A 42,751-nucleotide genomic window follows, 5' to 3' on the forward strand; every position below is an offset into this window, starting at 1 on the left:
ATTTCACTTCGGCTTCGACAGCCGTTTGTACTGGTTCAAGATGGATCTGGAGCGGTTCAGCAAGGCGATGCACGCGCTGGAAACTTCCGACCTTCATGAAGACCAGCTACTCAGCGAAGGCCAGCGCAAGCATAAAGCGCTGCGCCAATGTGGTGGAGTTGTCGAGATTGCCAACTGCTACCCACAGGCCCTGTATTTTCAGCGCAACGAAGTGACCGACGAATCCTGGTATTACTTTCGCGTCGACTTCCCCCACGACAGTGGCAGCGTAAAAAACACGTTCACCGGCGGCCAAGTTGCCGCCGCCAGTGAGTTCAAAAAACGGCTGTTGGGGATGGCTGCCGGCGCGGTGTTCACCGGTAGCAGCAAGCAGCTCGACAAGATCATGAAGGATCAACTGTTCGGTTTGAAGACCGTTGAAACGATCGACTTCGTCGGTTACAGCAAGCAGCACAGTTGCTACGTGTTCGGCGACCTCGCGGTTCGCGGCGGCATCGTCAGCCTGGTGAACAAGGAAGACTTTTTCGAGTTCGGCAAGCTGCGACTCAAGACACTGCAGAAGTCGATCACCATGCACATTCAGCGCGACGGGAAGCAGTACCGCACTGACTGGTTACCGATGTTGTGGTTGTGCTTTGGTGCCAAGGGCATTGTCGCCCTCGCCTTCTGGTTTGGCTCGCTCTTCGCCGAGCAGATCCGAGCGAAGTACAAGTCGTTTCCGTTCCTTGAAGTCACCGGTGAGGCCGGCGCCGGCAAAACCACGCTGCTGACTTTTTTGTGGAAATTGCTCGGCCGCGAACACGAGGGTTTTGATCCGTCGAAATCGACCCGCGCCGGGCGTCAACGGGCGATGGGCCAAGTCTCCAACATGCCGGTGGTGCTGATCGAGGGCGACCGGAATGAACCAGATAAGGCGCACGCCAAAGGCTTCGACTGGGACGAGCTGAAGGACTATTACGGCGGCGGCACGCTCGGCACCAAGGGCATGAAAACCAGCGGGAACGAGACTTATGAACCACCGTTTCGCGGTGCGATTGCGATTAGTCAGAACGCCGATGTCAGCGCTTCCGAAGCCATCCTCACGCGGATCATCAAATCGCATTTTGCGCGGCCGGAAGTCACGACTGAGAGTCGCGCGGCCGCTGACAATTTGAATCTGATTCCAGTTGAGCAACTGAGCCATTTTTTACTGCTGGCCGTACGCGCTGAAACGCAGGTGATGACTCGGTTCGCCGAGCGCGTGCTTGTTCATGAGCGGCAGTTACGCGAGCTCAAAGACATTCGCGTTGAACGGATTATCAAGAACCACAGCCAGTTGATGGCTCTGGTGGATTGCCTGCGCCTGGTTTGCGCGCTCGATGACAACCAGGTAGCCACAACACAACAAGCGCTGAAGTGCATGGCGCTGGAGCGACAAGCCGCGATCAGCGCTGATCACCCGCTGGTTGCCGAGTTTTGGGAGGTTTTCGAATACCTCGAAAGTCTCGGAGAAGGCCCGCAGGTCAATCACAGCATCGACCCGAAGCTGATCGCTATCAATCTCAACGAGTTCGCCGAGATGGCCAGCGTGCATCGGCAGAACCTGGGCGACCTCAAGACATTGCGCGGGCTGTTGGTGAATAGCCGCAGCCGTAAGTGGTTGGAAACCAATAAGGCGGTGTACAGCGCAGTTCGCGCTTCGCAAGCCGTAATCAACGGAGCGCCAAGACGAAGCTCTACTGTGCGCTGTTGGATTTTTAAGCAGGCGTAACGCGCTGCAATCAAAGGATCACTCGGCGCTGTAGTGCCGGGATGCGTAATGGAGAAACACCATGCAAGCACAAAAACCAAGCGGAAGCGGTATAGAGGCCTCCACGAACATTTTCACAGCCTGCGACGAGGTTTCTTTTGTCGCTGCACGTATTGCTGGGTACAGACTCCGCATGCGCCAAGTAAACGAGTGCCGAGATAGGCAGCGCTACGGCTGTCGTCCAAACCTGCAGTAGCCCTGACGGTTTGCGGCCCTCGAGGCAGACAGCCAATTTCCTCCTGGAAAGACTAAATGCGCCCTCTGAACAATATAAAAAGCCACGAGACACTTTCTCTTTGGAACAAGCATGAATCGAGAAAACCAGCCTCCGTTGGCGAGCGAAACGCTTTCGGAAGATGAACTGGCAACCATTACCGGATACAAGACACCGTGTTTCCAGCGCCAGTGGCTTACCCGCAACGAATGGGAATACGTCCTCACGGGCGCACAACGTCCAGTCGTGGGCCGTGTTTACGCTCGTTTAAAACTTGCCGGGGTAAAGCCGTCAGCCAACAACGCTGTCGCCGAAACCTGGTCCCTTGATCTATCTCGCGTGAACTAATAATGAGACTGAAAAAGCCTGAAAACCGAGACCTTCCCCCTCGGATGATCCGCCGCTCACGAAAAAGAAAAAATGGCCAGATTTGGGTGGGCTATTACTACAACGGCAGGGACGCCGAGGGGAATCGCGTAGAGATTCCCCTCGGCGGCGATCTCGACGAAGCAAAGATTGAATGGGCGCGGCTCGATCGCAAAGCTACTCCCAAACCGGCCCACTTGATGGGCCGGCTTTTTGACGATTACGAAAAGAAAGTGATCCCAGCCCTGAAGCCTGGAACGAAAAGCGACTACCTTAAGGGTCTCAAGCAGCTACGAAATGCATTTGAATCAGCCCCAATCGAAGCAATTACGCCCCAAGTGATTGCTCAGTATCGAGACGCCCGCACGGCCAAGGTGCGCGCCAACCGCGAGATAGCGCTCCTTTCAACGATGTTCACCTTCGCTCGCGAGTGGGGACTGACCGACAAGTCCAACCCCTGCTTTGGTCTTCGTCGGAACAAGGAGACACCTCGGGACTTCTATGCCGGCGATATCATCTGGAACGCGGTGTACGAACAGGCCGGGCAAGACCTCAAGGACGCAATGGACTTGGCATATCTAACAGGCCAGCGGCCGGCAGACGTGCTCAAGGCATCCACCACCGACCTCAACCATGGCTTTCTGATGGTTGGCCAAGGTAAGACCGAAAAGCGCCTTAGGATCCGCCTCTATGATGGGGACAACGAGACGGACCTTTGCCGCTTTATCAACGGCCTACTTGATCGGCGGGCCGAAGTTGGCACCAAAACATCGATCCTGATCACAAACCAAGCAGGCTTACGTATGAGCTATAACATGCTGCGGAATCGTTGGGACGAGGCTCGAGAAAGAGCTGCGTCAAAAGCTGCAATCGAAGGTGATATGGAACTTGCTATCGCGATTCGGAAGTTCCAGTTCAGGGACATTCGCCCCAAAGCCGCCAGTGAAATTGAAGACATTGCTAATGCAAGCCGTTTGCTTGGGCATTCGACTCAAGAGATGACAAAAAAGATTTATCGCAGAGTTGGAGAAATCGTCAACCCCACAAAATGAACTATCCAAATAAAATGCTCGTCACTAGAAATCTAATGACGAGCGCTCAAAATGCCAAGGCTGTATCAAGAGATTTTAGTTTCCTTGACAGTAACATTACGCACTACCAAAGCCCCAGAATCCTCACTCATGAAGCTAAACTCAGACACATCATCCCACCCCCCGGAAATAAAATCCTTGTTGGGATCAAGTTCAAGATGCTCTGACAGTTCTTGCACTTCTACAAACCAACTCCCGACCTGTTCAAGTGATGAAGTTTCAGAAAGGATAAATCCAAGCTCAGTCAACGAGGTCATCAAATGTCGCGCATAGGCAGGAAGCTTATAACAAGACGCTACAATCTCATCTAGCTCCTTGTCCGAACAAGCCCCTTCCAGCTTCATCCGCAATTCAGCTCGCTGACGAAGCATTTTCAAAACTCGAATAACTTTAAATAAGGCGTTTTCACCCTCTTCGATGTACATTAAGCCAACAGCTCTAATTTCTCGTGTAACAGCCTCTCCCCGCTTGTATTTATCAATGCTAGCTCGACGTTGACTTTTTTTCTTAGCGCTTTTGAATTTTTCTAATGGAACCAGAACCGCAGCAACGATACTTCCCACAACGGCAAGGGATACCAAGAACGCAAAAGTATAGATTGCCATCCTTACAGGTTGAATCCACCAACTATCAGTTACGACAAAGTTATCAGTCGTAGAATTATGCTGCGACTCTGCGTTTCTAAACTGAATTGCTGGCGTACCTGCAATTTTACCTAACGGAGAGATACTTGGCTTATCAACTTCATCCCCTAAAACCAAGAAGCTCACGAACACTGTATCGCCTGGCTCAATGATTGATGGCGATAACGTTATCTTATTTCCGCTTTGATTAAGTGTAAAATTTCTCCTCAAGTACTCCACTGATGTTCGAAGAGATGGCGTATCAACTAATTTTCCTTTTTCAACCAAAAAACCCACCGGGTCATTTTCATCGAAGTCGATTTTTCGGATTTCAGCGTTTCCTTCATTTCGAATAGTAGCGCTTATGACCCAGAGTGTTTTTTTTGTATCTCTTAGATTCTCACCTGCGTAGGAAACCTCAAGACCACCCACAGCTTTATGTATATCCAGTACTTTAGCTGGCGGCGCAACTGTAATACTGATTTCACCTTTACGTTCATAGTAAAAGGTTTGATAAATCGCGAAAATAACGCTCATTATTGTAACAACCGCCATAAAACTTTGAGAGCGGATAGCAAGCCAAATTCTCTTCATTACCAATCCTTTGAAAAAATCGCCGAGTACTAATTATATTGTTGCACTTCAAAACTTGAATCTTTGAGAATTATAAATCTCAGGCAAGACAAAAAGCCATCCTTTCGACATCATCAATTCTGCACTTGGCAGTGTACCGTTCCCCACACGATCCAGAGGAAAATATGTCCTCGTAGAAGCGTAGGTTGCGGAATTCAGACGAAAAATTGCGGAACACCCAACTTTCTTGGAGGCAATAAAAAACCCCGTAGATCACTGATCTACGGGGCTTTTAATAGTGGAGGCCGAGGTCGGAATCGAACCGGCGTAGGTGGATTTGCAATCCACTGCATAACCATTTTGCTACTCGGCCTCAAAGTATCTGCTGTCAGTAGCACAACAACAAACACTGTACAAATTGGAGCGGGAAACGAGACTCGAACTCGCGACCCCGACCTTGGCAAGGTCGTGCTCTACCAACTGAGCTATTCCCGCTTGGTGATGCGCATTCTATAGAATTAAGAAGCTCCGTCAACCCCTTGATTCAAAAAAGTTTTATTTCTTTTCAACATCGGTCTTCAGGTGCGGCCAAGCGGCGCGAAGGTATTGAACCATCGACCACAACGTCAGGCCGGCGGAGACCATCAGCAAGGCATAACCCAGGATAACCCAGAAACTGAAGTCCTTCGGATTGGCCAGCAGGATCACCAACGCGAGCATCTGCGCGGCGGTTTTCCATTTGCCGAGATTCGAAACGGCTACGTGGGCACGGGCACCGAGCTCGGCCATCCATTCACGCAACGCCGACACCACGATCTCGCGACCGATGATGACAGCAGCCGGCAGAGTGAGCCAGAGATTGCCGTGTTCCTGGACCAGCAGCACCAGAGCCACTGCGACCATGAGTTTGTCGGCGACCGGATCGAGAAACGCACCGAACGGCGTGCTTTGCTCCAGACGACGAGCCAGATAACCATCCAGCCAGTCTGTCGCTGCCGCAAAGGCAAACACCGAGGCGGAGGCCATGTAACTCCACTGATATGGCAGATAGAACAGCAAAATGAAGATCGGGATAAGCAGGACGCGTAGAACGGTAATCAGATTAGGGATATTCATCGGCACAACTGGCTACGAGGTGAAGGGGCATTCTACTCGCTATGCAGGTTCGCATAAATCGACTCAGCGAGCTTTTTACTGATCCCCGGGGCTTTGGCGATCTCTTCGATGCTTGCACGAGACAGCTCCTGCAATCCACCAAAATGTTTCAACAAGTCGCGACGCCGAGTTGGCCCAACGCCTGCAACGCCTTCCAGCGTTGACGTACGGCGGGTTTTACCACGGCGCGCACGGTGTCCGGTAATTGCAAAGCGGTGAGCCTCATCGCGGATCTGTTGAATAAGGTGCAACGCCGGCGAGTCGCCACGCAATGTGAACTCATGCGCTGCATCATTCAGATACAACGTTTCGAAGCCGGCCTTGCGGGTTGCACCTTTGGCGACACCCAGCAGGATCAGGTCCGGCACGGCCAACTCGTTGAGAACATCTCGAGCCATCGACAACTGACCCTTGCCACCGTCCACCAGCAAGATGTCCGGTAACTTGCCCTCGCCTTCCTTGAGTTTGCTGAAGCGTCGCGTCAGGGCTTGGTGCATGGCGGCGTAGTCGTCACCCGCCGTCACACCTTCGATGTTGTAGCGCCGGTAGTCCGACTTGATCGCGCCTTCCGGGCCAAACACCACACAGGAAGCAACCGTGGCCTCACCACTGGAATGACTGATGTCGTAGCATTCCAGACGCTGCGGCGGCTCATCCAGGTTCAACACTTCGGCCAAGGCTTCAAACCGCGCGGCGGTGTGTTGACGGTTGGCCAAGCGCGCGCCCAACGCCTGCTCTGCGTTGGTCACCGCCAGTTGCTGCCAGCGCGCACGAGTACCACGCACACGATGACTGATGGCCAGTTCGCGGCCACGCAGTTCATGGATCGCTTCGATCAGCGTCGGAAAATCTTCGTGCACCACGTTGACGATCAGTTCGCTGGGCAAATCGCGCTCAGGGCTGCTGATGAAATACTGGCCAAGAAACGCGGCCATGACTTCCGACACGTCTTCTTCGATCCCGACTTGCGGGAAGAAATTCTTGCTGCCCAACACGCGCCCGCCACGGACACTGATCAAATGCACGCAGGCGCCGCCCGGATTGACGAATGCCGCAATGACATCGATATCCCCCGTGCCGCCTTCCATGCTCTGTTGATCCTGAACCCGACGCAACAGAGCGATCTGGTCGCGCAACTCGGCAGCGCGCTCGAACTCCAGGTTGATCGCCGCCTCTTCCATCGCCGTCGACAGTTCGTTGGTCAGCGCATGACTACGCCCCTCAAGAAACATGACCGAGTGACGCACGTCTTCGGCATAAACCTCGGGCTCGACCAGCCCGACGCAAGGCGCTTTACAGCGTTTGATCTGATATTGCAGACATGGACGGGTACGGTTCTTGTAGTAGCTGTCTTCACACTGGCGAACGAAGAAGGTCTTTTGCAGCAGACTCAGGCTTTCGCGTATGGCACCGGCGCTCGGATAGGGACCGAAGTATTTGCCTTTGGCTTTTTTCGCCCCGCGATGAATGCTCAGGCGCGGAAATTGACCGTCGGACAGAAACACATAGGGATAGGATTTGTCGTCGCGCAACAGAATGTTGTACGGCGGCCGCCACTCCTTGATCAGCGTTTGCTCAAGCAGCAGCGCTTCTGTTTCGTTGGCGGTGATGGTGGTTTCGACCTGCGCAATGCGCCCGACCAACGCGGCAGTCTTGGGTGCCAGACCGGTTTTTCGAAAGTAGCTGGCCAGGCGTTTTTTCAGGTTCTTGGCCTTACCCACGTACAACAGGCGCGCATCGCTGTCGAACATGCGATAGACGCCAGGGCGCCCACTGACTGTCGACAGAAACGCGCCGGAATCGAATGTTTCAGTCATGGTCAGAGGCTGGCATCAACCATGCCGTGACGCACCGCCAACAGTGTCAACTCGACGTCGCTGCTGATCGAAAGCTTCTCGAAAATACGGTAGCGGTAGGTGTTCACGGTTTTCGGCGACAGGCACAACTTGTCGGAAATGATCTGTACCTTCTGACAGCCGACAATCATCAAGGCGATCTGAATTTCCCGCTCGGACAAGGCATCGAAGGGCGAATCGTTGGACGGCTGAAAGGACTTGATGGCCAATTGCTGGGCAATCTGCGGACTGATATAGCGCTGGCCGGCAAACACCAGGCGAATGGCTTGAACCATTTCCGGCAAACCCGCGCCTTTGGTGAGATAGCCCGCAGCCCCTGCCTGCAGCAGACGTGTCGGGAAAGGGTCCTCTTCACACACCGTCACCGCGACCACTTTGATATCCGGATGACTGCGCAACAGTTTGCGCGTGGCTTCCAGGCCGCCGATGCCAGGCATCTTGACGTCCATCAGCACCACATCGGGCTTCAACTCTCGGGCCTTGATCAGGGACTCTTCCCCGGATTCGGCCTGGCCAACCACCTGCAAGCCATCGATATCGGCCAGCATACGTGTAATGCCTGTACGAACGAGATCATGGTCATCGACCACTAGCACCCTAATCAAGCAGACACCTCGCGATATGGTCATATTGGGATGCCGGACACCTTAGCAAAAAGCGCCACGCAGACCTAGCGGAAAGCGTCATTTAAAAAGTTTCAATTCATCATTGAAGGCTTGCAGGCCGTGGGTTTCAGAGCACATGTGTACTGATATCAAGCTGCATGCGCAGAAAACACTCGTCCCGGCCCTGCACCTGTAGTCCTTTTCTTTCATACAAGTTTCTCGCCGGATTATTTTCAAATACGGTCAGCCGCAAAGCCGGACGCCTCTCTTTGCGAGCCATGTCGATAACCTGATCGATCGCCCAGGAACCCGCGCCCTGCCCCTGAAACGGCTCAGCCATCTGCAGTTCACGAATGTACAAAGCGCGCATATCCCGGCTGAGGCTGAGGAAACCCAGCGGCACATCACCCTGCACTATCAGCCAGTTCTGTCGCCCCGGCCACGCGACATCAAACGCCTCGTCCTGCCATAACAGGTCATGGCGAATGTAATAGCGCAACATGTTCCGACAGGTGAGATCGCGGGCAAACGCCAGATCCTCTGGAACCGCACGCCGTAACTGGAATGTCATTGAGCTTGCACAACAGGAACGACTCGCCCCTGCCAAGCACCGTCGTTACGCTGGGCGACGACCAAAAGGTCGCCCGCCCCCGGTGCTGCGACGATCAATGAACCGTCTTCAGACCAGATCCCCCCCCCCCCCGCAGTTTCCCCCCCGCCAGTCAGCCCACCGTGATTGGCCATCAGCACTGCCATCGAGTGTTGCCGGGCATAGCCCTGCAGTATTGCGGTGTCGGCTGCGTAACCCTTCTCGCTGATCAGTACACCGGCGGCGTATAAACCTGCGCCCTGATCTGCGGCCGCTGCGGCATGGCTGGCATGTGAGAAATCGGCGCACACCGCCAACGCGACCACTTCACCGCCAATGTTCAGTGTCGGCCCGCCGAGACCCGGGGCAAAAACAATCTCTTCGCCTGAGTGCAAATGCTGCTTGGTATAGACAGCGAGCGATCCGTCACAGCCAAGCATCAGGGCGCCGATCAAAATCGATTCACTGTCTCCCAGCCGAATCGGCATGCCGACAACGGCAGTTACGCCCAGCGCTCGGGCCAAATCCCTGAGCGGTTGCAGCACATCATCTTGCGGAGCAATTGCCAACGCTGCCGCCACTTCTCCTTCGTAGCCAGTCAACGACAACTCGGGAAAAACCAGCAATTGGACGCCCTGCTCCGCCGCCATCTCGATGAAGCGACTGTGCCGGGTAATATTTCCAGAAAGATCCCCAGCAATGGAAATCATCTGGGCAGCAGCAATGGTCAGTGTCGGCACGGTTCATCCTTGGCAATCAGGCAAAACGCAGAGTGTCACCACTCTTGCGTGACCCTGGCAATAGGCGTTTTGTTGATTACGCGATAGCAATTTCTGATTGCTGAGGCGTATCGGCCTCTAGTAAGCTCGGCCCATTCATTGGAGACAGACCATGTCCAACGCCCTCTCACAGCTTCGTACCGCCAGCGCCTTGCGCTCGGTTGCGGCTGCCCGGGTGAATGACGTTTGCGCTCCAGCCAGCTTTTATTTTGGGTATTGGTTTAGCCACTGGCGCGCCTGATACCCAAACGGCGCCCATGACAACGGGTCGCCTACCAGAGAATTCTCAACCCCCGGTCGGCCTCCCGACCGGGGGTTTTGTTTTTTCAGCCCCAAACTTTTTCAGCAACACATCAGACACTTTGAGGAATCACGAAATGAACTACGCCACTTATTACCGTTACGACAGCTTTAGCGCCTGGCGATTTACCAGCTTCCGCTCGGGACAGCCTGCCGCCTCCGATCGGTCACCTATAGGTGGCAAGCACACACACGTAGCCAATACGGCCAACTGTCGAACACCCCAGTAGGGCCGAGCGAGCGGGAAGTACCCGCCGCCAGCCCAGGAAAACCGAATATGAACTCGTCCGTTTCTGCTCTGCCACTGTCCACTCTGAACTCTGCCAACGAAGCGTTGACCCTGCGTCTGCCCAGCTCGTTGCAACTCAAGCAACAATTGCCCCTGAGCAATGCCTTGAGCCAGCAAGTCGCCGCCCATCGCCAAGCGGTTCGCGCCATTCTCAATGGCCAGGATCAGCGTCTGCTGGTCATCGTCGGCCCCTGCTCCATCCACGATCCGCAATCCGCACTTGAGTACGCCGGCAAACTCGCTCGACTGGCTGAAGCAGTCAGCGGTGAAATGCTGCTGGTGATGCGCGCCTACGTGGAAAAACCGCGTACCACGGTCGGCTGGAAAGGCCTGGCCTACGATCCGCATCTGGATGGCAGTGATGACATGGCTGGCGGCCTTACCCTGTCGCGAGAGCTGATGCTGGAAATGATCCGCCTCGGCTTGCCAGTGGCCACCGAATTGCTGCAGCCCATGGCGGCCGGGTACTTCGATGACCTGTTGAGCTGGGTGGCCATTGGTGCGCGTACCACTGAATCGCAAATCCACCGGGAAATGGCCAGTGGATTGAGCATGCCCGTGGGCTTCAAGAATGGCACCGACGGCGGTGCAGCCATTGCGGTTGACGCCATGCGTTCGGCAGCACATCCGCACCGGCATTTCGGCGTCGACAGCCAAGGCCATCCGGCAATAATTCAGACGCCTGGCAACCCCGACACCCACCTGGTACTGCGCGGGGGCCACAAAGGTCCGAACCATGACAGCGAGAGCGTGGCGAAAATCCACGCCGACCTGAACCGACTGAAGATACCGAGCCGAATCATGGTCGACTGCAGTCACGCCAACAGTGGAAAAGATCCACTGCGTCAGCCAGGCGTTTTCAACGAAGTGCTTGAGCAACGCCTGCAGGGTGATCGCGCACTGATTGGCATGATGATTGAGTCTCACCTGTTCGAAGGTTGCCAACCGCTGAGCGCATCTCTGCGCTACGGGGTTTCGATTACCGATGGCTGCCTCGGTTTCAGTGCAACAGAAGACTTGCTGCTTGCCGCCTCCCAGCGCCTCGCCGTGCACGCCATAGACTGAGTGCCAGGTGTGCCCTCCGGTTTTATCGCCAACCGGAGGGCGCTCCGGGCTAGCGCTACGCTTCCACTCGCACCTCGACCACCGCAGATTCCTGACTGACATCGTCCAGACGTTCAACCGTGTAGGCCACACGCACGGTCGTGCCATGGTGCTCACGCCAGAATCTGTGCGGCACGATAAAAATCAGCGGTTTTCCTGCGGTCTCTCGAGCTATCTCCCGGTCATCCCGATGATTGAAAAGATCGCCGTCGCACTTGAGATAAACCAATTCACCTTCCTGTGTCTGAGCATTACCGATCACGATGGTGACCCCGTCGATCGAATCCTCTTTCAGCAACACGCCATCTTCAGCCTCAAGAACATCGGGAGCGTCCAGTTCACCACGAAGGAACGGAGTGACGAGGAGTCTTGCCGACTCGGATTCTCGAACCGCTCCACCGGACTGTTCGACTCGATAGCGCACCGACACCTCACCACCGAGATGTGCAGCAATGTGTGCCCCGTCAATCCAGAATGACAGCACGTCAGCGACCGCAAAGGTTTCGACCTTCAGGCTGTCGCTGAACGTTGCAGGCATTGCGTCAGCGCCCCACAACAATGTGACACGATCACCCGCAGCCATTCGGGCGTAAGGCTGCAGCACGACAAGCGTGCCTTCCGTCACTCGTGCCGGATCCAGTGTTCCCCTGATCGTCCCCTCGACAATCGGCGCCAGCAACTGCGGCCGTGTATCTCCTACAGACAGCTGCACACGCGCAGAAAACACAGCAGCGGACGAGCTCGCACTCAGCAGTTTCCAGTAAACCTCCAGCGACCCGCCATCCAGCGCCGCGATATGCATGCCTTTGATGACGAAAACAACTTCTTTGCCGACCTGAGCTTCGCTGACATAGCGAACCATTTCATGCTGATAAGCAAAGCCTTCTATATCCAGGCCCTCCCAACTCAACAGTAACCGGTCACCACAGGCCATATTTGCATAAGGGGCGATACGGACAACGACCTTGCCCAGCGAAGGATCAAGCACCGTCCCCTCGAGGCAATCGAGGGTCGCCGCTGGCAGCAGTTCACTCGACACGCAGGGACTGACGGGGTGGCGCATCCGGTAGCAAAACTCGACTTCGTGCGTGTGCATTAGTGGCTCCATTCCTTGGAAAAAACGCCGTATCGGTGGACGGCGTCGACAGCCCACATTTAACGCGAACCCTCCTATTTTCGATGTCAGCCCGATCCGCCGCAGACACCCGGCAAAAGCTTCCGACGAGGTAGGCAAACTGCACAAAACCACGATCAACCAAGCGAAAGATGGCCGTAACTTCCGATTCGGATTTCATAAGTATCTGAAAATTCGTACATAACTTAGTCCAGATTCAACCACCAAAAGATGCCTCTTCTTACTTCCTCAACGGGATGAGTGTTTTAGAGTGGCCTCCGAACTCCCCCGATGAACTTCTGTGAAAAAGGTAAGAACATGCAACGGAATGCTTCAACTCGCTATCCCATCCTGTTGGTACATGGCCTGTTCGGATTCGAGCGCATCGGTCATTTTGAGCTGTTCCATGACGTAAAGGACGCTTTGAAGACCGCCGGCAACCGAGTGTTTGTTCCGCACCTTTCCGCCACCCATAAAAATGAAATACGGGGTGAACAACTGCTCGCACAGATCGACCGGGTCTTGCGAGGCACGGGTGCCGACAAAGTCAACCTCATCGGACACAGCCAGGGAGCACTGGCTGCTCGATACGCTGCGGCGCTTGCCCCACACGCTGTAGCTTCGGTGACCTCCGTCAGTGGCCCGAACCACGGCTCGGAACTGGCTGACTTTCTGCGCAAGGCACTGGTGCCCGGGCGACTGCCCGAGGCGGTTGCACAGAATGTCGCGACACTGTTTGGCAATTTTCTTTCGTTGCTCAGTGGCAGTGTGACGTTGCCGCAGAACGCTTTGGCGGCGCTCAATGCACTGACGACCGAGGGCGTGGGCGATTTCAACGACAAGTTTCCGCAAGGGTTGCCCAGCACCTGGGGCGGCCACGGCCCGGAGCAGGTCAATGGCGTGCGCTATTATTCATGGAGCGGCGTCCTGCCAGCAGACAGCCCGGCGACACTCGACCCGACACAAAGCATCTGCCATGCGCTATCGCAATACTTCATGACCGAGACGCAGCAGAACGATGGCTTCGTCGGCCGCTTCAGTTCTCACCTGGGGCAAGTGATCCGCTCCGACTATCCACTGGACCATCTGGGCAGCCTGCGCCGCACGGCCAGAACAGTGACGGCCCTGCCCGACCCGATTGAACTCTATGTTGAACATGCCGCACGTCTGCGTGCTGCGAATCTCTGATCCGCGCCCCGGACAATCGAACGGAACTTTGCCGAGAATTCGCCCACTGAATCCGGTAGGCTCCACACTTTACTGAAATAGATTGGAGAGTTTCCCCATGGCTAAAGCCACTGCCCGCCACATCCTGGTTTCCAGCGAAGACAAGTGCAACGAACTCAAGGCCCAGATCGAAGGCGGCGCTGATTTCGCCGAAGTCGCCAAAGCCAACTCCACCTGCCCGTCCAGCCGTCAGGGCGGTGACCTGGGTTCGTTCGGTCCTGGCCAGATGGTCAAGGAATTCGACACCGTGGTCTTCAGCGCGCCAATCAACGTCGTGCAAGGTCCGGTGAAGACTCAGTTCGGTTATCACCTGCTTGAAGTCACCAGCCGTCAGGACTGATCCGTCGCCTGATTGCTCACCAACGGCCCGCCTTCTGGTGGGCCGTTGTGTTTCAGTTACACATACGGCTGGCGACTGGCGCGCCTCTCGCGTACAACTTGCGCTTATCGATTTCCCGGTTCCAAGGCTGACAATGCGACTGGTTTTCCCCACATTGATGCTCACCGCCCTCGCCCTGCTGACGGGCGCCGTCGGCGCGAACGCTGCCCCGCAACACGCGTTGACCGTTTATGGCGAACCCGCCAAGTACCCTGCCGGTTTCAGCCACTTCGACTACACCAACCTGCAAGCGCCCAAGGGCGGAACGATGCGCCGTTCGGCCATCGAGATCGGCCACTTCGATCATGTTCTTCCTTATATAGACAAAGGCATCGGCGTCACGCAGATCGATGGTTTGCTCTATTCGCCACTGGCCCAGCGTTCGCTGGACGAGCCTTACACGGTTTACGGACTGGTCGCGCAAAAGATGGAGCGCTCGGACGATGGCCTGTCGCTGCGGTTCTTCATCAATCCCAAGGCACGCTTTGCCGATGGCAAGCCAATTACCGCCGAAGACGTACGCTACACCTACGATTTATTGATGACCCAGGGCAGCCTGCGTTATCGCACCCAGTTTGCTGACGTCAAAGGTGTCGAAGTGGAGGCGCCACTGACCGTGCGTTTCGACTTCAAGAGCAATGAAAACCGCACCCTGCCACTGGACATCGCGACCCTGCCGGTATTTCCCGAGCATTGGTGGAAGAGCCGCGATTTCGCCGGGGGTGGCGGCTATGAACCCCCCTTGGGCAGCGGCCCCTATCGAGTCGGCAAAGTCGACTCTGGGCGCAGCATCACGTTTGAACGCAACGCCGACTGGTGGGGCAAGGATTTGCCGGTCAGTCGCGGCCTCTACAACTTCGATCATTTCAGCATCGAGTATTTCGGCGATACCGACGTCGCCCGGCAAGTGCTGCGCGGTGGCGCCTATGACTACAACCGCGAGTTCTCGGCCACGGGCTACTCGATCGGTTACGACAGCCCCGCGCTGAGCGATGGGCGCTTGCAAAAAGCGCATTTGGCCACCGAGGCGCCCCAGTCGGCCCAAGGCTTTGTGTTCAACCTGCAAAAACCGATGTTCGCCGATCGCCGTGTACGCCAGGCGCTGGCCATGCTGTGGGACTTCGAGTGGAGCAACCGGCAGATGATGCGCGGCATGTATATCCGCCAGCAGAGCTACTTTTCCAACACGCAACTGGCGGCAAGCGAACTGCCGGATGCGCAGGAACTGAACATCCTCGAACCGCTGCGAGGTCAGGTTCCCGACGAAGTCTTCGACACAGTTTTCGAGGCGCCGAAAACCGACGGCAGTGGCCTGATCCGCGACAAACAGTTGCAAGCCCTCGAATTGCTCGAGCAGGCCGGCTGGAAACCGGATGGCGATCAACTGGTGAATGCTCAGGGCGAGCCGCTGAGCTTCACCTTCCTGGTCAGCCAGAACGGTATGGATCGCTTGCTGCTGCCGTACAAGCGCACGCTGAAACAGATCGGCATCGACCTCAATATTCGCCGCATCGACTCCTCGCAATACGTCAATCGCCTGATGAGTCGCGACTACGACATGATCGTCACGGGCTACCCGGTCAGCACTTCACCGGGAGGCGAATTGCTCAATTACTTCGCTTCCGCGTCGGCCAACGACCCGGGCGCGAACAACTACATGGTGTTGAAAAACCCGGCGGTGGATACGCTGATCAACGGCCTGATCCGGGCGTCCACGCAGTCCGACATGTTGCATTACGCCCATGCCCTGGACCGGGTGCTGCAATGGAATTACTACTGGATTCCCAACTACTATCCGCCGGGCACCTCGACCGTCTGGTGGAACCGTTTCGGCATACCCTCGGTGCAAGCCAGCAATGACGAAGCCATCGAGAGTTGGTGGGAAATCAGCAGCACGCCGCTGACCAATCAGCAGATGACCGCCGAAAAAATTGCCCGTGGCAGACCCGGAGGGCCGCACTGATGTGGGGTTACATACTGCGGCGCCTGCTGCTGATCATCCCGACGCTGGTGATTATTCTGCTGGTCAACTTTGCGATCATTCAGGCCGCGCCCGGCGGCCCGGTAGAACAGGCCATCGCTCACCTGCAAGGGATCGGCGGTGCGAGTGTTGGCGGCGGTGCCAGCGAAACCATGAGCGGCACATCACGTGCCAGTCGTGGTCTCGATCCGCAACTGATCAAGGACATCGAAAAACAGTACGGTTTCGACAAACCAGCCCATGAACGGCTGTGGCTGATGTTGAAGAACTACGCGCAACTGGATTTCGGCAAGAGCTTCTTCCGTGGCGCGACGGTCACTGACCTGATCCTTGAAAAAATGCCGGTAACCATCTCCCTCGGGTTGTGGGCGACGCTGATCACCTATCTGGTGTCGATCCCGTTGGGGATCCGCAAGGCTGTGCACCATGGCAGTCATTTCGATATCTGGAGCAGCACGGCGATCATCATCGGTTACGCGATGCCGGCGTTTCTGTTTGCGATGTTCCTGATTGTGGTGTTTGCCGGCGGCACGTCGCTGAACTGGTTTCCGGTGCGCGGCCTGGTGTCGGACAACTTCGAATCACTGTCGAGCCTCGGTAAAATCGCCGATTATTTCTGGCACCTGGTGCTGCCGGTGACGGCGCTGGTGATCGGTGGTTTCGCCACGCTGACGATCCTGACGAAAAACTCGTTTCTCAATGAAATCACGCGTCAGTACGTGGTCACCGCGCGCGCCAAAGGCCTGAGCGAACGTCGCGTGCTCTACGGGCATGTGTTCCGCAACGCGATGCTGCTGGTGGTGTCCGGCATCCCGCAGGCGTTCATCAGCGTGTTCTTCGCTGGCTCCCTGCTGATCGAGGTGATCTTCTCTCTCGACGGTCTCGGACGCATGAGCTACGAAGCGGCCGTTTCGCGGGATTATCCGGTGGTGTTTGGCTCATTGTTCATCTTCACCCTCTTCGGCTTGCTGATAAAACTGGTCGGTGACCTGTGTTACACCCTGGTCGATCCGCGTATCGATTTCGCTGCGAGGAATGGCTGATGTTCAAGCTCTCGCCTCTGGGCCGCCGGCGCTTCGAGCGCTTCAAGAAAAACCGCCGTGGCTGGTGGTCGCTATGGCTGTTTATCGGCCTGTTTGTGGTGACGCTCGGTGGCGAGTTGATCGCCAATGACAAGCCTTTGGTCGTCAGCTATCAGGACCAATGGTACTTCCCGGTATTCAAGCGACACACCGAGCAGGAGTTCGGCGGACAACTGCCGTTCCAGGCCGATTATCGCAGCGACTATGTACAGAACCTGATTCGCAAGGACGGTGGCTGGCTGCTGTTCCCGCCGATTCCATTCAGTGACGACACGCCAAACTACGACCTCAACAAACCGGCGCCGAGCCCGCCGACGTCAGTCAACTGGCTGGGCACTGACGATCAATCGCGGGATGTGCTGGCGCGGGTGATTTTCGGTGCACGGGTGTCGATTCTGTTTGCCCTGATGCTGACTTTTGTCAGTGCCCTCATAGGCATTGCCGCGGGGGCATTGCAGGGCTACTACGGCGGCTGGGTCGATTTGCTCGGGCAACGCGTGCTGGAAGTCTGGTCGGGGCTACCGGTGTTGTACCTGTTGATCATCCTCTCCGGTTTCGTCGAGCCGAATTTCTGGTGGCTGCTGGGGATCATGGCGCTGTTTTCATGGCTGGCGCTGGTGGATGTGGTGCGCGCCGAGTTCCTGCGCGGACGCAATCTGGAGTACGTCAAAGCCGCGCGCGCGCTGGGTCTGAGCGACCGCAAGGTGATTTTCCGGCACATTCTGCCCAACGCCATGAACGCGACACTGAGCTACTTGCCGTTCATTCTGACCGGAGCGATCTCCACCCTCACCGCGCTGGATTTTCTCGGTTTCGGCATGCCTGCCGGCAGTGCTTCGCTGGGTGAGTTGATCGGTCAGGGCAAACAGAACCTGCAGGCACCTTGGCTTGGGTTGACGGCGTTTTTCACCCTGGCGCTGATCCTTTCCTTATTGGTGTTCATCGGCGAAGCGTTGCGAGACGCGTTCGACCCTCGATCCTGAAGCGTGGCCATGACTGACAACTTGATTGAAATCCGTCACCTCAACGTTGCCTTCCATGGCCAGACCGTGGTGCGCGACCTGTGCCTGGACATCCGCCCCGGTGAGTGCCTGGCGCTGGTAGGCGAATCGGGCTCGGGCAAATCGGTGACCGCCCATTCGATCCTGCAGTTGCTGCCTGAAAGCGAAGCGCAAACCACCGGCAGCATTCGCTATCGCGGGCAGGAACTGATAGGCGCGGAGCCCAAGGTCTTGCGCGAATTGCGCGGCAACCGCATCGCGATGATCTTTCAGGAGCCGATGACCTCGCTGAATCCGCTGCACACCATTGAAAAGCAGATCGGCGAAACCCTGCTGCTGCACCGTGGCCTCGGCGGCAAAGCGGCGCAGCAACGCATCCTCGAACTGCTCGGACTGGTCGGCATCCAGAAACCCAAGGAACGGCTCAGGGCTTACCCGCATCAACTCTCCGGCGGCCAACGGCAGCGGGTGATGATCGCCATGGCCCTGGCCTGCGAACCGGAACTGTTGATCGCCGATGAGCCGACCACTGCGCTCGACGTGACGGTGCAGCGCAAGATCCTGCTGCTGCTCAAATCCCTGCAACAACGCTTGGGCATGTCGCTGCTGCTGATCAGCCATGACCTCAATCTGGTGCGCAGCATTGCTCAGCGCGTGTGCGTGATGAAGGCCGGAGAAATCGTCGAACAGGCGCCTTGCGAAACCCTGTTCACCGAGCCAAAGCATCCTTACAGCTGTGTGCTGCTCAACGCCGAACCCGAAGGTGAAGCCCTGCCCCGGGATGAGCGCGAGAACGTGCTGGAAGTCGACGACCTGAAGGTTGAATTTGTCGTCGGCGGCGGTCTGTTCCAGCGCAAGCAATACCTGCGGGCGGTGGACGGCATCAGTCTGAGTGTTCAGCGTGGCAAGACGTTGGGCATCGTCGGCGAATCAGGTTCCGGCAAGTCGACATTGGGCCAGGCGATCCTGCGTTTGCTCGACTCCGAGGGCGGTATCCGCTTTCAGGGCCAGGCACTCGACGGTCTCAGTCAAAAACAGATGCGCCCGTGGCGCCGGCAGATGCAGGTGGTGTTCCAGGATCCGTTCGGCAGCCTCAGCCCGCGCATGTCAGTGGCGCAGATCATCAGCGAAGGCCTCGAAGTGCACTGCGAGTCGAGCGCCGATGAGTGCGACGAGCAAGTGATTCGTGTGCTTAAAGAAGTCGGCCTCGACCCGGAGAGTCGCCATCGTTATCCCCACGAATTCTCCGGTGGCCAGCGCCAACGTATTGCCATCGCCCGAGCACTGGTGCTGAAACCGGCGCTGATCCTGCTTGATGAACCGACGTCGGCACTCGATCGCACGGTGCAAAAACAGGTGGTTGCTCTGCTCCGCCAGCTTCAGGAAAAACACGGTCTGACCTATCTGTTCATCAGCCACGATCTGGCGGTGGTGCGCGCTCTGGCCCACGACATGATCGTGATCAAGGATGGCAAAGTGGTCGAGCGTGGCGCCAGTCATGACGTGTTCGACGCGCCGCAGCATCCGTATACCAAAGAGCTGTTGGCGGCGGCGCATCCGGGGTAGGCATAATCGCCAGTCGACTTGAAACCGGGTCGCGGCTTTCGCGAGCAGGCTCGCTCCCACAAGGTTCGCGCCGGACACAAAATTTGGGAACGACCCAATCTACTGTGGGAGCGAGCCTGCTCGCGAAAGGGCCGGCGCAGGCCACATACAATCAGGATCAGCCTCCATGAACACCACCGAAAGCCTCAAGGACTACCAACGGGTTCGCACCCTGGCGATCCGCTCGCTGTTCGAGATCATCGAGCAGTCCAGTGAGGGCACGGTGATTGTCGATCGCGATGCCAACATCGTCTGGATGAACGAGCGTTACGCCCGGCGCTTCGGTCTTGAATCGGCTGAAGGAGCGATCGGTAAACCTTGCGAGAGCGTGATTCCCGGCAGTTTGTTGCGCGAGGTCGTACGCAGCGGTCGCCCGATCCTTCTGGACATGCAAGACACCCCGAAAGAGCCTTTGGTGGTGATGCGCCTGCCGATTCACGATGACGTTGGCACGGTGATCGGCGCGATCGGTTTTGCCCTGTTCGACGAGTTGCGCACCCTGTCGCCGATGCTCAAACGCTACTTGAGCATGCAGGAAGAACTGGCCTCGACCCGGTCCCTGCTGCGCGCCCGGCAGACCAAATACAACTTCGCCCATTTTATCGGCACCAGCGCCGCCAGCCTCGAAGTCAAACGGCGGGCGCGGCGCAGTGCCAGCGCCGAATCGCCGGTGTTGCTGCTCGGCGAAACCGGTACTGGCAAAGAGCTGCTGGCGCAGGCCATTCACAGCGCCTCACCACGGGCGCACAAAGCGTTCGTCAGTATCAACAGCGCGGCAATTCCCGAGGCGTTGCTGGAAGCGGAGTTTTTTGGCACCGCGCCTGGCGCGTTCACCGGCGCCGACCGCAAGGGCCGCACCGGCAAGTTGCAGATTGCCCAGGGCGGCACGTTGTTTCTCGACGAGATTGGTGACATGCCGCTGCCCTTGCAGAGCAAACTGCTGCGCGTGTTGCAGGAAAAGGAATTCGAACCGGTAGGCTCCAACGACGTGATTGAAAGCGATGTCCGCGTGATTGCCGCCACTTCGACCGATCTGCAAGCGGCGATCAAACGCGGTGAGTTTCGCGCCGATTTGTACTATCGCCTCAATGTGCTGCCGATTCAGGTGCCGCCATTGCGTGAACGTCTTGATGATCTGCCGGCGCTCAGCGAAGCGATCCTTGAAGAGCTGCGCAGTCAGCACGAACTGCACCGTGATGCGCTGGCGTTGCTCAGTCAACATGCCTGGCCGGGGAACATTCGCGAGTTGCGCAATGTGCTGGAGCGGGCGGCGTTGCTCAGTGATGACTTGATGCTGACTGAGCAGGATATTCGTGCGGCGATTGGTACGGTGACGCCGGTCGAGCGTGGTTCAGCCCCACTGGCTGAGGTGGCGCCAGGGGAAACATTCGCCCAGGCACGCGAGCGGTTTGATCGACAGTTGATTCAGTCTGCCCTCGCGCAATGCGCGGGCAATGTACCGGAAGCAGCTGCTCGGCTGGGGCTTGGTCGGTCGACGCTGTACAAAAAAATGGTGGCACTGGGAATTGTTTGAGTCTCTACAAAGAGACACGGATCTCATTAATTAGAAAATTCGTCAAGGTCAAAAGATCGCAGCCTTCGACAGCTCCTACAGGGGAATATCGGGTCCGCACTGTAGGAGCTGCCGAAGGCTGCGATCTTTTCGGTTCAACACGGTCTCTAAAACGAGACAAAACTTCTGAAAAACCCTCCACTTGATCAATAATACTCTTGTATTTCAATACTTTAGCTATTTGGCACAGATCTCGCTAAAGCCTCTCCCACACCCGTTCCACCCACAAAAATAACAATTCTGGAGAGACACACCATGAGTGTGATCATTGCCTTGGCAGCCCTGGCGCTGCTGATGCTGGCTGCCTACCGTGGCTACAGCGTTATCCTCTTCGCGCCGATTGCCGCCCTCGGCGCCGTCCTGCTCACCGACCCTTCTGCCGTCGCCCCCGCGTTCACCGGGGTGTTCATGGAAAAAATGGTCGGGTTCATCAAACTGTATTTCCCGGTGTTCCTGCTCGGCGCCGTGTTCGGCAAGTTGATCGAACTGTCGGGTTTTTCCCGTTCGATTGTCGCTGCGGCCATTCGCTTGCTCGGCACCAAACAGGCGATGCTGGTAATCGTGCTGGTCTGCGCCCTGCTCACTTACGGCGGCGTGTCGCTGTTCGTCGTGGTGTTTGCGGTGTATCCGTTTGCTGCCGAGATGTTCCGCCAGAGCAATATCCCCAAGCGCCTGATCCCGGCGACCATCGCCCTCGGTGCGTTCTCGTTCACCATGGATGCCCTGCCCGGCACGCCGCAAATCCAGAACATCATCCCCAGCACCTTCTTCAATACCACCGCGTGGGCGGCGCCGTGGCTGGGTGTGATCGGCACGATTTTCGTGTTCTGCACTGGCATGCTGTTTCTGCAACGTCAACGCAACAAAGCGCAGCGCGCCGGTGAAGGCTACGGCACTGAACTGCGCAACGAGCCGGAAACCGCTGAAGACCTGAAACTGCCAAACCCATGGATTGCGCTTTCGCCGTTGTTGGCAGTGGGCATCATGAACCTGCTGTTCACCCAATGGATTCCGCAGTGGTACGGTAAGACCCACAGCCTCGCACTGCCGGGCATGGCCACACCGGTCACTACCGAGATCGCCAAACTGACGGCGATCTGGGCGGTGCAGGCGGCGTTGCTGGTCGGCATTCTGATGGTGCTCGCGTTCGGCTTTCAGGCGATTCGCAGCAAGCTCGCCGAAGGCAGCAAAAGCGCGGTGAGCGGTGCCTTGCTGGCGGCGATGAACACCGCGTCGGAATACGGTTTCGGCGCGGTGATCGCTTCGCTGCCGGGCTTTTTGGTGCTGGCGGACTGGCTCAAACAGATTCCCAATCCGCTGGTCAACGAAGCCATCACCGTGACGCTGCTGGCCGGTATCACCGGTTCGGCTTCGGGCGGCATGAGCATTGCGCTGGCGGCGATGTCCGAGCAGTTCATCAGTGCGGCCCACGCCGCGAACATTCCGCTGGAAGTGCTGCACCGCGTCGCCGCGATGGCCAGTGGCGGCATGGACACCCTGCCGCACAACGGCGCGGTCATTACCCTGCTGGCCGTCACCGGCCTGACCCACCGCGAAGCTTACAAAGACATTTTCTGTATTACGCTGATCAAGACCCTCGCGGTTTTCGTCGTGATCGGCACTTTCTACGCCACTGGCATTGTGTGAGGTATTCATGACCACTCTTTCCGGCAAGACCGCACTGGTAACCGGTTCCACCAGCGGCATCGGCCTGGGCATCGCCCTGAGCCTGGCCAAGGCTGGCGCGAATCTGATTCTCAACGGTTTTGGTGATGCATCAAGCGTCATCGCCGACGTCGCTCAGTTCGGCGGCAAGGTCGGCCATCATCCCGCGGATGTCAGTGACCCGGCGCAGATTGCCGAGATGATCGAGTATGCCGAGCGCGAGTTCGGCGGTGTCGACATTCTGGTCAACAACGCCGGTATTCAGCATGTGGCGGCGGTGGAAGAATTCCCCGTCGAGCGCTGGGACTCCATCATTGCCATCAATTTGTCTTCGGTGTTTCACAGCACGCGCCTGAGCCTGCCCGGGATGCGCGCCAAAGGCTGGGGACGCATTATCAATATCGCTTCCGTGCATGGTCAGGTCGGTTCGACCGGCAAAGCCGCTTACGTGGCCGCCAAGCATGGCGTGATCGGTTTGACCAAAGTGGTCGGCCTGGAAACCGCGACCAGCAACGTCACCTGCAACGCAATCTGCCCGGGCTGGGTGCTGACGCCACTGGTGCAGAAGCAGATCGATGATCGTGCCGCCAAGGGTGTCGATCCGCAACAGGCGCAGCATGATCTGCTGGCCGAGAAACAACCGTCGCTGGAGTTCGTCACACCGCAACATCTGGGCGAACTGGTGTTGTTCCTGTGCAGCGAGGCCGGCAGCCAGGTGCGTGGGGCGGCGTGGAATATTGATGGTGGGTGGTTGGCCCAATAGCGCGCCCCCCCTCTGTGGGAGCGAGCCTGCTCGCGAAAGCGCTGGGTCAGCCAATGAAGTCGTTGAATGTACGGACGTCTTCGCGAGCAGGCTCGCTCCCACAGGTGTTATGTGTGCGCTCGACCTTGTGCATTAATAAAAACAAGAGGCAAGCAATGTCCGACATCCTCTGGCAACCCGACGCCAACCGTATCGCCAATTCGCGCATGGACACCTTCCGCCGTGCGATCAATGAGCGCCACTCGCTGAAACTCGACGACTACCCTGCCCTGCACCAATGGAGCGTCGAGCAGCGCGCGGAATTCTGGCAGGCAATCGTCGACTTCTTCGATATCCGTTTTCACACGCAGCCCGATGCCGTGTTGCGTGAAGGGCCGAACATGCCCGACGCCGAGTGGTTCCCCGGCGCCACGCTGAACTTCGCCGAACTCCTGCTGCGTCGTCGCGACGATGCTGTGGCGGTAATAAGCGTGGCGGAGAATGGCCAGCGCGAGCAGTTGACCTGGGCCGAACTCGCCGAGCACGTCGCCGGGTTTCAAGCGAGCCTGCAGGCCGCCGGTGTTGGCCTAGGTGATCGCGTCGCCGCCTGCATGCCCAATACCTGTCAGACGCTGGTGGCGATGCTCGCTACTACCAGCCTCGGCGCGATCTGGTCGTGCTCCTCGCCGGATTTCGGCACCCACGGCGTGATCGATCGCTTCGGCCAGATCGAACCGAAAGTGCTGCTCACCTGTGCAGGCTATCGCTATGCCGGCAAAACGATCGACCAGACCGACAAAATCAACGAAATACTCGAACAGCTGCCAACGCTACGGCAGTTGATCATCGTGCCTTATGCCCAGCCGCAAGCCCATGTCGAGGCTTACCAGACTCGCGCCGAAGTGAGCTTGTGGGATGACTTTTATCACGCCGGAGGCGAACCGGACTTTATCCCGGTGCCGTTCAACCATCCGTTGTACGTGCTGTATTCCAGCGGCACTACCGGCGTGCCGAAATGCATCGTGCACAGCACCGGCGGCGTACTGATCCAGCACGTCAAGGAACACGGTCTGCATTGTGATCTCGGCCCCGGGGATCGACTGTTTTACTACACAACGTGTGGCTGGATGATGTGGAACTGGCTGGTTTCGGCGCTCGCCGTCGGCAGCGCCGTGGTGCTGTACGACGGCTCACCGTTTCACCCGGACAATCAGCGCTTGCTCGACTTGATCGACGATGAACGCATCAGCGTGTTCGGCACCAGCCCCAGGTTCCTCGCGACCCTGGAAAGCAGCGGCGTCAAACCCCGCGACAGTCATGATCTGGGCAGCCTCAAGACGCTGCTGTGTACCGGTTCAGCGCTATCGCCGCAAAGCTATGACTTCGTCTATCACGACTTCAAACGAGATGTGTGTCTGGCGTCGATGTCGGGCGGCACCGATATCGTCTCGTGTTTCGTCAATGGCAACCCGCTGTCGCCAGTGCGGCGCGGCGAGAACATGGGCAAGAGTCTGGGCATGGCGGTTGAAGTCTGGAACGACGCCGGCCAGCCGGTGATTGGCGAAAAAGGTGAACTGGTCTGCACCCGGCATTTCCCGGCCATGCCGATCGGCCTGTGGAATGACCCGGACGGAACGAAACTGCGGCAGTCGTATTTCAGCCTGTTTCCCGGGGTCTGGGCACAGGGCGATTACGCCGAACAACGGCCTCATGGCGGGATGCTGATTCATGGCCGCTCGGATGCCGTGCTCAATCCCGGCGGTGTGCGCATCGGCACGGCAGAGATCTACCGTCAGGTTGAGAAAGTCGTTGAAGTGCTGGACAGCGTCGCCATCGGTCAGCAGTGGCAGGATGACGTGCGGGTTGTGCTGTTTGTCAGGTTGCGCGCAGGGCTGGAACTGGATGAAGCACTGGAGCAGCGCATCCGTCAGGTAATCCGCGCCAATACCACCCCAAGGCATGTACCGGCGAAGATTGTGGTGGTGACAGACATTCCGCGCACCATCAGCGGCAAGGTTGTCGAATTGGCCGTGCGCGAGGTGGTGCATGGACGCCCGGTGAAAAATACTGATGCACTGGCCAATCCCGAAGCGCTGGAGCAGTTTCGGGATCGGTGGGAACTCACGGAGTAAATGCTGCCGAGTGACAATGCCTTGCGCCGGAGTGGACATTGATGAAAATCAATCGCTATTCAGTTCAATGAGCACTTCGCGGTCGATAGTACGACCCACGTTATTTGCGACCGCAGCGTTCAATATCCCAATGTTCTTGAAATACGCAGTGGCATCTGTCTCCACCTGACTGAGCAGAGCGGTTAAAAGCGCAAAGGAGTCTGCATTCAAACGAGCCTCCGTTGCATTGTGGAAACCTCCTCCCGATTTTGGCAGGCGCCCCGCCGCAAGATTCAGCAAAGGTGCCACATTCAAAACGGGGTTGTTGGCTCGGACGGAAGCTGGCGCCGAGGCAATGTCCGTTTTTCCGGTACCGGCACGAAACATCTCATGGAGCAGGTCATCGGCTATTTCACCATAATTAAAAACGGCTGCATTGAAACGGCCATTGAGGTTCTGGTTATTGATGTTCAGGAATTGAACATTCCCCCTCTCGTGTAGACCGGTCTTCTTCCATTCGCTGTATTGGCTCTGACTGACCTCGATAGTTTGATCATCCACCTTGGCACTGTGCAGCACGAAATTGCTTACGGACGTGTTGTAGACGTTTAACCGGACAGCGGTCAGTAGCGTCATAAGTTCGTCGCGCCCTCCTATCGTGCTGCCTAAAAACAGTCCAATGACAAGATCGGTCTTGGTATTGAGTTTCGGTCTATTGAGAACGTTGAAAGCCGCATCCACCTTTTCGCGCACAATCGGCAGACTTTGCTGAACGATATGGCGTGTGTAGCTTTCAGGCCGGACGTTAGGCACGGTAAATGCCTGCTGGAACTGGAAGCCTTCCAGTTTTTTGCCCCACGGGGTACCGCGACTGCTGATCGCATACCATTGACTGTTTCTGTTCAGCGCGCAGACGTTCAGCGCATTAACCGCATTGGCACGAGGTCTCCATGTACCTTGGCCGGCTTGAGGCAAACTCGCCAACTGAATAAAGTCCACGGATTGACGCCTGCCGGTCAATCTATGCAGCTGGGAGGTAGCCGTTTCCAGCAACTTGACGCCCTGCCTGCTCAATTCAAGCCCGTTTTTTAAAACTGACTTGGTCGCCAGGTAACCGGCTGTCGGTAAACCATCGATAGGGTTCAATATCGACACTGTCAGTTTCAGCGAGTACTTCAAGACACTGGACGATTTCGCCGTCAGCGACACTGTTCTAGCTGCAATCGCGAGGATTTTCGACGGGGCACCCAAGACCGTGAAAAAGATACCGATCGCGTCCATTGTGCACGCGTAAATTCCATCGACAATCCTGTCCTGCTCACCCGACGCGAGGTCTTCAATGCATCTTTTAAAAGGCACGACCAAATCAATTATGTAGGTGACCCATTCATCTGTTTTTTTGGTGAGCGTTTCCCTTTCCGTGAGTTCGGTAAAGGCCAATATCATTTCATCGACGCTTCCAACGGGGCGATGGGTAATCACGAACTGCGCGATATTATTTATATGTGTACTCATGAAAAATTGATAAAGACTGTGTTTGCCTCTCGGGACCACCGCCGGCGCTGAAAGAGTACCCAATTTTTCGATGACCATTTTATCAGAGGCATTAGGACGTGGACGCGCGCCCTGCATATAGCTTTGAAAATCCGTCGGTACATTGTGGGTTTCAGGAAGTGGAAAAAAGGCATCATTGTCATTGCCTTCGAATTCCAGCCTGGCCGGCATCGTCATTTTTTGCGTTGCCAGTACTAATTCACCCAAGGCGTCGTTTCTTCGACATTCGCCCAAGAGACTAAACACCTCATAGCACAGCGTTTTATTTTCACCGTAAGACGCGATCATAATCACCGCAAACCGGCCCCTCGCCTGATCTTTCTTCGCTTGTACCTCAACGTTCTTCGGTCCCTTATTAGCTACGCCTACCAAGTTGTAGTTAGTGTTGGGATAGACAAGTTCAGCGACTGGTGCGCGCACGGTGAAAAATGTGACTTTGCTTTTAGCGAAAACATCACGATCCTGCTTTGGCATGCCAGCCAATGCCAGCTTTATATTGGAAGCTATCGCGCTGTGAAGACTCTGATGATACTGCCGCACCTCGTTTTCAAAAACGCTCTGATTGTTTGCCAGCCCCGTTAACCGGGGATATTGGCTAAGGATGTGCGGCGTTTTATTCCAATCCCATGCCCCCGAAGTCAACTCTCCCTCGATGTGCAAATCCAGCATGGACACCCTTGCACTGGAAAAAGTCTCAGGCCGAAGCAGCGGTTCTTCAAGAAACTCACATTCCGGCGCCGCTTGCTGCAATGCTGCCAACGCCAGTTTTTTCCGATTGGGCACAGGTGTGGAGAAAGCTTTCACGCCGTTTACCAGCGTAGCCACGTGTCGTTGATAAGCTTCCATGGCGCGTTGGGCGGCGTTTGCAGTGGATACAGTCAAATCAGTCTGAGTGATCACTTCGTTTAATAGCGCCCAATCGATGATGACATCAATGGCTGCCAAACCTTGAAGTTGCTCCAAGGCATTACTGATCGACCCCATGTCGGCAAAATGCATGACGTCCTCGTAGTTAAAGAAACGTGAAGCTCCCTTGACACTAAGTTCGATCATGCCGACTGCCTGAGAAAACGTTACCCAACCGATAGAGCCGACTGTCAGCCACGCAGGAACATCATTGATAAGCAAGCCAGGAGCGGCGTGGGACAAAAGCATGTGCGAGGCCAGTGGCACCAATCTTTGAGAGACCATTCCCTGGTTAACGAGATGGTTTTCAAAATCCTCGCGAATAATTCGCAATTTCTTATCTGCTGCGACGGAAGGACGATAGAGATCATACCCAGCGATAACGTTGCGCTGTCTTTCCTCACCAATGAACGGATCAAGTTGGAGAAGAATGGCCGTGTAGAGAATTTGCGCGTAGTCGTTGCCGTCACACACCTCGTCCGTCCGGGCGCCCCACCAACTCAATCCCTCAATGTACTTCTTCGCCAATCCGTAGGAGAAATCATGATGCACGAGTTCGTCTATGATCTCATCGGCGGTTTCCCGATGGACACCACTGTGAAGAACCGGATTCACGTTTTCATACAACATACTCAGCAGACTCTTGCCTGCGGGAACGAGTTTTTCAGTCAACGCAATGATTTCTTGGCATTCAGACTCGGCCAACGCGACCGCTCCCCCATCGTGGCCGATTAGTTGCTCCCAGTAATAGGCAATCTGCTTGGAATCACGAAACTCCCACTGCAGAAAGGTCAGCAACCGTTCCAACTGCACAACGTCGGCGGGAATGAGCAACCCGTGGAAGCGCAACCATTGAGCATAACTGGCATCATCCTTTACTGAACGTACAGTTCCGCCCGTCAGTTCAGCCCCCTCCTTGATTTTCTTCAGCACCGATTGAGCATGAGGATCAGACTCTATTCTTTGTCGTATGTTTTCAGCGTTACCTCCGTTTTCAATCCATACGTCAAGGCCTGCGCTGGTGACAGTAGCAACGGCATCACGGTGATGATGTTTGATCAGATCCCTCAGCATTTTGCTGAACGGCTCATGCACATAATAGAAAGATGACCCCTCCTGAAGTGTCAGAGTGATTGCATCCATATCAATCAACACAGTATCTCGACGCGCCCTGTATAACGCATAAAAAACTGACGTTATCTTCTTGCGCTCGACCTCATCCCCAAGAATGCACAGCTGATTATCCTGCGCAGCCTGAACAGCACTTCCAACCACATTATTTCTGACTTTCATACATGATCTCAGTTTAAAAATTCGACACCAGAGTCGGCGACACCAACTTTTAAACAGAACGGAACACTGAGCAACCGCTTAGTTATTAATCAACATTTCAAAACAACCAATAAACAGCGTAAAAAAGCACCCAACTCAATCACATTCTCATTCAGCCAACCCCCATTCAGCCGAAGACACCCCCTTCATCTTTTCAACCAAACCCAGCTTGATCCTTAGTCTTAAATTATTTACCGAATCTGCATATTTCAATGCTTCATCAATATCAACAACCCCCTCTTCTACCAAGCGATAAAGTGCCAAATCGAATGTTTGCATCCCTGCTTCTTCCGACTTCTCCATTACACTTTTCAGTTCCCCCAGCTCATTTCCACGAATTAGATCTGCCACCGTCGGCGTGCCCAGCAGTACCTCGACAGCCGCCCTCCTTTGCCCATCAACAGTGCGCACTAACCGCTGCGAGATAAATGCTTTCAGATTATTGCCCAGCGTATGCAATAACTGCGGCCGTCGTTCTTCCGGGAACATGTTGATGATCCGCACCAGTGCCTGATTGGCGTTGTGCGCGTGTAACGTCGAGAGCACCAGATGCCCGGTATCGGCAAATGCCAAGGCATGTTCCATGGTTTCGCGGTCGCGGATTTCGCCGATCAGCACCACATCCGGCGCCTGACGCAGGGTGTTTTTCAAAGCGGCGTGGAAGCTGCGCGTATCGACCCCGACTTCCCGTTGGTTGACGATCGAACGCTGGTGCCGGTGGATGTACTCGATCGGGTCCTCAATGGTGATGATGTGCCCGGTGCTATGGCGGTTGCGGTGGTCGATCAATGCCGCCAGCGAAGTCGACTTGCCCGAATCGGTGGCGCCGACAAACAGGATCAGCCCTTGCTTGAGCATGACGGTGTCGAGCAGTACCGGCGGCAGTTTCAGGTCAGCGAAACGCGGGATGTCGAGTTTGACGTTGCGGATAACAATCGACACATCGTTGCGCTGTTTGAAGATGTTCACGCGAAAACGGCCGACGCCCGTTCGCGAAATCGCCAGGTTCATTTCCAGATCCCGGTCGAACTCCCGTCGTTGCTCGGCGTCCATCAGGGAGGCGGCGATGGCGGCGGTTTCACCGATCTTGAAAGGCTGCTCGCTCAACGCCGTGAGCACGCCGTCGATCCGCGCGCTGGGCGGTGCGCCCGTGGACAGGAACAGATCCGAACCGTTTTTATTGGACAAAACTGACAACAGTGCATCGATTTCCATGGCAAAAAGCACCCGCGAAGCATTCAATGAACAGAAAATGGCCTGCGCCTGACGCAGTTCAACTGCAACAATGATAGACGTCGCCTCACCGAACCACGCTCAGGACTGATGCAATGAATGCTGTACCGAACACCGACGACGCGCAGGCACTGATTGCCCGCACCGACTGGAGTCGCGGCCCGCTGGGTGCTGCTGGCAACTGGCCGCAGAGCCTGCGCACGGCGGTGGACATCGTGATTCACTCGCCCATGCCGATGCTGTTGTTGTGGGGCCCGCAACTCACGCAGATCTACAACAACGGGTTCGCCCTGCTCGCCGGGCACAAGCATCCGCACGCTTTCGGACAGCCTGCGCATCAGATCTGGCCAGAACTTCAAGAGTTTACCGACCCCATTTACAGAGCAGTCCTACAAGGCCAGGTGCGCACCTACAGCGAAAGACGCTTCACTCTGCAACGTGACGGTAAAGAGTCCGACTTCTGGCTGGATCTGACCTATAGCCCGATCCGCGATGAAACCGCGCAAGTGGCCGGCATCCTGGTCACCGCCATCGAAACCAACGAACGCCGGCGCATCGCCCTGGAACTGCAGCGACGCTCCGAAGAAAGCCTCAAGGCCCAACGGGAAACCGAGGAACGTCTGCAACTGGCCCTCGCCGCGACCGATGCCGTCGGCACCTGGGATTGGGACATCGGCGAAGATCGCTTTATCGCCGATGCCCATTTCGCTCAGTTACATGGCGTCGATCCCGGCCTCGCCGGCCAGTTGCCAATCAGCGATTACTTGCAGGGCGTACACCCGGAAGACCGCGCGATGGTCGCGCGCAGCATCAAACACTGCATCACCTACGGCACCGAATACGCTGAGGAATATCGTTTGCTGCAGGCCGATGGCGAGGTGCGCTGGGTGTTCGCTCGCGGGCGCTGCTACAAGGATCATCACGGCCGGCCCGTGCGATTTCTCGGTGCGGCGCTGGACCTGACCGAGCGTAAACACACCGAACAGGCGTTGCGCCAGAGCCAGACCGAACTGCAACTGATCATCAACGCCATGCCGATCCTGATCAGTTACGTCGACCGTGAAGAACGCTTTCGCCTGAACAACGCGGCCTATCTGGACTGGTACGGCCTCACGCCACAGGAACTCTACGGGCGCACGATTCGCGAAGTCATCGGTGAAGAAGCGTATTTCCTGCGCCTGCCTTACATTGCCGAGGCGCTGGCCGGCAGACCGTGCTCATTCAGCCTCTACACCCCGCACCGCGATGGCAGCAGTCGCCACGCGCTGATGAATTACCTGCCACGTTACGGTGCGGACGGCGCCGTCAACGGTTTCTATATCTTTGTCATCGACGAGACCGAGCGCAAGAAAACCGAAGAGGCCTTGCGCAATCTCAACGAAACCCTTGAAGAACGGGTCGGCGCCCGCACCGAACAATTGGCCCAGGCCAACCAGCGTTTGCAGAACGAGATGTTCGAACGCGAGCGCGCCGAAGATGCCTTGCGCCACGCGCAGAAGATGGAGGCCGTCGGTCAACTGACTGGCGGCATCGCCCACGACTTCAACAACATGCTCACCGGCATCATCGGCAGCCTCGATTTGATGCAGCGCTACATCGCCAATGGCCGGGCTGACGAGATTGGTCGTTTTACCGAAGCGGCGGTGTCATCGGCCAACCGTGCAGCGGCGCTGACCCACCGTTTGCTGGCGTTTTCACGGCGTCAGTCGCTGGATCGCAAAACCCTCAACGTCAATGAACTGGTGCATTCGCTGGAGGATCTGATCCGCCGCACCAAGGGCGATCCGATCGAACTCACCCTGCGTCTGGCGGAAAATGTGTGGCCGGTCAGCACCGACGTCAGCCAATTGGAAAACGCCCTGCTCAATCTGGTCATCAATGCCCGCGACGCGATGCCTGATGGCGGCGAGTTGTTGATCGAGACCGCCAACGTCTATCTCGACGGCAGTGACATCACCACGCTGGAACCGGTCAAGGCCGGCGATTACCTGATGCTGGCAGTCAGCGACAACGGCACCGGCATGACGCCATCGGTGCGGTCCAAGGCATTCGATCCGTTCTTCACCACCAAGCCCATCGGCCAGGGGACCGGGCTGGGGCTGTCGATGATTTACGGGTTTGCCCAGCAGTCCGGTGGCCACGTCAGCCTCGACAGCCTGCCAGGCCAGGGCACTTGCGTGCGGTTGTACTTGCCGCGCTTGTACGGCGTCGAACCGGAACGGCCGGCCATCGTGCCTCCTGCACAGGCGCCGACAACGGCAACCGGTGAAACCGTGGTGGTGGTCGAAGATGACCCGGCGGTGCGCATGCTGGTGCTCGACCTGCTCCGGGAGTTGGGTTATCAAGCCTACGAAGCCGAGGATGCGAAGACCGCCCTGCCCCTGCTGGAATCGGATCTGCGGGTGGACCTGCTGGTCACCGATGTCGGCCTGCCCGGCATGAATGGCCGGCAACTGGCGGAAATCGCCCGCCAGCATCGGCCGGGCCTCAAGGTGCTGTTCATGACCGGTTATGCGCAGAAAGCCGCCGAGCGTCAGGGGTTTCTCGAGGATGGCATGGACATGGTCGCCAAACCGTTTGCCATTGAGCTGCTGGCCAGCAAGATCCGCACGATGATCAGCCAAACTCCGTGACTTGAGGCATAATCCGCGCCCCGCCGTCACCCCGTTATCAGGTACCGCACGATGAAAGCCCAAGCCCGCCACATTCTGGTGAAAACCGCCGAAGAGGCCGAACAGCTCAAACAACGCATCGCCAAGGGTGAAGCGTTTGATGTGCTGGCGAAGAAATTTTCGACCTGCCCGTCCGGCAAGCGCGGCGGCGATCTGGGTGAAGTGCGGCCGGGGCAGATGGTCGGGGCGATTGATGCGGTGATTTTCAAGAAACCGCTGCGCACGGTGCATGGGCCGATCAAGAGCAAGTTCGGTTATCACCTGGTGCAGGTGTTTTATCGGGATTGAGTGGTTGGCTTTAAGACCCTATCGCGAGCAGGCTCACTCCTACAGGGGAACGCATTTCAATTGTAGGAGTGAGCCTGCTCGCGATCGATTGCGCAGCAAGCGGCCATTCAAGCCTGTTTCGGAATCAATGCACCCGGTACTTGAATCACCTTGCTGGCCAGCAGGTGTCCGGCCTGCGCAGCCTCGGCCGGACTCCCTCCCAGCAATCGACTGGCCAGATACGCCGCACTGAACGAATCCCCCGCCGCCGTGGTGTCCACCACTTTTTCGACCTTCTGCGCCGGCACCTCGAATGACTCGTCATCACAGCGAATCAAACAGGCTTCGCCGCCACGCTTGAGCACCACTTCCGGCGTGCCGAACTGCGCATAAGCGGCAAACACCGCCGCGCAATCGGCAAAACCAAACAGCGCCTGCTCGTCATCCACCGTCAATAACGCCAGATCAACGTAGGGCAATACGCTGCGATACGCCGCCCGCGCGTCTTCGACAGTGGCCCACAGGCGTGGCCGGTAATTGTTGTCGAAGACGATGCGCGCATCACGCTGCCGCGCCTCGATGAGGGTCTGGATCAGTTTTTCCCGGCCCAGCGCACCGAGCACCGCCAGAGTAATGCCGCTGAAATACAGCACATCGTAATCCGGCAACGCGGCCAGAATCGGTTCGGCAGCCGGCGTGGTGAAACAGTCGCGAACCGCCGCTTCGTTACGCCAGTAGAGGAAACGCCGCTCGCCGTTGGCGTCGGTCTGGATGCAGTAAAGTCCCGGCAGGCGACCCGGTAGACGTTGCACCAGATCGAGACCAATGCCTTCATCGGACCAGATCTGGCACATGGCATCGCTGAAGCTGTCGTCGCCCAGTGCGGTGACGTAATCGACCTGGGCCTTCTCGCCCATCGCGCGGGACAGATACACCGCAGTGTTGAGGGTGTCGCCGCCGAAGCTTTGTTGCAGGCTGCCGTCGGCGCGTTGCTGCAGTTCGATCATGCATTCGCCGATCAGGGCGATGCGCGGGGTGTTCGGGCCCAGGGGGCTGAGGGTGTTCATCTTGTGCTGTCTCTGTTGATGCGCGGGTGTCTGGACTGGCGCCTTCGCGAGCAAGCTCGCTCCCACACTTGGAATGCATTCCCCTGTGGGAGCGAGCCTGCTCGCGAAGGCCGCAACTCGATCTCAAGCTTTAGAAACAGGTCTCCATGCTCTCGATCACCGACAACTCTTCATCCACCAACAACCCCACACGCCACTTGTCGAACGTCAGGCACGGGTGCGACGTACCAAAAGAAATGATGTCACCCACACGCAGCTCCACGCCCGGCGCCACGGTCATGAACGCGTGCTGGTCCATCACCGCCGTGACCTTGCACGCGCCAACGTCTTCGCCCACTGCCGGCACCACGCCTGCCTTGTAGCGTAGCAACGGCACCGGCAAACCGGCATCGAACGCGACATCACGCTTGCCCAGCGCGATCACCGCAAAACCCGGCTCTGGCAGCGACTGCACGTGTGCCCAGACTTCCAGCGCCGGACGCAAACCTTCGTGCAGATCACTGCGGCGGTCGAGCACGCAGCACTGCGCCTCTTTGTAGATGCCATGGTCATGGGCCACGTAACTGCCCGGGCGCAACACGCTGAGAAAACGCCCGGCGGCGTTCTGAGCTTCGAACGATTCGGCGATCAGGTCGTACCACGCCGAACCCGAGGCAGTGATGATCGGCTTGGCGATGGCCAACGCGCCGCTGTCCTGCAGCTGCACCGCCAGACGCACCAACGACGCGGCAAATTCACGAATGCCGCTGACCGCGTGATCGCCGTGAATCACCCCTTCGTAACCTTCGATGCCAGTCAGGGCCAGCGCCGGTTGCGCGTTGATCGCCTTGGCCAGTTCGATCACGTCCTGCTCGCTGCGGCAACCACAACGTCCGCCGACCACGCCGTATTCGATCATCACGTTCAGCTTCACGCCGCGCGAGGCGAAGTAGGCGCCGAGATCGGCGACGTTATCCGGATGATCGACCATGCAATAGAAATCGAACGACGGATCGGCCAGCAGATCGGCAATCAGGGCCATGTTCGGTGTGCCGACCAATTGGTTGGCCATCAGCACGCGGCGCACACCGTGGGCGTAAGCGGCGCGGGTCTGGGTGGCGCTGGCGAGGGTAATGCCCCACGCGCCGGCGTCGAGCTGTCGCTTGAACAGTGCTGGCGTCATGCTGGTCTTGCCGTGGGGCGCGAGTTCCGCACCGCTGTCGCTGACAAACTTCTGCATCCAGCGGATGTTGTGCTCCAGTGCCTGGCGGTGCAGCACCAGCGCCGGCAGGCTGACGTCGCGTACCAGCTGCGCGCCGATGGCGGCGTCGCCTTTTTCCCCAGCAGTATTGATGGCAGTCGTCATGGTCGAACTCCTCACTTTTTTCGCGGCCGCAGGCGGCCGCGGTTATTCGTTGATCCGCCGGGCGAGGCTGTTGGCGCTCTCGATCAGCACCCGGCGATAGTCGTTGTAATTGTTCTTCGCATCGGCCCGTGGGGCGACGATGCACAGGGTGCAAATCGCGATGCCATTGCGGTCTTTGACCGGCGCGGCGAAGCAATGGGTAAAGGTGTCGGCGACGCTGTCGAAGGAGAAAAATCCATCGATGCCGGCCTGACGGATTTCCGCGAGAAAACGCTCCAGTGGCAAACGCTCGCCGTCGGGCAGGATGTAGTCGTCTTCGTCGATCAGGTCGATGATCTGCTGGTCGCTCAAGTGCGCGAGCAGCAGACGTCCGGAAGCCGTCCACGGGATTGGCGCGTTTTCGCCGATGTCGGAGGAAATGCGGAAATGCCGCTCGCCCTCCTTCATCAATGCCACCGTGTATTTGCGCCCGTTGAGCAGGCACATCTGCGCGGTTTCATGGGTCTGGCTGACGATCTCCTGCAAGGCGTGATCGGCCTCGCGGCTGAGGTCGAAGTGACGTAGATGCGCCTGACCGAGGAAATACAACTGCCGGCCCAGATAGACATGACCGTCCTTGCCCACCGGTTCCAGAATCCGTCGTTCGAGCAACGAGGCGACCAGTTCGTAGACAGTGGATTTCGGGCTGCCGATGCCGTTGGCGATGTCGTTCGGCCGCAACGGCTGACCGATTTCCTTGAGGAAATCGAGGATATCGAACGCCCGGTCCAGACCGCGGGCCCGGCGCTTGATGGTGTCTTCGGTCATTTCAGTGGTTCCCATTCAAAGTCGCCGGGAGTTTACCGCTAATGATCGTTCCCATGCTCCGCGTGGGAACGCAGCCCGGGACGCTCTGCGTCCCTTGGAACGCGGAGCGTTCCGTGAGGCATTCCCACGCAGAGCGTGGGAACGATCATGTGTAGTTCAAGCCTTTTTCTTGTACGCGATGCAGTCGATCTCGACCTTGCAGTCAACCATCATGCTCGCCTGCACACAGGCCCGCGCCGGTGCGTGCTCAGGCGTGAAGTACTCGCCGAAGACCTTGTTGAAACTGCTGAAATCCCGCGGATCATCCAGCCACACGCCGACACGCACCACGTCTTCCAGGCCATACCCGGCTTCTTCGAGAATCGCGATCAGGTTCTTCATGGTCTGGTGGGTCTGTTCGACGATGCCGCCGACAATGATCTCGCCATCCACTGCCGGTACCTGGCCGGACACATGCAGCCAGCCATCCGCTTCAACAGCGCGAGCGAATGGCCGTGGCTGGCCGCCAGCGGCGGTGCTGCCGGTGCCGTAACGCGTAATGCTCATGGGTGTTTCTCCTGATTACAAAACGAAAAATTAAAACCGCGTGCTTTTCAGAAACTCAGCCAGACGCGGCGATTGCGGGCGTTCGAACAGATCCTTGGGAGGCCCCTGCTCTTCGATCCGTCCCTGATTCATGAAAACGATTTTGTCCGAAACCTCGAAGGCGAAACGCATCTCGTGGGTCACCAGCAACATGGTCATGCCGTCTTCGGCCAGGCCCTTGATCACGTTGAGCACTTCGCCGACCAGCTCCGGATCGAGGGCCGAGGTGACCTCATCGAACAGCATCAGACTCGGGTTCATCGCAATCGCCCGGGCAATCGCCACGCGCTGCTGCTGACCGCCGGACAACTGACCGGGAAAGTGATTGCGCCGCTCCAGCAGGCCAACGCGCTCCAGCCATTTCTCGGCGAGCGCCACGGCTTCGTCCTTGTGCATTTTCTTCACCTTGAGCAGGCCCAGGGTGACGTTCTGCAATGCGCTCAGGTGCGGGAACAGATTGAATTGCTGGAACGCCATACCCGTCATCGCACGATGCCGGGCGATGACTTTTTCCGCATGGCGCACACGCTTGCCGTTGACCTCGTCGTAACCGATGGATTCACCGTCGAGCAGGATCTGCCCGCCCTGGAACTCTTCGAGCATGTTCACGCAACGCAGCAGCGTGGTCTTGCCCGAACCGCTGGAGCCGATCAGCGTGACCACGTTGCCGCGCTGCATGCTCAGGTCGACACCTTTGAGCACTTCGACCGCGCCGTACTGTTTGTGCAGGCCGCGAATGTCCAGCAACGCCTGAGGCTGTGGGGAAACTTGAGCTTGAGTCATGGCAAGGCCACCCGCTTTTCAATGTGCCGGCCGAGTAATTCGATGCCGTAGTTGATGACGAAGAACAGAAAACCGGCGAACAGGTAGAACTGCAGGGTCATGAAGTTCCGGGCGATGATCTGTTGGGTGCTGAGGAGCAATTCGGCAACGCCGATCACCGAGAGCAAGGTCGAAGCCTTGACGATTTCGGTGGACGAGTTGACCCAGGTCGGCAGGATCTGCCGCAGCGCCTGAGGCAACAGCACGTAGCCAAGGGATTGGTAGAACGTCAGACCGATGGCCTGGCTCGCTTCCATCTGCCCGCGCGGCAGTGCTTGCAGCGCGCCGCGAACAATCTCGGCAACGTGGGAGCCGCAAAACAGCGTCAGCCCCAAGGCCCCGGCCTGAAACGCGCTGATCTGCCAGCCGAGTGCCGGCGCCATATAGAAGCAGGCCAGCACCAGCACAAACACCGGCGTGCCGCGAATCAGATCGACGTAGAAGCGGAACGGCGCGCGCATCCAGAACTTGCCGTACGTCAGCACCAGACCGGCAACCACGCCGAGCATCGTGCCGAGCAGAATCGCCAGCGCCGACACTTGCACACTGGTCAAAAAGCCCTGCCACAGCGGCTCGCGCGCGACCCACAATTCATGTAACCAACTGGGAGATTCGTACATCGCAGCCTCCTATCGGCGGATTGCCAGACTCTGCTCGAGGTAGCGCAGCAGCATGGCAATGAGGTAACAGGCCGCGACATACAACGCCGTGGTCACCAGCCAGGTTTCAATCACCCGGTAGCTTTCGACGTTGATCTTGCGCGCGTAATAGGTCAGCTCCGGCACTGCAATCGCAGCGGCCAGGGAGGTGTCCTTGAACAGCGAAATGAAGTTGTTCGACAACGCCGGCAAGACGTTGCGCAGCATCACCGGCACGGTGACGTAGGCCTTGACCTGCCACTCGCCGAGCCCGATCGCCAGCCCGGCTTCGCGCTGCCCTTTGGGGATGCTCAACAACCCGCCACGGAACACTTCAGTCAGGTACGCACCGGCATACAGCGACAGGGTGATGATGAACGACGGGATCTTGTCCAGCCGAATCCCCAAACTCGGCAGCGCAAAGTAGATCAACAGAATTAACACCAGAATCGGCGTGTTACGCACCACCGTGACGTACACCGAAGCCAGCACCCGCAAGGCGCGATGCTTGGAGAGCAAGGCAAACGCCATCAGCAGGCCGATCACACAGCCGATGGCGATCGACACCAGTGCCAGCTCGAGACCCAGACCGAGCCCCGCCAACAAGGTGTCGAAATCGCGCCACACGGCGGCAAAATTCAACTGATAGTTCATGGTCAGCAGTACCTTGAGCGGGGCGACGTGCATCGCCCCACTCTCACGGGATCATTTGAATTCGACTGGGAAACCGATGGCTGGGGAAGGCAGATCTACACCGAACCATTGTTTGAACGAGGCGGCGTAGGTCGGGAATTCCACGCCGGTCATGGCTTCATGCAAAGCCGTGTTGACGAAGTTCAGCCAATCCTGATCGCCGCGTTTAACCGCACAGGCGTAGGTCTGCGGGCTCCACGCATAGCTAGGGCTGCGATAGCGGCCAGGGTTCTGCACCATCAGGTATTTGACCGAGGACTGGTCGGTGGCGGCGGCATCGGCACGACCGGAGTTCACCGCCTGATACATCAAATCGACGCTGTCGTATTGATCGACCTTGGCCTTCGGCAAGGCCTGATGCACCAATTCTTCGGCGTAGACGTTTTGCAGCACGGCCACGGTGACGCTGTCGCCGGCGGCTTGCAGGTCTTCGATTTCCTTGTACTTGCTGTTGTTCGGCAACAGCAGGCCGACGCCTTCGCGGTAGTACGGCAGCGTGAACGCCACTTGCTGCGCACGGCTGGCGGTGACGGTGATGAACTGGCAGCTCATGTCGACTTTGTCGGTGAGCAGATTGGGAATCCGCGCATCGGACGACTGTACGACGAACTCGACTTTGCTCGGGTCGTTGAACAGACCTTTGGCGACGATTCTGGCGATGTCGATATCAAAGCCCTGCAACTTGCCGTCCGCGCCCTGAAAGTGCCACGGCGCATTGGTGCTGCCAGTGCCGACAATCAATTTGCCACGGGCCAGAACACTGTCGAGCTTGCTATCGGCTGCCTGGGCCAGGCCCATGACAGCGGACGAAGCCGCAAAAACAAAAACACATGCTTTGAACAACGAAGGACGGCGATGCATGGCAAGCACTCCAGAATGGTGTTTATTCCGCTATACCGGAACACGGTTTGTTACTACGGAATAGACAGCAGAAAGTGTGCCATAGCTTTGGCAATAAAACCCAGGTCTTCGGAAACATTAATCGGTTCAACAAGTTAGCCCGCGGATCTGCGCGCGACTATTGCCAGTAGAAGTTTGACCTTCGCTACTGAAGGCAACGGATTGGGAAGTAACGTCACATTTAAGGGCGTGTGCGCGACCGATTCATGCACAGATAAAGCATTGAATCGGACTTGGAAAATGGCTTGATCGCAAGTGACCGCTCATCGGATTTACCGCTCGACCTGTCAGAGTTGACAGTTGTTGACCGGTGAATTGATAGGCCTACTGGTCCGGACCGAACGGGTCAGGAACCGAACTTAAAATCTCAATAAGGACTTTTGAAATGGCCAATCTGATTAAAAATGGTGATTTTGCCAATCAAGGCGATCACTGGACAGCAACAACCCCGAATAACGTCAGTTACGTAAATGGTCACTGCATAATCGCGCCTCCTGACTCCATTAGTCAGGACGTTCTCCTGGGTAGCGAGGGCGGCGGGAAATTCATGATCTCGGCAAGAATGAAAACACTGCATGGCTATGCGGGCCGCATCACTGTGCAACCCCATCCGACAGGCAACCCGGTTCAACTTGACGTCGGAGGTAACCAAGGCTGGACGATCAAGTTCCAAGAGTTCGACGCCCCTCTCGCGACACTCAAATTCACGGTGAAGGTAGAGTGCAATGACGGTACGTTTGATGAACTTGGCTCTTATTTCAGCGATTTAACGCTAGCCAAGTTGCTCTGAGCCAATACTCTTGAAAGCGAGCTTTCATCTCGTGACGGCTCGCTTTTTTCGTGAACCACTGCATTCCGAAAAGGGAGTTTCCAATGCACTCGACAACCCCTTTCGCAGCCTTGCCTGCCACCTATCGAAAAACGCTGAAAACCTGGCGCCCGGTGATTCTGTATTTCGCCAACGAACACTGCCCCGCCTGCGAATGGGCCGGGCCGATCTTTCGCCAGACGGCCGAGCCATACCGGCATCGCGCCAATATCTACATGCTCAATAACAGCGAGTCCCCGCGCCACCCGCTGGTCACCGGCACGCCCACTGTGCTGTTTTACAAGAACGGCAGACTGGTGAAAAAACTCAAGGGCATCAGCTCTGAAGAAACCCTCGCACGGGATTTCTCCGAGCATATTGGCAAGACCAAAGCGCCCGTTGCCGTCCGCAAACAAACGCATGATCTGCCCTGGCTGCGGCAGACCCTTCGTACTTTGCGCACCGTTGCACGTGCGCGTCTGCGGAGTCAGTACTGAACAGGCTGAAGGTTCCGAAGCAGCGTTAACCAAAAAGTATCAGGGAGAGATAGGACATGACGAATTTGATCAGGAATGGCGAGTTCTACGAAGGCGAAAAAGACTGGTCCGTGAGCCATCCAGAGCACGTGAAATTCAACGAGGATGACTGCAAGATCACTTCACCCGGATACATCAGTCAGGACGTCATTTTCCAATCTGAAGCCGAAGAATATGCGCTGTCCGCCAGAATGAAGACTGAATCCGGCTCCACGGCTCGCGTGATATTGACGCTACATCCTGCTGGCGACGAACTTGAGTTGGCGCTGACAGACGATCCAAACTGGCAAGTGCGAACCGACTGGATCCTCGCGCCAGTTGGCACGACCGGAGCCACGGTCAGACTCCACACAGACGGAGCAATCGGCGTCGCCGCCGCACAATTTGGCAGTCTGACGCTAATGAGTCTGGATACTAGAAAATCGATAAACACTCTAGAGCGAATCGTGGCGTGGTGGAGATCCCTGTTCGGTGCCAGAGGATAAATCCAGCGTGTCAGGCAACGGACGTCCTTTGGAAATCTATTTCAGCGCTTGGCAGCCTCTGTATAGATTTCGCCTCGCGCTCGCTTGCCAACGGCTATCACCGTGACAATCAATACTTCATCCTTGACGCGATACACCATGCGATACCCGGCGCTTCGCAGCTTTATTTTGTATGCGTTACCCAGGCCTTTGAGCCGATCCGCGGGTACATGTGGATTAAGCAGCCGCTCCGCCTAATGCCGATCAGTTAAGACTCTTTGCTTGACCTTTGGCCGCAAGAAATCAAAA

Annotated in this window: 36 protein-coding genes, 2 tRNA genes and 1 pseudogene (1 of these 39 running past the window's edge); 19 read left to right on the plus strand and 20 right to left on the minus strand. The window is 57.1% G+C overall.

All coding sequences use genetic code 11. From position 1 onward, the window contains the following. The 3 genes from ACWR1S_RS07680 to ACWR1S_RS07690 all read left to right on the plus strand — a co-directional run. Positions 1-1,750: the 3' portion of a bifunctional DNA primase/helicase gene (locus tag ACWR1S_RS07680; RefSeq protein WP_454563042.1), read on the plus strand. It extends 974 nt beyond the left edge of the window; the window shows 1,750 of its 2,724 coding nt (coding positions 975-2,724); its start codon lies off the left edge, out of view; the stop codon is at positions 1,748-1,750. Between the two features lie 346 nt (positions 1,751-2,096). Continuing rightward, positions 2,097-2,351, plus strand: coding sequence for a DUF4224 domain-containing protein (locus tag ACWR1S_RS07685; RefSeq protein WP_454563043.1), 255 nt, complete (start codon positions 2,097-2,099; stop codon positions 2,349-2,351). Between the two features lie 2 nt (positions 2,352-2,353). Beyond that, positions 2,354-3,421, plus strand: a complete 1,068-nt coding sequence (locus ACWR1S_RS07690; RefSeq protein ID WP_454563044.1) for a tyrosine-type recombinase/integrase — start codon at positions 2,354-2,356, stop codon at positions 3,419-3,421. Positions 3,422-3,486: 65 nt separating this feature from the next. On the opposite strand, the gene ACWR1S_RS07695 is transcribed toward ACWR1S_RS07690, so the two are convergent. The 8 genes from ACWR1S_RS07695 to ACWR1S_RS07730 form a co-directional block, all read right to left on the minus strand. Continuing rightward, positions 3,487-4,677, minus strand: a complete 1,191-nt coding sequence (locus ACWR1S_RS07695; RefSeq protein WP_454563045.1) for a hypothetical protein — start codon at positions 4,675-4,677, stop codon at positions 3,487-3,489. Positions 4,678-4,955: 278 nt separating this feature from the next. After that, positions 4,956-5,029 (minus strand) — tRNA-Cys (locus tag ACWR1S_RS07700). A 46-nt stretch (positions 5,030-5,075) separates the two neighbouring features. Continuing rightward, positions 5,076-5,151, minus strand: a tRNA-Gly gene (locus tag ACWR1S_RS07705). A gap of 60 nt (positions 5,152-5,211) precedes the next feature. After that, positions 5,212-5,772 carry a CDP-diacylglycerol--glycerol-3-phosphate 3-phosphatidyltransferase gene (pgsA, locus tag ACWR1S_RS07710; RefSeq protein WP_007950102.1) on the minus strand — a complete coding sequence of 187 codons (561 nt, stop codon included), beginning with the start codon at positions 5,770-5,772 and terminating at the stop codon, positions 5,212-5,214. Positions 5,773-5,804: 32 nt separating this feature from the next. Beyond that, positions 5,805-7,628, minus strand: a complete 1,824-nt coding sequence (uvrC, locus tag ACWR1S_RS07715; RefSeq protein ID WP_127927157.1) for an excinuclease ABC subunit UvrC — start codon at positions 7,626-7,628, stop codon at positions 5,805-5,807. Positions 7,629-7,630: 2 nt separating this feature from the next. Continuing rightward, positions 7,631-8,272 (minus strand): response regulator transcription factor GacA, encoded by a 642-nt coding sequence (gene gacA / locus ACWR1S_RS07720; protein WP_016984198.1) that lies wholly within the window; start codon positions 8,270-8,272, stop codon positions 7,631-7,633. Positions 8,273-8,399: 127 nt separating this feature from the next. Then, positions 8,400-8,843, minus strand: a complete 444-nt coding sequence (locus ACWR1S_RS07725) for a GNAT family N-acetyltransferase (RefSeq protein ID WP_454563046.1) — start codon at positions 8,841-8,843, stop codon at positions 8,400-8,402. Continuing rightward, complete coding sequence (locus ACWR1S_RS07730) at positions 8,840-9,601, minus strand: carbon-nitrogen hydrolase family protein (protein WP_454563047.1); 762 nt, start codon at positions 9,599-9,601, stop codon at positions 8,840-8,842. The genes ACWR1S_RS07725 and ACWR1S_RS07730 overlap by 4 nt, the downstream gene beginning before the upstream one ends. 616 nt (positions 9,602-10,217) lie before the next feature. Here ACWR1S_RS07730 and ACWR1S_RS07735 point away from each other — a divergent pair. Then, complete coding sequence (locus ACWR1S_RS07735) at positions 10,218-11,294, plus strand: 3-deoxy-7-phosphoheptulonate synthase (protein WP_454563048.1); 1,077 nt, start codon at positions 10,218-10,220, stop codon at positions 11,292-11,294. Positions 11,295-11,349: 55 nt separating this feature from the next. Here ACWR1S_RS07735 and ACWR1S_RS07740 read toward each other — a convergent pair whose 3' ends face one another. Then, a complete protein-coding gene (locus tag ACWR1S_RS07740; protein ID WP_454563049.1) occupies positions 11,350-12,429 on the minus strand; it encodes a hypothetical protein in 1,080 nt (359 codons plus the stop codon). Between the two features lie 336 nt (positions 12,430-12,765). Here ACWR1S_RS07740 and ACWR1S_RS07745 point away from each other — a divergent pair, with 336 nt between their 5' ends. The 10 genes from ACWR1S_RS07745 (at position 12,766) to ACWR1S_RS07790 (ending at position 25,834) form a co-directional block, all read left to right on the plus strand. Then, positions 12,766-13,635, plus strand: a complete 870-nt coding sequence (locus tag ACWR1S_RS07745; RefSeq protein WP_454563071.1) for a lipase family alpha/beta hydrolase — start codon at positions 12,766-12,768, stop codon at positions 13,633-13,635. 97 nt (positions 13,636-13,732) lie between these two features. After that, a complete protein-coding gene (locus ACWR1S_RS07750) occupies positions 13,733-14,014 on the plus strand; it encodes a peptidylprolyl isomerase (protein ID WP_007912303.1) in 282 nt (93 codons plus the stop codon). 133 nt (positions 14,015-14,147) lie between these two features. Then, on the plus strand, positions 14,148-16,016 hold the full coding sequence (locus ACWR1S_RS07755) for an extracellular solute-binding protein (protein WP_454563050.1): 1,869 nt from the start codon (positions 14,148-14,150) through the stop codon (positions 16,014-16,016). Then, positions 16,016-17,077 carry a microcin C ABC transporter permease YejB gene (locus tag ACWR1S_RS07760; protein WP_454563051.1) on the plus strand — a complete coding sequence of 354 codons (1,062 nt, stop codon included), beginning with the start codon at positions 16,016-16,018 and terminating at the stop codon, positions 17,075-17,077. The genes ACWR1S_RS07755 and ACWR1S_RS07760 overlap by 1 nt, the downstream gene beginning before the upstream one ends. Continuing rightward, the gene (locus ACWR1S_RS07765; RefSeq protein WP_141129481.1) at positions 17,077-18,099 is read left to right on the plus strand and encodes an ABC transporter permease; all 1,023 of its coding nucleotides are present in this window, start codon (positions 17,077-17,079) and stop codon (positions 18,097-18,099) included. The genes ACWR1S_RS07760 and ACWR1S_RS07765 overlap by 1 nt, the downstream gene beginning before the upstream one ends. Before the next feature lie 9 nt (positions 18,100-18,108). Next, a complete protein-coding gene (locus ACWR1S_RS07770) occupies positions 18,109-19,683 on the plus strand; it encodes an ABC transporter ATP-binding protein (protein WP_454563052.1) in 1,575 nt (524 codons plus the stop codon). A gap of 166 nt (positions 19,684-19,849) precedes the next feature. Continuing rightward, positions 19,850-21,256, plus strand: coding sequence for a sigma-54 interaction domain-containing protein (locus ACWR1S_RS07775; RefSeq protein ID WP_454563053.1), 1,407 nt, complete (start codon positions 19,850-19,852; stop codon positions 21,254-21,256). 294 nt (positions 21,257-21,550) lie between these two features. After that, entirely contained in the window at positions 21,551-22,942 is a 1,392-nt protein-coding gene (locus ACWR1S_RS07780) for a GntP family permease (RefSeq protein ID WP_064390255.1), read from the plus strand. A gap of 7 nt (positions 22,943-22,949) precedes the next feature. Next, the gene (hbdH, locus tag ACWR1S_RS07785) at positions 22,950-23,723 is read left to right on the plus strand and encodes a 3-hydroxybutyrate dehydrogenase (protein WP_454563054.1); all 774 of its coding nucleotides are present in this window, start codon (positions 22,950-22,952) and stop codon (positions 23,721-23,723) included. Between the two features lie 155 nt (positions 23,724-23,878). Further along, complete coding sequence (locus ACWR1S_RS07790) at positions 23,879-25,834, plus strand: acetoacetate--CoA ligase (RefSeq protein ID WP_454563055.1); 1,956 nt, start codon at positions 23,879-23,881, stop codon at positions 25,832-25,834. Positions 25,835-25,882: 48 nt separating this feature from the next. On the opposite strand, the gene ACWR1S_RS07795 is transcribed toward ACWR1S_RS07790, so the two are convergent. Continuing rightward, the gene (locus ACWR1S_RS07795) at positions 25,883-29,566 is read right to left on the minus strand and encodes a hypothetical protein (protein ID WP_454563056.1); all 3,684 of its coding nucleotides are present in this window, start codon (positions 29,564-29,566) and stop codon (positions 25,883-25,885) included. Positions 29,567-29,713: 147 nt separating this feature from the next. Continuing rightward, the gene (locus ACWR1S_RS07800) at positions 29,714-30,820 is read right to left on the minus strand and encodes a PilT/PilU family type 4a pilus ATPase (protein WP_454563057.1); all 1,107 of its coding nucleotides are present in this window, start codon (positions 30,818-30,820) and stop codon (positions 29,714-29,716) included. A 113-nt stretch (positions 30,821-30,933) separates the two neighbouring features. Between ACWR1S_RS07800 and ACWR1S_RS07805 the strand changes: the two genes are divergently transcribed. Together ACWR1S_RS07805 and ACWR1S_RS07810 are read left to right on the plus strand one after the other, a co-directional pair. After that, on the plus strand, positions 30,934-33,471 hold the full coding sequence (locus ACWR1S_RS07805) for a PAS domain S-box protein (RefSeq protein ID WP_454563058.1): 2,538 nt from the start codon (positions 30,934-30,936) through the stop codon (positions 33,469-33,471). A gap of 51 nt (positions 33,472-33,522) precedes the next feature. Beyond that, on the plus strand, positions 33,523-33,798 hold the full coding sequence (locus ACWR1S_RS07810; protein ID WP_007912322.1) for a peptidylprolyl isomerase: 276 nt from the start codon (positions 33,523-33,525) through the stop codon (positions 33,796-33,798). Positions 33,799-33,905: 107 nt separating this feature from the next. Here the strand turns inward: ACWR1S_RS07810 and ACWR1S_RS07815 are convergent, their stop codons facing one another. From ACWR1S_RS07815 to ACWR1S_RS07850, 8 genes are all read right to left on the minus strand, one after another. Next, a complete protein-coding gene (locus tag ACWR1S_RS07815; protein WP_454563059.1) occupies positions 33,906-34,844 on the minus strand; it encodes a sugar kinase in 939 nt (312 codons plus the stop codon). A 130-nt stretch (positions 34,845-34,974) separates the two neighbouring features. Then, positions 34,975-36,189 (minus strand): amino acid deaminase, encoded by a 1,215-nt coding sequence (locus ACWR1S_RS07820; RefSeq protein WP_454563060.1) that lies wholly within the window; start codon positions 36,187-36,189, stop codon positions 34,975-34,977. A 42-nt stretch (positions 36,190-36,231) separates the two neighbouring features. Then, positions 36,232-36,996 (minus strand): IclR family transcriptional regulator, encoded by a 765-nt coding sequence (locus ACWR1S_RS07825; protein WP_016984339.1) that lies wholly within the window; start codon positions 36,994-36,996, stop codon positions 36,232-36,234. A 156-nt stretch (positions 36,997-37,152) separates the two neighbouring features. Beyond that, positions 37,153-37,542: a RidA family protein gene (locus tag ACWR1S_RS07830; RefSeq protein WP_454563061.1), complete on the minus strand. Its 390-nt coding sequence runs from the start codon at positions 37,540-37,542 to the stop codon at positions 37,153-37,155. A 30-nt stretch (positions 37,543-37,572) separates the two neighbouring features. Next, complete coding sequence (locus ACWR1S_RS07835) at positions 37,573-38,364, minus strand: amino acid ABC transporter ATP-binding protein (protein WP_454563062.1); 792 nt, start codon at positions 38,362-38,364, stop codon at positions 37,573-37,575. Beyond that, positions 38,361-39,023, minus strand: a complete 663-nt coding sequence (locus tag ACWR1S_RS07840) for an amino acid ABC transporter permease (RefSeq protein WP_454563063.1) — start codon at positions 39,021-39,023, stop codon at positions 38,361-38,363. Before ACWR1S_RS07840 ends, ACWR1S_RS07835 begins: the two co-directional genes overlap by 4 nt. A gap of 9 nt (positions 39,024-39,032) precedes the next feature. Further along, on the minus strand, positions 39,033-39,695 hold the full coding sequence (locus tag ACWR1S_RS07845; RefSeq protein ID WP_454563072.1) for an amino acid ABC transporter permease: 663 nt from the start codon (positions 39,693-39,695) through the stop codon (positions 39,033-39,035). 51 nt (positions 39,696-39,746) lie between these two features. Next, positions 39,747-40,595 (minus strand): transporter substrate-binding domain-containing protein, encoded by an 849-nt coding sequence (locus tag ACWR1S_RS07850; RefSeq protein ID WP_454563064.1) that lies wholly within the window; start codon positions 40,593-40,595, stop codon positions 39,747-39,749. 424 nt (positions 40,596-41,019) lie between these two features. Between ACWR1S_RS07850 and ACWR1S_RS07855 the strand changes: the two genes are divergently transcribed. From ACWR1S_RS07855 to ACWR1S_RS07865, 3 genes are all read left to right on the plus strand, one after another. Then, positions 41,020-41,424, plus strand: a complete 405-nt coding sequence (locus ACWR1S_RS07855) for a hypothetical protein (RefSeq protein WP_454563065.1) — start codon at positions 41,020-41,022, stop codon at positions 41,422-41,424. An 83-nt stretch (positions 41,425-41,507) separates the two neighbouring features. Continuing rightward, entirely contained in the window at positions 41,508-41,939 is a 432-nt protein-coding gene (locus ACWR1S_RS07860) for a thioredoxin family protein (protein ID WP_454563066.1), read from the plus strand. A gap of 56 nt (positions 41,940-41,995) precedes the next feature. After that, positions 41,996-42,463 (plus strand): hypothetical protein, encoded by a 468-nt coding sequence (locus tag ACWR1S_RS07865; RefSeq protein ID WP_454563067.1) that lies wholly within the window; start codon positions 41,996-41,998, stop codon positions 42,461-42,463. A gap of 41 nt (positions 42,464-42,504) precedes the next feature. Here ACWR1S_RS07865 and ACWR1S_RS07870 read toward each other — a convergent pair. Beyond that, positions 42,505-42,693: pseudogene (locus ACWR1S_RS07870) on the minus strand (type II toxin-antitoxin system RelE family toxin); the annotation flags it as partial. Positions 42,694-42,751 lie beyond the last annotated feature (58 nt).

It is taken from the genome of Pseudomonas sp. AIG (assembly GCF_977020205.1).

Coding starts and splice junctions, on each gene's coding strand:
- ACWR1S_RS07770 (WP_454563052.1), top strand. CDS start 18,109: ATGACTGACAACTTGATTGAAATCCGTCACCTCAACGTTGCCTTCCAT.
- ACWR1S_RS07790 (WP_454563055.1), top strand. CDS start 23,879: ATGTCCGACATCCTCTGGCAACCCGACGCCAACCGTATCGCCAATTCG.
- ACWR1S_RS07745 (WP_454563071.1), top strand. CDS start 12,766: ATGCAACGGAATGCTTCAACTCGCTATCCCATCCTGTTGGTACATGGC.
- ACWR1S_RS07740 (WP_454563049.1), bottom strand. CDS start 12,429: ATGCACACGCACGAAGTCGAGTTTTGCTACCGGATGCGCCACCCCGTC.
- ACWR1S_RS07845 (WP_454563072.1), bottom strand. CDS start 39,695: ATGAACTATCAGTTGAATTTTGCCGCCGTGTGGCGCGATTTCGACACC.
- ACWR1S_RS07735 (WP_454563048.1), top strand. CDS start 10,218: ATGAACTCGTCCGTTTCTGCTCTGCCACTGTCCACTCTGAACTCTGCC.
- ACWR1S_RS07695 (WP_454563045.1), bottom strand. CDS start 4,677: ATGAAGAGAATTTGGCTTGCTATCCGCTCTCAAAGTTTTATGGCGGTT.
- ACWR1S_RS07830 (WP_454563061.1), bottom strand. CDS start 37,542: ATGAGCATTACGCGTTACGGCACCGGCAGCACCGCCGCTGGCGGCCAG.
- ACWR1S_RS07725 (WP_454563046.1), bottom strand. CDS start 8,843: ATGACATTCCAGTTACGGCGTGCGGTTCCAGAGGATCTGGCGTTTGCC.
- ACWR1S_RS07840 (WP_454563063.1), bottom strand. CDS start 39,023: ATGTACGAATCTCCCAGTTGGTTACATGAATTGTGGGTCGCGCGCGAG.
- ACWR1S_RS07855 (WP_454563065.1), top strand. CDS start 41,020: ATGGCCAATCTGATTAAAAATGGTGATTTTGCCAATCAAGGCGATCAC.
- ACWR1S_RS07685 (WP_454563043.1), top strand. CDS start 2,097: ATGAATCGAGAAAACCAGCCTCCGTTGGCGAGCGAAACGCTTTCGGAA.
- ACWR1S_RS07765 (WP_141129481.1), top strand. CDS start 17,077: ATGTTCAAGCTCTCGCCTCTGGGCCGCCGGCGCTTCGAGCGCTTCAAG.
- ACWR1S_RS07750 (WP_007912303.1), top strand. CDS start 13,733: ATGGCTAAAGCCACTGCCCGCCACATCCTGGTTTCCAGCGAAGACAAG.
- ACWR1S_RS07815 (WP_454563059.1), bottom strand. CDS start 34,844: ATGAACACCCTCAGCCCCCTGGGCCCGAACACCCCGCGCATCGCCCTG.
- hbdH (WP_454563054.1), top strand. CDS start 22,950: ATGACCACTCTTTCCGGCAAGACCGCACTGGTAACCGGTTCCACCAGC.
- ACWR1S_RS07810 (WP_007912322.1), top strand. CDS start 33,523: ATGAAAGCCCAAGCCCGCCACATTCTGGTGAAAACCGCCGAAGAGGCC.
- ACWR1S_RS07835 (WP_454563062.1), bottom strand. CDS start 38,364: ATGACTCAAGCTCAAGTTTCCCCACAGCCTCAGGCGTTGCTGGACATT.
- ACWR1S_RS07775 (WP_454563053.1), top strand. CDS start 19,850: ATGAACACCACCGAAAGCCTCAAGGACTACCAACGGGTTCGCACCCTG.
- ACWR1S_RS07805 (WP_454563058.1), top strand. CDS start 30,934: ATGAATGCTGTACCGAACACCGACGACGCGCAGGCACTGATTGCCCGC.
- ACWR1S_RS07865 (WP_454563067.1), top strand. CDS start 41,996: ATGACGAATTTGATCAGGAATGGCGAGTTCTACGAAGGCGAAAAAGAC.
- ACWR1S_RS07690 (WP_454563044.1), top strand. CDS start 2,354: ATGAGACTGAAAAAGCCTGAAAACCGAGACCTTCCCCCTCGGATGATC.
- pgsA (WP_007950102.1), bottom strand. CDS start 5,772: ATGAATATCCCTAATCTGATTACCGTTCTACGCGTCCTGCTTATCCCG.
- ACWR1S_RS07755 (WP_454563050.1), top strand. CDS start 14,148: ATGCGACTGGTTTTCCCCACATTGATGCTCACCGCCCTCGCCCTGCTG.
- ACWR1S_RS07800 (WP_454563057.1), bottom strand. CDS start 30,820: ATGGAAATCGATGCACTGTTGTCAGTTTTGTCCAATAAAAACGGTTCG.
- uvrC (WP_127927157.1), bottom strand. CDS start 7,628: ATGACTGAAACATTCGATTCCGGCGCGTTTCTGTCGACAGTCAGTGGG.
- ACWR1S_RS07825 (WP_016984339.1), bottom strand. CDS start 36,996: ATGACCGAAGACACCATCAAGCGCCGGGCCCGCGGTCTGGACCGGGCG.
- ACWR1S_RS07860 (WP_454563066.1), top strand. CDS start 41,508: ATGCACTCGACAACCCCTTTCGCAGCCTTGCCTGCCACCTATCGAAAA.
- ACWR1S_RS07850 (WP_454563064.1), bottom strand. CDS start 40,595: ATGCATCGCCGTCCTTCGTTGTTCAAAGCATGTGTTTTTGTTTTTGCG.
- ACWR1S_RS07820 (WP_454563060.1), bottom strand. CDS start 36,189: ATGACGACTGCCATCAATACTGCTGGGGAAAAAGGCGACGCCGCCATC.
- ACWR1S_RS07795 (WP_454563056.1), bottom strand. CDS start 29,566: ATGAAAGTCAGAAATAATGTGGTTGGAAGTGCTGTTCAGGCTGCGCAG.
- ACWR1S_RS07780 (WP_064390255.1), top strand. CDS start 21,551: ATGAGTGTGATCATTGCCTTGGCAGCCCTGGCGCTGCTGATGCTGGCT.
- ACWR1S_RS07760 (WP_454563051.1), top strand. CDS start 16,016: ATGTGGGGTTACATACTGCGGCGCCTGCTGCTGATCATCCCGACGCTG.